The sequence below is a fragment of the Spongiivirga citrea genome, from assembly GCF_010671565.1.
Lineage (GTDB): Bacteria > Bacteroidota > Bacteroidia > Flavobacteriales > Flavobacteriaceae > Spongiivirga > Spongiivirga citrea.
The window spans coordinates 634,387-692,057 of the sequence record NZ_JAABOQ010000002.1; the positions used below are offsets into that span (position 1 = coordinate 634,387).

The window sequence follows — 57,671 nt, forward strand, 5'->3', positions numbered from 1 at the left end:
GATGATCTAAATAAAATGTGTCTTTTAAAAGTTGCCTGCACAATACAATATCACGACCCAACAAGAACTGTTTTTCACTATTGGTCAACAAAGTAGAAACAGTAATTGGATATAATCCTAAGCGGTCAATTCTGTCTTTAAGTCCATTGTTTTTCGGAAAATCCCAGCTTAATAGCTGGAGCCCAGAACAGGTTCCATAGGCGATTGCATCTTTTGTAAACTGTGTGTTCGTAACTACCCAGCCATCAGTCGGGCAATTATTTCCATTCTCATAATTTGCAATTATATCACTGTATCTAGAGTGTATATAAAGGGGAACTTTGACATCACATTTATTCTTTCTATCACTATGAAATTTGCATTCTATAATGATATGCTCCTCATCCTTTTCGGCAACAACATCGACCTCATGACTAACGCATTTACCTTGAAGTATTTGGCCGACTTTAACCTGGTACCCCGCATATTGTAAAATAGCTGCAACAAAACGTTCAAACGGAAAGCCCGTAGGTCCAAACTCATATATTGCCTTTTTTAATTTGTATTTAGAGGCATAAATAGACTTACTCTTCTTTAGCAAAGCGAACGCCCTATTATAAATTTCTTTGGTGGAAATTCCTTGATAAAGCTCATCTCGTACCGCATCTATTATCTGCGAGACAGTATGCTCTTCGGCACCACTTCTCCGTAAGGATTTTTTTAGTTTGGGTATAGAAAATCGTACCTTTTCACCCGATGCTTTAACTATCGTGAACTCCTCTTCTTTCATGAAATTAGTATATCAATTCTAATTTCTGAGATCGTGTAATGCGAGTACAGGAACTTTCGAACTATAGCCTAAGTCTTTTACCATGGGTTTGGTAAGAACAGAACCGAAGAATGCATGTTTTTTATTGATAAAGACGATCATTTCACTTTCTCGGCTTTGAACGAATAGTTTTAAACCATTGTTGACATTTGTATTTTCTAAATAATGAAATGAATACTCAAGCCCGTCTAGGCATTCTTCTAACAATGCCTTCTTTTCAATTTGGTCTTGAGATAGCTCATCTTCTTTAGAAATATGTAACACGCGAATAGGTGCATTGGTAATCTTTGCTATTTCGTATAAATGCGTTAATTCTCTGCGTTTGTAATGTGTTTTAAAGCTTGTAGGAAAAACGATCTCGTTGGGTTCTTTAAATGTCACATCTGCAGGAATCATAAGGACTGGGCAGTTTCTTACCTTTTCCATCATATCGATAGTATTACTACCCAAAATAGTGTCTAAATCATTGGTTTCACCTTTATTACTTACTATAACGAGTTCAATATCTTTGGCTTCAATACAGTTTTTGACCGCATCAAGCGGGCTATCAAAAACACTTGCGGTAAAGTAGTTATGGTCACGATTTTCACCATGAGCCTTTATTTGCAACAATATTTTTTTAAGCCCCATTTGAGATTTCTTTTTTGATCTTTCGAACAATGTTTCTCCCTCGTCGGGAACAACCAAAATATCTTGGATATAGGTACTTGCGTTGAAGGCATTAAGAAGGTAAAAATCTACTAACTCATTTTTATACAATTCTATAGCGTATGCAATGGCATTCCAAGAGTTTTTCGAAAAATCTGTCGGTAACAATATCTTTTTTTTCATCACATTACTTTTTCCAGTTATACTGATAAATATAGACACCCAAAGTGTTGAAAACTATGATAAATATCAGGCTGTATTTGGTATAACTATAAAAGGAATTGAAATGTTTCTTGAGACATCTTTCACCACTTTTTCCCTAAAAAGACTATTAATAAAACCGTGTTTATAATAAGTCAGGGCTAGCATATCAAGCGGTTCTTTTTCAATATATTCCTGTAAAGCTTCATACTTACTGGCAGATTCAGGAATCCAATTAAATTCAGGATTGCAATGCTTTGCTATTTTAAATAGGTGATTGAAATTTGCTTTTTGATTTTCACTAAATTTTTTATCCATTGATATATAGATCACCTTTAAATCAGTATTGAAACGCTTCGTAAGACCCAACAAAAATTCAATCTGACTTATATCGTATTTATTTTTAAACCCTGTTGCTAAGCCTATTTTTCGTGGTGCAACATAGTCTATTTCATTTGGGATAATTAGTAAAGGTATGGTTTGAATTTTCTTAATTACTTTAAAACTATTACTTCCAAGAAATACATTATTTGAGTCCGTTTTTCCTCTAGTACCCATTACCACCAAATCGATACTTTTTTTATTAGTAATTTGTTTTACTGCTTTAATTAGACTTAGAGAAGTCACCTTTATTTTAAAAGTGTGTTCTGTTGTTTCAAGGTCTCCTATAAGTTTATGTTGTACTGCCAAGCAGTTGGCTTTTGCTTTTTGATAGAAATTGCTAACTTCTTTTTTAGAAATACTGGTTGAATAACTCACAACATCATCCTCAAAAGAATTTAGAATAATAAATTGAGAAGGTTCGTCCTCAAATAGCTTTGCTGCATAAAACAGAGCGCTATAGGCATTATAGGAAAAGTCAGTAAGTACAAGAATCGTTTTCATATTAGTCTCACTTCATTCGTTCTACAGATGGTATTACTAAAAAGGGCACGTTGGTATGATATACCATTTGATTAATTATTGGGCGAAATAGTATATTTTCAAACAAGTTATGTTTGTTATGAATCATCACTAAAAAGTTGACCTTATGCTTGGTTTCAAAAGCCTCTATAGCCTCTATAAGATCCTGTCCTTCTGCTATATGAAATAAGTGCGCACTACCAGTGAAGAAATCGTCTAAAAATGCTTTAACTTCTTCTTGCTTCTCATCTAAGGGAACACTGTAGTAGGCATTTAGTATATGGAGTCTAGAATTATGTTCATCACAGAAACTTCTGAGCAATGGCAAGTATTTGTTAGATTTATTCAGCTTATAATCCGTTGGAAATAAGATTTCTTTAGGTGTCTCATATTTAAAGTCAGATGGTACCGCTATAACTGGGCATTTCAATTTTTTTATGGCATACATCGTATTGGTACCAATAAATATTTCTTTTGCTCCTGTAGCACCCTTTGTTCCCATAATTACTACATCAATATCTTTTTCGGAAATAAGGTTTTTCATTTCTGATACTAAGAGATTGAATGACGCAATTGAAAAATAGCTATGATTGGCATTAGGGTAGTCTTTCTGCAATCTTGCCTCTATCTTTTTAAGTTGTCTTTTGGCAGTAGCTTGTTCTATTTCCTGAAGCTTAAGTGCCGAATAGGCGTCGAATAAACCTCCGGCATGAGCACTTGAGGTTGAAGGAGTAAATGTGTGCATTAGATAAAATTCACATTCAACATCCCGATACAATTGAACCGCATACGATATGGCATTGTACGCGTTTTCTGAAAAATCCGTGGGCAATAATATTCGTTTCATTTTGCAGTATTTTATTATTTACGATGTAGATTTTGAAGTACTAGAAATGGGATTTTTATACGTAATCCTATCTTTTCGATGGTAGAGTTGTACAACATATTCTCTAAATAGGAATGACGTTGGTTGACCATAACTAGCATATCTATGTTTTTATCGGTAATTGTTTGGTTAATGGTTTTTGTGATATCCTTCCCCCCCCCATGCATAAAGGAAAATTTGTTATTCTCAAAAGAACAATCTAAAAAGTCTCTATTGTCAAGTTGTCTATGGGACAAGCCTTTAAAATCAGAGATGTATAGGAAGTTAATAGTTGCAACATAGCTCATTGCAAGCGTGCTTAATAACTTAAGTTCTCGGCGTTTATATGGCACCATATAGTCAGTAGGAAATAAGATATTTTGAGGATATTCTTCGAGATACCCCACTGGAACGGCTAAAACGGGACATTTTACATATTTTATTACTTGTAAGGTGTTGCTACCAAAAGTGAGGTTTCTGTCATCGGTTTTTCCTTTTGTTCCCATGACGACAATATCAATATTCTCTCTGTCTACAATCTCATTTACCTCATCGACCAAACTGCCAAAACAGGATTCATACTCATACTTGTGCTTAGGGTTGGCAGAGGTCGCCATCATATCATCTACCTGTTCTTGTAAATCATTATCCACATTTTTTCGATAGGTCTCTTTAAAAGCTTCAAAGTCTTCTCGATTCATTTCTTTTGCACTCTCGTACACCTCATCTGCAAAAGCGTTCATAATGATAAATTCACTTCTATCATACTTAAACAATCGCATTGCATATCTAATAGCGTTTGAAGATGTTTCAGAAAAATCGGTAGGAATTAGTACTTTTTTCATCTTGAGGTGATTTTATCAATACCTCAAAGCTAAAGTCAGACTGTCATTTTTAAAATGATATTGGTCAGCTTACTCATGCAGCACCAAAAATGGAACTTGTAGGTGATAACTCATTTTGGCAACTCTTGGATTAAATAAGAGTTTCTGAAAAAAGTTTAAGTTTTTAGCAACCATAGTAATCATATCTATGTTCATTGAATCGATAAAGGACTGAATTCCCTTTTCTAAGTCCGATTGATTGACTCGATGAAAACTCGCAGAAGAATTCTGTAAAAAATCTTTTAAATATGCCCTGTTTTTTTGTTGAAAAGGGGTCAACGACAATTTGGTATTTACAACCCGTAATACCTTAAGGTTTGATTCATGCACATTCGCTATTTCCAACAAAGTATTTAGCACTTTCGCCTTATAAATAAAATCGTAATCTGTTGCAAAAGCTATGTTCACGGGAATATGAAATTTAGCAGCCTCTGGAATAATCATTACTGGGTACTTGATTTTAGTAATTACAGTGCTTGTATGTCCGCCTATAACCTTATCCTTGACATTCGACTGGCCTTTATTGCCCATTACAATAAAATCGATATCATATTGCTTGGCTATTTTTTTAATTCCACTGACAAAACTACTTTCTAAATAGGTAACAGTAATTTGATGCTCTTTAAGGTCAGAATGTGCTCGCATCTTCTTCTTAACTGCATCTAATTCTTTAATAACCTCATCTGCTTTTACTGCCTCGCCTGTCACATAAGAAGTTAGTGTTTCCACAACAGGCGGTAAGCCGTCTGGAATCATGATATGGCACAAAATATACGTAACAGGAATATTTTTATAAAATGCCATTGCATAGGATATCGCGTTCCAAGCATTCTCAGAAAAATCTGTTGGAACTAAAACTTTTTTCATCTTCACTAGGTATACAAACAAATGTATTATGTCATGCCGACCTAGATTATGACAAATATCAGTAATGCTTATTCAATTGCCTTAAGCCCCTGTAGATTAAGTATTTTGATGTTTCTTCCTTCAATCTCGATTAGGTTATCGCTCTTAAAACCGGAAAGTGTGCGAATTAAGCTTTCGGTCGCTATACCAGCGACACTCGCCAAATCGTATCTAGATATTTTAATGGCTTCATCTGGTTTTTTGTCAAGAATTTCGGCAAACTGAATGATCGTTTGGGCTGTTTTTTTCCGTACCGAACTATAAGCCATTTGTAGTAGCTGTTCTTTTATTTCAGCAATATTATCTGTTAGCACATTCAATAGTTCTAAAGACACATTATTGCTTTTTCCTAAAACCTCTTTTAAATGTTGTTTTGAAATTGATGCCAGCTGAACTTTTTCCATCGCCGAAGCAGATTCTTGGTATGGCACAGTGTCAACAAACGAAGTAAATCCTAAAAAATCATCTGCTTTATGCAATGCGGTCGTGAGTTCTTTACCGTTTTCATCCATTTTATGGCTCTTAACAACACCTTCGAGAATTAGATAAATGTTGTTTGAATGCCCACCCTCTTGATAAATAGTTTCGCCTTTAGAAAAGTCTAGTAGGGCTCCATTGTCATCGAAAAAGTTTTTAAGCTCATTTAAGCTTCTTAAACCATCATTATCATCACTCTCTTTTTTTGAGTCATCTGCCTTCGTTTTTGATAAGATGACAGACTTCGCTAATCGGCTTTCGATAGCACTTAGCAATTCATCTTCTTCAAATGGTTTGGTCAAGTAATCATCCGCCCCGAGATCCATGCCTTTGCGTACTTCTTTATGCTCTGTTTTAGCACTTAGAAATATAAAAGGAATATACATGGTACGTTTGTTTGCCGATACAGCTTCTAATACACCATATCCATCTACTTCTGGCATCATGATATCACAAACAATAATATCTGGTAAGTGTTGTGAAGCCATTTCAATTCCTACTCTACCGTTTGGTGCTGTAATGACATTATAATTGGAGAGTTCTAACAATTCTGCAGTATTCTCACGTAAAGCTAAATCGTCTTCAATAAGTAATACGGTTTTCATAATGTTCAATCTATAGGTGTAGGTATGGTTATTGTAAATGTAGAACCCTTATTTTGTTCGCTGGTAAATTTAATATTTCCTCCCAAATTTTCGAGGTGGCTTTTAACAATATTCAAGCCGATACCAGTTCCTTGTGAAAGCAAGGCGTTTTCAGCTCTAAAATATCTATTGAACACAAACTTCTGTTCTGCCTTTGGTATTCCAATCCCGGTATCTACAACTTCAACTATTAGCTCATCTTTATTTAGAGAGGCATTCACTTTTACAATGGCATTTTCAGGAGAATACTTTACTGCATTGGTTACCAAATTGGTCAAGATCAATTCAAGGATCTTTTCATCAAAATCAATAACAATATCATCTATATTGTCAGGGTAAACAATTTTTTGCCCTTGCTTTAGTAGCATATTAGCATCATAAATTACCTCATTAATCACCTTACTTAATGAAAACCTTGAGAATTTGTAATTAATCTTTCCTCTATCCAATCGTTCTATAGATAAAAAGTCATTAATGATATTGTTCAGATATTTTACCTTGCTCTGTATAGTGTTTATATGCTTTGTTCTCTTTTCTTGTTGTTCGGTTTCAGTATATTTTCCAATTAATGTAGAAGCTGTTAAAATCCCACTTAATGGCGTCTTAAATTCATGGGACACCAGAGATAAAAATTTTGTTTTCAACTCATTTAATTCCTTTTCTGTTTGCAAGGCTTCTCGTAATTGGCCCGTACGTTCTGCAACAGTTTTCTCTAACTTATCGGTATAATTTGCTTGTTCAGTGATATCAAGTATTATGGCCACCAAGGTTTTGCGTTCATTGGCATCTGAGGGCTGCAAATGGACTTCTACCGGATAGATACTTCCATCCTTACGTTGGTGGGTAGTATTGAATGTGAGCTTAGGTAGACTACCATCTCTTAAAGGCTGAATATAGTTTCTAAATTCTTCTTCTGTATATTCTGGTTTAATATCGACCGGAGTTAACTTCTTTAGTTCGTCTAAGCTGTAGCCGATATTATTCTGTGCGCCCCTATTTACATTAACGAATTTTAAAGTAGTTGCATCGAAAATAAAAATTTCGTTGAGTGATTCATTAAAAATGTTTGCCCAATCTCGCAATTCTTCTTCCGCCTTTTTGCGTACCGAAATATCAGTAATAAGGGCCATGACATAGTCATTGTCGTATATAGTAAAGGGATTAAGCCCTGCTTCTACCGGAAAAGTAGTTCCGTCTTTTCTTTGGCCATATAGATCACCGCCGTGTCCCATTTTGCGCTTTCCACTTTTTCTTAAAAACCCTTTAACATGATCAGAATGCACGTGGTGGTATTTTTGAGGAATCAGAATTTCTAAGGGCTTTCCAACCAATTCATGCTCTTCGTAATCAAATAATTCATTGGCGGAATTATTAGTAGCGACTATAACCTGTTCTTTATTTACTACGATAATTCCTTCCGAAACGGCTTCTGAAAGTATTCTGAAAACGTTGCTGGTCTTTTTGAAGATCTCCATAACACAAATCTACCAAAATTCAATTTGCTTACTAGCTGATAAATGTCATTTTCTTGCAAGTATTGGCTCGTTATTTTTACATAAAACAAGTTATGATGTCGATTACAGAAAAACCAGAAATATTATTTTATCAAAACTTAGGTCAGCTGTTCTATGCCATTGCTGCTGCAGATAAGGTTGTGCGCAAAGCAGAATATGATGCATTAAAAAAAATAGTACTCGACTATTGGAAAGATTATGAAGAAGCACAGGATGCTTATGATGAGCCTGTTGCATACCAAATGGAGATCGTTTTTGAATGGTTTGATTACGAAAGTATGGATGCCCAAGACTGTTTTGATAGTTTTAGTGAATATGCTCATGAACACCCTAGAGCCTTTTCAAAAGAAAAGCGAATACTTATTGTAAAAACCGCCGAGGCCATAGCAAATTCTTTCGCGGGCAAAAACAAAAGCGAATTAATAATGCTAACCAAACTAAAGATGCTTTTTAGAAAGTTGAGTTCGCAATAACAAGCTATAACAATGAAGTACTTATACCTCATATTGATCCTAAGTGTATTATCATGTAAAAAGGTAACAAAGGTTGAATCGCCAGTAATTGTTGATGAGAAAGCTCCAGTAAGCACAAAAGTTCTGGTTGATTCGATTAAAACTAGCGATCAGCGAATTAAGATCAGTAAGGCAGAGGCTATCGAGCTAAAACAGAAAATGCTTATTGAACAAAGGGATGAACGCACCGAGTTGAAGGAGTATATTATTGAAAAAAATTATTTTAAAGAAGAAGATGGTTATACCATCGACTTCACTTATCCGCTGCTAGATGAAGACATAAAGGCTTCGAACGTAAATTTTAATAATTACATAAATGATTATTATGTTGATATCATCGGTACGGAGGCTCAAATTCTTGAAGTCAAAGATCTACTTTGTGACACAACTGGGATTAATAAGTTTAGAGAAAAACGCTTCATAGATTATAAGGTATACAATTTGAATAACCAGTTGGTTAGTATCCTATTTTACAAAGAAAATTACTATACAGGTACCCTTCATCCTACATACTCATTTGACTGTATCAACTTCGATCTTGACAAAGGCATTTTTATGTATTACGAAGATTTTTTCATGGAAGGATCTGAATCAAAATTTATTGAAATTCTCAATAACGAAATCACTGAACAAGTAATGGAAGGATCCATGTATTATGATTGTTGGGAACTATCTTATGATGATTTCTTAGAGTACAAAGACAATTTCGTTCTTAATGAAAATTATGTCGAATACTATTTTGACGACTGTGTAATGTGTCCTTCATATACGGGTAGTTACTCAATTAAGATACCTGTGAACAATTTAATTCCAGTTTTGCGGAAATACGATTTAAACCCTTTAGTTTTATAAAATAATGCGGCTTTATGGTTCTTTTTATGCGTTTGCCTATGCATTGCTAATTGCTGTAATATGGATACTTCCTTTTTATTCTTTCGAGGGATATTCCCATATGGTAAATTCAATTAGTGAACTAGGTGCCCAGAATGTACCTAATGACTGGATCATAAATTTGGCTATATTTTTAATGGGTTTTGCTACATTCACTTTAGCCACAAAGGCCTATAAACTAAGAAGTGTCCAGTTAATCACTCTCTATTTTTTTAGCATTTCCTTTTTTTTAACAGGTTTCTTCCAGTTAGCAGGAAATGAAGCAAATGTTTTCCACTATAATTATACCCAAGATGCGCTTCATTCTATATGCTCAATGGTTATGGGCTTTGCATTTTGTCTGTTTTGTTTACTATTAATATGGGCTTTAAAGCGTGACAAACATAAATTACATACAAGTATTGTCATTGTCACTATCATAGTACTATCATATCTCATTTTTGCCTTCCCAAATTTGAAAGGTTTATTTCAAAGAATCCTATTCATGCTTGCCTTTGGTTGGTTATTTTTTGCTATTATTAAATATCCGCTTCAAGAAAAAGGCAAGCATATTTTAAAAAAAAATACAGACCACTAATTAAAAGTCGAAACGAATGAAAGAAATCAATAAGTATATTGACCATACACGGCTATCTCCCACAACCAATCGAGAAGATATCTTAACCCTCTGTGATCAGGCAATGCATTATAATTTTCATTCGGTTTGTGTAAATAGCTCCTGGGTAAAAACAGCTGCTAATGCCTTAAAAGAATCTGACGTAAAAGTAGTAGCTACAGTCGGGTTCCCTTTAGGAGCGGCTTCTACAAAGGCAAAAGTTGCCGAGGCTAGCAAAGCAATTCTAGATGGGGCCGATGAAATTGATATGGTTATGAATATTGGGCTTTTTCTATCTGAACTTACTAAAGAGACCAAACGTGATATTTCTGCCGTTAAAAACGCTATTGGAGATAAAATACTGAAAGTTATAATTGAAACCTGCTATCTAGAAGAGCACGACATAGCAATGGCATGTACCATTTGCAAATTGGCAAATGCCGATTTCATAAAAACCTCTACTGGCTTTGGAAGTCGGGGCGCTGAACTAAAAGACATTCAAATGATTAAATCTGCAATAGGAACTGATACCAAGATAAAGGCATCGGGTGGTATCGCCAACAAAGAACAGGCTGAAGCTTTTATCCGCGCTGGTGCTAATAGAATAGGAACTTCAAAAGGAGTTGAGATCGTTTTTTCAGCAAAAGAAAAGCACTTATGAGCGTACATATAGAAGCAAAAAAAGGTGAAATAGCAGAAAGTGTTTTGCTACCAGGCGACCCTATGCGGGCCAAGTGGATTGCTGAAACATTTCTTAAAGACGCTATGCTATATAACGATGTGCGCGGAATGCTAGGATATACAGGGACGTATAAGGGAAAGCGTATTTCTGTTCAAGGTACAGGCATGGGTATTCCATCCGCTCTTATTTACTGCCATGAACTCATTAATGACTACGGCGTAAAAAAATTAATTCGAGTAGGAAGTGCTGGTTCATATCAGCCAGATATAAAACTCAGAGATATTGTTATTGCCATGGCGGCCTCAACTACATCAGGGATAAACAATTCGCGATTTATCAATGCAGACTATTCTCCTACGGCCAATTTTGATTTATTTATGAAAGCTGCCCAATATGCCAAATCAAACAATATCAGTATTAAAGCTGGTAATGTACTATCGAGTGATGAATTTTATGAAGACAATTTTGACAGCTATAAAAAGTGGGCCGAATTTGGTGTGCTTTGTGTAGAAATGGAAGCCGCGGGACTTTATACGCTTGCTGCCAAATACAATGTACAGGCCTTGGCAATCTTAACAGTTTCAGATTCACTAGTTTCTGGAGAGCGTACTAGTGCCGATGAACGAGAAAGCACCTTTAGCACTATGGTGGACATTGCATTGAATACGCTGAATTAACCACAGTACCATGATGAATATCATTCTTTAATTTTTGAGGGCAAGCTACCTTTAATACTCAGAAAAAGAAATGATGATTAAATCGCTTGAAACCACCGAAAAACAATTTGTACTTAGTTCAAACTACATTGGAAATTTGGGTTATATATACCATGGTCAACCCTTTGTAGTACCGATAACCTATTTCTATAACAAAGAACAAAACAACATTATCTGTTATTCTGGTAACGGGCACAAAATAAATGCGTTAAGAAAAAACAATGCAATGGCATTATCGGTCTCGAACATAGATTCTGTTAATGATTGGAAATCAGTATTAGTACTAGGTTTTTATAAAGAACATTCAGCAAGCACAGCTAAGTCATTACTCCATGAGTTTTCATTGGGTGTAAAGGATCTTATTCTAAAAAAGGAATTTAGAGATTTAGATTTTATCAATCAGTTTTCCAGTAAGATATACGATGATGATATGCCCGTCATATTTACTATTGAGATTGATGAAATAATTGGTAGGAAACGAAAATTTTAAACAGATTATCATAGGATTAATATGTTGACTTTTAAAAACTTCAATATTGCTGACTGGTTTTCATTTTATAGGGTGATAGCCGCTCCGTTTCTTTTAGGGATGCTGTTTTACCATCAACGCGAGCTTTTCGCCACTTTCCTTTTAATCAGTTATTGCACTGACGCAATTGACGGCTACCTGGCAAGAAAACTAAAAATCACCAGTGCCCGAGGTTCGCAATTAGATTCGTTTGGAGATCAAATAACACTGGTAATTGGTCTAATTGGTCTTTGGGTATTTGAATCTGTATTTATAAAAGAGAATTTAACGTTAATCATTATTGCATTTATACCCTATATCGTACAAATGATTATAGCGTACTCGAAATACGGCAAAGCAACAGCCTTTCATACATATTTGGCAAAATTATCAGCTATTATTCAGGCTACTTTCATTGTCGCCTCATTGTTCTTTGAACCATACTATCCCCTATTCTACTTTATGATTGTTATCGGGTTGCTAGAAACGTTTGAGGAAATCATATTAATTTTTATGTACGACAACTGGGTTTCTGATGTAAAGGGTATTTATTGGTCTTTTAAAGACAAACGCAGAACTGCAAAAAACATTCATCAAAATAATTAACCATTTCTACAAAAAAAGTACACCCTATTAAGAATGTACTTTTATAAATTCAACTACCTTAATTAAACTATACTTTAAAGGTCATCATCGGCATATCGCTATGGTTTACCAGAGCAGTTCCTACATGCTCTGAAAAGAAATGCACTAAACCTCGTCGACCATGGGTTGGTATCGCTACAAGGTCGGCCCTTACCTCATTACTAAACTCAAAAATTCCGCTTTCCAATGAGTAAGCACTATAAAAAATAACATCTTCATGCGCTTCTTCAAACTCGGCTATACCGGTATGAATGAAAAACTTAAGTGCTTTTTCCTTCATTTCCTGTGTACTCATAAACCGATCATCTGGTAAGTTGATGTATACAACTTGAAACTCCACATTCAGCTCTTTAAAGAAATTCCATGCCCTTTTAAAAGACTCTATAAAGTCAAGATTAAAGTCGCATGCAAACACCACTTTATCAAGTTTAAATTTTGAAGGTTTCTTTTTGACAACAAGCACAGGAACTTGAGAAGTTCGCACTACTTTTTCGGTATTCGAGCCAACAAAAATTTCTTTAAAACCAGTGGCACCATGTGACCCCATTACAATAAGACCCGCATTAAAATCCTTTGCTACGTCATCGATCTCGTGAAATCTTTTGTAATTCTGCACCGTCATTTCTACAGCTATACCTTCAAGATAATCTTGATCAAGAAACGTATCAAATTTCCTTTTAGCCAATCGCATATAGTAGTTGGCTTCATACATTTCCTGTGATTCATCTTTAGTCAATACGGCTTCAGATAATCCCATCATATGCATAACAACGATACCCGCATTGTATTTTTTTGCCAAGATGGCTGCAGTTTCTAACGCATATTCAGAATACTCTGAAAAGTCTACAGGTACAAGTATCTTTTTCATTACGAACTTATTCGTTGTTTGGTAAATTTTGCCTTTCGCTTTTTTAATTGTGAATTCAGGTCAGAAATAGTTTCCTTAACTGCCATTTCATAATTCTTTTCATTTGAAGAAGCGAAGATTTTTGGTCCCGGTAAGCTCAATTCAATCTCACAGATGTTTCCTTTTTCAGAGGGATCTTTTTCTGTCTTAAAAAAAACATCAGCCCGAATCAACCAATCATAATGCTCATCTAATTTCTTGAGCTTCTCGGTCACGTATTGAGACATGCTTTCGCTACTTTTCATCTTTACATACTGTATATTAATTGCCATCATAACATTCTATTTTTATTTATTTGTTTGTTTTAAAGTGTATATAATTTAAAATCTCGTATTTCATTTTCTTTGATCAAACCGTCTTCTATTAATTTCCCAACAATAGCAGTCGCAAAATCTCTAGCCGTTAGAAATGGAAATTGATAGTCATAAATGCAAATGCACATTGACCACATTAAATCGGAGCCCTCTTCGTTAACTGAAAACAAGTTGGTCTCAAAATGATATAATTCAAAATTTCCAGATTCACCAGCGGCATCCGTTTCCGACTCTTCTATACTTGTTACTGCCGATATTAATAATTGATTAAATCCTTTTTCGGGTAAAGAATCAATGAGGCTTAATAACTTCTTCTTAGATCCAGATGTCTTATCTAAAACCTCGGGCATATATTTAGTGCTAGCCTCGGCATGAACTCCATGAAATATTAGTTGTTCCGTTAGCTCGTTTTCAAAAGATGTCCTTAATTCATTTTCCGGAATTAAACAAAGTACCATCGTTGCATCTTTAACTATAGGCGCATTTGGAGAAGCCTGTTGTAAATAAGGTCGCTTTTTTGCACTACAGCCCATCAACAAAATTCCCATAAATAGTATTGCAAAGCGTTTCATCAGTATTTTGATTTTATAGTACTAAATTATACTCAGACACTACCAGATACTATGACTAATATCAGTTTTATTTTTTTTAAGATTAATCAAGTCATTTTAATCATTTAAGTGATAATTATCATTTCAAAAAATCATAGTTTATTTGAATTTTACAGGAAAAGAAAGATGATATATAAATCACTTTTTGTTTCCATAATTATGGTTCTTCTTACTTCTTGTGGTGTTAAAGAAGATAAAGTAAGACCAACTATTCAAACAATTCACAGTTCAGTCTATGCATCGGTTATCGTTCAACCGGATAGCCTATATCAGGTGTTTTCAAGTGTAAACGGAATATTGGAATCTAATTTAGTTGAAGAAGGAGATACTGTTATTAGGCATACCCCCCTTGTTCAGATTATAAATAGCAGTTCAAAACTCAACTCAGAAAATGCCCGTCTTGCTTTTAATTTGGCGCAAAAAAACTATAGTGGTAATACTGCTATCCTAGATGGAATTAAAGAAGAAATACAAGCCGCTCGACTTAAACTCAAAAATGATTCTATCAACTATTATAGACAGAAGAACTTATGGGAACAGCAAATAGGATCTAAAGCGCAATTTGATGCGAAGAAATTAGAATTTGAACTGTCTGCCCATTCACTAAAAGGCTTAATGAATAAGTACAACCGTACCAAAACTCAATTGCAAACACAGCTCGAACAAGCCTCCAACGACTACAAAACATCCATTATTAAGAAACAGGATTTTACTATTTCAAGTAAAATAAATGGTACTGTATATGCCCTTATTAAAAACCCTGGTGAAATTGTGAACACTCAAGAACCACTGGCAATTTTAGGTAGTACAAATCAATTTATAATTGAAATGTTGGTCGACGAAGTAGATATAGTTACTATAAAAAAGGGGCAGGAAGTGGTAATCACTATAGATGCCTATGCAGGCGAAACTTTTACTGCCTACATCACTAAAATATACCCAAATAAAGACGAACGAAATCAGACTTTTAAAATAGAAGCTCGCTTCAAAAGCACTCCAAATACATTATATCCTGGACTTTCAGGAGAGGCAAATATCATTACCGCAGTAAAAGAAAATGCACTCACCATACCACGTGAGTATCTTGTTAACGGGAACGAGGTAGAAACTGAAAAGGGATTAGTCTCGGTTAAAGTGGGTCTCAAAAACTTAGACGCTGTAGAAATACTGTCAGGAATTTCAGAAGAAACGCTACTCTATAAACCATCAAAAAAATGAATTGGAGGGTTATCATAGGTATTGCGAAAACGCATTTATTCACAAAAATAAAGCAAACGGCTATTGCTGCTTTGGGAGTAACCTTTGGGATTGGCTCATACATAGCACTCGTAAGTTTTATGACTGGACTTAATGGAATGCTAGATGACCTTATTCTTAACAAAACCCCTCATGTGCATATATACAATGAAATTGAACCTTCGAAAGAACAACCTATTGACATACATGAAGCATATGCCAATACCTTTAATATTGTCAAATCGATTAAACCTAAACAAACACAGCGCAAGATTCACAATGCCCTGCCAATTATTCATAATCTATCCAAAAACAATGATGTTATTGCAGCAATTCCCCAACTAAAAACCCAGATTTTTTATATCTCAGGGCCAATAGAATTAGGTGGTAACCTGAGCGGAATTGACATTATGAAAGAGGTTGAGTTTTTCAACTTTAAGGATTATATCGTTAAGGGTACACCACAAGATTTGCTCAATAGTGATGTAGGCATATTACTTGGTTCTGGTGTCGCTTCTAAAATGTCATTAGGCATTGGAGATCGCGTACAAATAAGAACTGCGGTGGGCACGAATTTTCCTTTAAAAGTCATCGGGGTCTTTCAAAGTGGTATAGCCGATCTAGACAATGTTCAAAGCTTTGTAAACCTACGTACAGCTCAAAAAATACTTGGAGTCCCCAGAAATCACATTACAGATATAAATGTGAAGTTACACGATATAGACAAAGCATTTCCTTTGGCAAAAAAAATTGAAGGACAATTCAATTTAAAGGCAATTGACATTAAGACAGCCAATGCACAATTTGAAACAGGCACGAATATTAGAAACCTCATCACCTATGCGGTGTCTATTACACTATTAATAGTCGCTGGTTTCGGGATTTACAACATTCTGAATATGCTTATTTATGAAAAAATGAATGACATCGCCATTTTAAAAGCTACTGGGTTCTCTGGAAAAGATGTACAATACATTTTTTTAAGTCAGGCTATGATCATTGGGTTTGTAGGTGGAATTCTAGGCTTATTAATAGGTTATATTATTTCTTCCATTATCGATAAAATTGCATTTGAAACCGAAGCTCTTCCTACGATTACCACCTACCCTGTTAATTTTAATGTCTGGTTTTACTTAATCGGAATCTCATTTGCCATGGTTTCTACATTCTTAGCGGGTTACTTGCCATCTCGCAAAGCTCGAAAAATCGACCCTGTACGAATAATCAGAGGCCAATAATTAAAGATGTTACTGTGATACTTGAAGCAAAAAACATAAATAAATATTTTAAAAAACCTGTGCCCTTTCATGTGCTTAAGGATATCAATTTTACAGTAGATGATGGCGAGTTTATATCAATAATGGGGAAATCTGGATGTGGCAAATCTACTTTGTTATATATCCTCTCTACCATGGATACGGACTATGATGGTCAACTATATTTAAAGAATGAACTAGTAACCGGAAAAAGTCGGGATTCGCTTTCATATATCAGAAATAAACATATCGGATTTGTGTTTCAGTTTCATTACTTACTATCAGAATTCAGTGTGCTTGAAAATGTAATGCTTCCTGCTAAAAAATTAGGAGAAAAATCTTTAAAAGAAATTGAAAAAGCTGCATTCGAGAAACTAGAAATTTTAAACATTGAAAAGTTGGCTCATAAAAAAGCTTCACAAATTTCTGGGGGTGAAAAACAACGGGTTGCTATTGCAAGAGCATTGATAAATAATCCATCTATTATTATGGGAGATGAACCTACTGGAAATCTTGACAGTCACAATGCTGAAAATGTATTCAAAATTTTCAAGAACTTAAGTGAAGAGCAAGGGCTTTCACTACTCATTGTTACACATGACATAGACTTTGCCAACAAGACTGATCGCATTATTGAAATGTTAGATGGCAGAATCATTAGTTGATAGTTGTCATAGTTTAGGCCAGGCTTAAATAATAGTTTTATAACAATGAAAACAGGTCTTATTTTATCTGGTGGTGGTGCTCGTGGGGTAGCTCATGTCGGTATTCTTAAAGCATTACAAGAACATCACATTAGCATAACACATATTGCAGGTACAAGTGCAGGAGCAGTTGTGGGCGCTCTATTCGCAGCGGGACATTCATGGCAATCTATTTTAAATTTCTTCAAAAAGGCCTCATTATTTCATTGGAAGAGATATTCCAGCAACAAACCGGGTTTTATAGATACTGAAAAATTCTATCGAGATTTGGCGCCTTATTTTCCTACAGATGATTTTTCTATACTAGAAACTAAACTATTTGTCACAGCTACGAATTTGATTACAGGCACACTGGAAGTTTTTAATAGTGGCCCATTAATCAAATCAATTTTAGCTTCAGCTGCTGTACCAGGGATTTTTACGCCGATTTCTATGAATGGTAATTTTTATATCGATGGTGGAATCCTTAATAATTTTCCTACTGAACCTTTGTTAGGGAGGTGTGACAGCATAATAGGAATTTATGTCAACCCACTTGAAGATATATCTATGGCCGATTTAAAACATTCATACCAAGTGGTGAACCGAGCCTTTCAAATAAGCTTTGGAAATAAATGCTATTCAAAATTTTCGGATTGTGATATGGTTATTGCCCCTAGAGCGTTAAATAAGTATGGTCTTTTTCAGATGAAAAATATAGACGCAATTTTTAAAATAGGATATGATTCAGCAATTAATGCCTTAAAGGATTACAAATATGAGACTAGGATGAAAACCCAACTTTAGATCGTTTATTTGGCAGCTCCCATTTAATCATCTCTTTCAAAAACTCATCTACCTTCTCAACAATACTTTTTTCCGTTAGTTCACTCGGGTTCATCAAAGCCATTTCTAGTACATTATTATCAGTTGGCAAACCATTGACTGCTGGAAAAAGCACAAATATATATACATCGCCACTATACGTTTGCGAAAAAACCAAAGCTCCTCCGGGAATAAATTGATAAGCCGGAACGCGGTTAGTACAATTAATTAATTGTTGAGGAAAAGAATCGAATGTAATGTTTACCGCCTCATTATTATGAATCCAATTAAGTTCTTGTACCTTCCAACCGATATCATATTTATTGGTAATAGCGTTCAGTGTATCTAACAGTAAAGGTTTTGTGGTGGTACTCCATAGTGTTTTCTTTTCTACCACTTTCTCAATAGACATGTTGTAGTCTGCTACCCGTTCTTCTAAATGTTCAATTTTCATCTTTTTCTTTAATTTTATCAATTCTTCTTTCTTGTCTCGCCTGTTTCCGGAAATAGCGTCTAAACAAAAAATTACTCTTCATAGCCTCTAGATTTGCATTCAACTTCTTACTCGCCATTTTTAAATGCACCATTGTTGTATCTATGTTTTTAGGCAATGACTCATCCTTGATAATGTAATTCAAGGTGTTTTCATTGTTCTTCATATCGGCAACCATTTCATCTAGCATTTTCGTAACCTCTGCAATAGAATTACTTGAAGTTTCTAATTGAGAAAACACATTCTTAATCTGATTTCCGGCAATCGAATCAGTTAACAATATACCTGCGGGGCTTTCTTCTAAATCAATTTTTGAAATTAATGTGTTAAAGTTCTTTACAGCTTTATTCGTTCCGTAAGTAGTCTGTTTAAGGTATTTGAGTGTTTCTTTTATATCCTTTGAAAGAATTGAATCTGATACCAATGCACCTAAGGCACCTTCGCCTTCAAGTATTTTGTTGGTTATTTTAAGTAAATCGGAAGTCAGTAAAGCGGCATTCTCATTCGTAACATTAAGGGTAGACAACATATCATCGGTACCAATCTTGCTATAGGATATAATGGTATCTCTAGAAACTACCACTTTCAAATTGTCTTTTCCAGGAGTTATATTAACGACCATACTACCCACTAATCCGTCTGAACCTATACTTGCAATAGCATCTTTACTAATAAAAGCGGCCGTTTTTGCTTCAATCATCATTTGCACCACGATCTCTGATGTATTGATCATATCAATACTACTAACTGTACCCACATTTATTCCAGAATATCGAACGTTATTACCTAATTGTAATCCATTTACATTTTGAAACACAGCGTATAGTTGAATGTTCTGGCTAAAAATATGCTGTCGATTGCCTATGAAATATAAGGCAGCAACGAGCAGAAGCGTCCCCAATACTATAAATATGCCAACTCGTGTTTTATAGAATTTTCGATTTTTCATAGGTTCTTAATTTTTAAAGAATGCCTTTATTTTTGGATCTTCTGATTTAGATAATTCCTCAAAAGTTCCGTGGGCATAGTCAATGCCGTCAACTAATAAAATCATCCGGTTACTAATCACTCTCGCGCAATCGACATCGTGCGTTATAATAAGCGATGATGTATTGTATTTCTTTTGAACATCCCTCATTAGCTGTATAATCTCCTTTGCGGTAATAGGATCTAGGCCAGTAGTAGGTTCATCATATAAAATAATTTTTGGCTTTAATATGAGAGCCCTAGCCAGCGCTACACGCCTTTTCATTCCACCTGAAAGTTCAGCTGGCATTAAATCAATTGCAGAAGCCAAACCAACGTTATCTAAAGCTTCTAAGACTAATTCTTCAGTGTTTTTATTGCCATCAACCTTATTCTTATGCCGTCTAAGCGGAAAGTTTAAATTCTCTCGTACGGTCATAGAATCGTATAAGGCACTTCCTTGAAACAGAAATCCAATTTCAGTACGCAAGACATCTAGTTCTTTTTGGCCGAGCGAAGTAATATCAAAATCCTGTATTTTAATAGTACCACTATCCGCAGCCATTAATCCTACTAAACATTTTATCATTACCGATTTTCCCGAACCGGATTTTCCCATTACCACAAGGTTTTCACCTTTATATAATTTCAAATTGAACCCATTAAGCACATGATTATCTCCAAAGCTTTTAAAGAGGCTTTTAATTTCTAGTACCGGTTGCTTATTTTCATTTGTTTCTTTCATAGCTCTACGAAAATATCGGTTACAAAAACTGCTATAAAATCGATAACAAAAAGTAACATCGACGTATAAACTACCGCGGCATTGGATGCTTCCCCAACTCCAACGGTCCCTTTGGCACAATTATAGCCTTTGTAGCACCCTACGAGACCAATGGCGAAACCAAAGAAAAATGATTTGATAGTAGCAGGTATAATATCGCTATACTGCAATGCATCAAAAACCTTATTAAAATAAAGTAGGTATGAGACTTCTCCTTTTAAATTCTCAATAAGCGCAGATCCGAATAAGGCAATTGCATCTCCCATGAGAATAAGTAATGGGAGCATTAAAGTTGTTGCCAGAATTCGAGTAACCACTAGATATTTAAAGGGGTTAGTCCCCGAAACCTCCATGGCATCTATTTGCTCTGTAACTTTCATAGAACCAAGCTCTGCACCGATTCCTGAACCAATTCTACCAGCGCATATTAAAGCAAAAATAACTGGACCAATTTCACGCACTATCGATAAACTTACCATTGAAGGCATCCAAGAAACAGCTCCAAACTCTAACAGAGTAGGTCTTGATTGTAATGTAAATACCAAACCTAAAATGAAGCCGGTAACACCAACCAAAATGATTGAACGATTCCCCACTCGATAGCATTGGCGAATGAGTTCCTTCCATTCAAAAGGAGCACTAACAACTTCTCTAAAAAAACGCATAGCAAAATATGCCATATCCCCTATCTCAGAAAAGAAGCGTTTAGATCTTGCGTATATGGCTTTTGATAATTCCAATCACCTTATGTATTAGTTCTATCAAATATATCTCCCACCAATAGGTGTTAAAATGATAAAAGTCAGTTACGTAACTGACTTTTATCATTGTAGATAGCTTTTATAACATATAATTTGGGTCTTCTAATACTGAAAATAATGGAAAAGACATTTCGAATTCAAAATCTAAAATGCGGTGGTTGTGAGACTACAATAATTAAGAATATGGTAGATATTCAGGGGGTTAAAAGCGTGGAACTAAGTGTTCCTAAAAATGAAATCACGATCGATGTAGACACGCCTTTAACACTAGAAAAAGTAAGAAAAAAACTTTCTAGATTAGGATATCCTGTTGTTGGTGAACGAAATAATATTGGTAAGAAAGCCACATCATACCTTAGCTGTGTAATAGGAAGAATTGATGCCTAAAAGAGTAATCGAATTAATTGAATAAAATACTCATTACACCAATACCTAGAATGAGCAAGAGCACTATCAACCGGAATTGCTCTTGAGACATCTTGTTCAAAATTAGCTTCCCAATCCATGTTCCAACAATACTTACAACAATTAGAATAGGTACTAGATAGAGCAAATCTTTGCGCATATAGCCATTAAAATAATACACTACAGTCCTACTAAAATCAACCCCTAAGTCAATAACTGCAGATGTTGCGATGAATTTTTCTTTATTCATCTTAAAGGCCGCCAAAGTAATTCCTCTTATCGCACCTCCTGTTCCTAAAATACCAGCGCTTAAGCCTGAAAGTACACCTCCAGTTATTGCATTTCTGGTAGTAGCTTGGACCACAAACTTTTTAAAAATCAAAAAGAATAAACTAAGGACAATAAGAAATATTCCGAGAATATAGGTGAGAAACTTTGGATCAATGTACTTACTTAAAAAGGCTCCTAGCATTACAAATATGACTGCCGGAACTCCTAATTGTAAAATAACTTTTTTGTCTAACCCCTTCTTGAAAAATGCAATTTTGGTGATATTACTAGCCAAATGAAACAGAGCTGTAATTCCTAGAACGGATTTAAAATCTAAAAAGAAGTTGGCCACAGGTACAAAAAACACCGAAGATCCAAAACCACCTACTGTGCCGAAAATTTCGGCAACTATGGATAGTAATATGAATATAGGAAGATACCTCGATAACATATATCATCGGTTTTAAACTCAAAAATAGGTTTGATCTACACCGCAATCAATGACATATATCACCAAGAAACTATTTGGATCTTTCCTACTATAATATTCAGAAATCTGCTTACGAATTGAAAAAATCTCGAACCCAAGCTTTCACTTGGTTATCCGTCATACTATCAGCTTTTTCTACGGCTTTTATTTTGGTTGCTATACTACTATGATTAGTGTGCAACTCCTTCTTAAATTTCTCGTTGGTACCTGCTGGACCAAAGATTACCAAAGAATCCGTGTCTTTAATTTCTGATATAATGTTACTGAAATATCGTTTTGTTTGGTGCTTTTCACGTTCCAGATATTTACTGTCCTGAACCACATCCTGAGGGCCACCCTTTAGCCGTGTTCCAGAACCTCCATGCGCTTTAAAATGCTCTATATTCGATTCAATAGACTTTAAACTTTCTTTTCCATTTTTTAGAGTCACAATAAGTGCTTTATCCTTATCGATCCATATACCTGTCTTTATCATTTTGCTTTATTTTTCTTAAACCATATTACTAGTAGTTTTAAAATTACATCTTACTAAAACAGATCGCTATGATAAATGTCATTTGAACAGCTTAATATCAATGTTGTATTAAATTAAAAAACACCTCTGACATATTCTGTCACTACTACCGATACCTTTGTACTATTATTAATCAATAAATAGTATAAAAATGACAAACGCAGTTAACTGGTTCGAAATTCCAGTAAGCAATTACGAAAGAGCAAAAAAATTCTATTCTCAGGTACTTGGCTTTGAAATCATAGATCATGATATGGGTGATGAGAATATGAAATATGGTATTTTTCCGTATGATATGGAAAACAACAAGGTCGGGGGTGCCATAATGCAAATGGAAGGCATGAATCCGTCAACCGATGGTTCGACAGTATACCTCAATGGTGGAGATGATTTGAGCGTTCCACTAGCTAGAGTTGAGGCTGCGGGCGGAAAAATATTAATGCCTAAAACGGATATTAAAGAAAATGGTTTCATCGCCCAGTTTACTGACACCGAAGGTAATCGCGTAGCATTTCATTCAATGGAATAACGAATAGTAATTAGCGAGCCCTACTATAGGGTTCGCTATCTTTGCTTGTATGTCACAACTGTCTAGACTTATTTCGCTGCTTACTCTATTAAAGTCGAAACGACTATTAACCGCTACTGAATTGGCTGATAAATATGAGGTAAGTATTAGAACCATCTATAGAGACATTAGGAAGTTAGAGGAAGGGGGAATTCCAGTATATAGTATTGAAGGTAAAGGCTATAGCTTGGTTGACAACTACACTGTTGCTCCTGTGCAGTTCACAGAAAAGCAAGCCAACGCCTTAATTACTGCACAGCATGTAATCAATCAATCTAAAGATATATCTTTTGTAAATGATTTTAATGAGGCGTTGACAAAGATCAAATCAGTTTTTAGGACTTCTATTCAGGAAAAGAGTGAGTTACTTAATGACAAGATTCATGTTTTTAATTGGTATTATGAGGAGTTTAGCAGTGATGCCCTGTCGGAAATCCAGTTAGCAATTACGAATTTTAATTTCGTAGAGATTAACTATCAAAAAGCAAATGATCCAAACATTTCTTTTAGAAAAATCGAACCTTGTGCAATGTACTCAACAAACAACAAATGGATATTAATCGCCTGGTGTCACTTGCGCAAAGAACTAAGGGCATTTAGAATCGATAGAATACAGCATTTCAAAATCTTACCAGACAAATTTGAAGACAGAAAATTCAATATTCAGGATTATTTCAATTCTTGCCCTTATAGCGATTAATAAACTTTCTTAAAACCTTTCTTTTCCAAATCAAAGGATATTTTTAAGACACTCAATGCTTTACTCTCTAACTTTAACAGTATTATTCTCTTAAAAAATAGTTAAACTATGACATATTAATAGTATTACTATCATATATTTGTTTCAACTAATGGAGAATCTACAACTACATATTACGATAAATCCAGAATTGTATACAAAAGACCCTGAGTCATCCGAGCTGGGTCAAAAAATTGTCAGTACCAGTATCGCAATGATTAATAGCTTAGGTTTTGAAGCTTTCACTTTTAGAAAACTCGGCGTACAAATAGGATCTAATGAGAGTTCTATTTATCGCTATTTTGAAAGCAAGCATGCCTTACTAGTTTATCTTATCAACTGGTATTGGAGTTGGATTGAGTATAAGTTAGTCTTCGAAACTGCCAACATTACAATAGCCCAAGACAAGTTAACAAAAGCGATTACACTACTGACCGAAGAGGTTGAAGAGGACAACTCCTTCACTTTTATTAATGAAGTACTATTGAATAAGATTATCATCTCCGAATCGGCTAAAGCATATCATACCAAGGATATTGATAAGGAGAATGAAAAAGGATTCTACAAAACATATAAGCGTGTAGTTCAACGTGTGAGCGATATCGTATTAGAGATTAATCCTAGTTTTGAATTCCCACACATGTTAGTCTCTACTATTATTGAAGGAGCTCATCATCAGCGATTCTTTTCAAAACATCTACCCTCCTTAACAGATGTAGAAGAAGGAAAAAATAACATCGTAAGGTTTTACTCGGATCTCGTTCTAAAGGCTATAGTATCATGAAAAAGTCTTTAGTCAACATAGCAGGAATTTTAAAAGGTGTGGCATTTGTTATTGCACTAATAACTATATTATTGCAACCTCTTGGCCAAGCTTTTTTTCTACTTGGCGATGCTGAAATTGAAGTGAGCGAGGTCGATTTTGAAGAAGATTCCGAAGAACAAGAAGAAAAGAAAGAAGATGATAGTAAAAATGAAAAGATCGAACTACAGCATACCAATGCACATAGTCAATCGATACTTTTTCTTTCTAAAAACCGAAGTTATCAACTTCTACAATTAGTACAGAATTTCGATCCTGATATTCTCATACCGCCACCTGAACAGGTATAACATTTCCATTAAATATTTCTAGACATTGTTTGTTTAGAACCCTCTCTTTTGGAGGAAAACCAATCTTTTTTAATTATAAAAAATCATTAATTGAATCTGTTATGGTACACAGTTGCCATGCCCGTTTCGAACTAAAATTTGTATGAATAGTTCTAATCCCTTTAAAAATTTTAAGGCAGATATTCCTGCCAGTATTGTTGTCTTTTTCGTAGCCTTACCATTATGTTTGGGTATTGCTCTTGCTAGTGGTGCTCCACTATTTTCAGGTCTAATTGCCGGAATAGTTGGTGGTATTGTTGTAGGTGCCATGAGTGGATCACAAGTAGGCGTTAGTGGCCCGGCTGCAGGACTTGCCGCTATAGTTTTAACAGCTATCGGCGCACTAGGCGGATATCAAAACTTTCTTGTTGCAGTTGTTATTGGTGGTGCTATCCAACTACTTTTCGGCTTTTTAAAGGCTGGTATTATAGGGTATTACTTTCCTTCATCAGTTATAAAAGGAATGCTAACTGGTATTGGTATCATTATCATCTTAAAGCAAATCCCATATTTTTTCGGTTTGGATAAAAACCCAGGAGGTGATTTTTCCTTCTTACAAATAGATGGAGAAAATACGTTTACGGAATTGCTAAGAACTATTAATGCAATAATAAGCGGGAATTTTGACTATGGCGCGACCATTATAGCGATTGTTGCCATTTCAATACTCATACTATGGAGTAATGTATTGAGTAAAAAAGGAAAGATCTTTCAGTTGGTACAAGGACCACTAGTGGCGGTTGTGGCAGGTATTGTTTACTACTTACTTACTAAAGACACAGGGTTATCACTTAGTGCTGATCGTTTAGTATCTGTTCCTGTTCCTGAAAGCTTTGATGATTTTAAAGGTCAATTTGCCTTTCCAAACTTCGAGGTTATTGGAAGAGCTGACATTTGGATTACTGGATTTACAATAGCCTTGGTGGCTAGTCTTGAGACTTTACTTTGTGTAGAGGCTACCGATAAGTTAGATCCGCGTAAACGTGTTACCCCTACCAATAGAGAACTAATTGCTCAAGGAACTGGAAACATTATTTCTGGTTTTATTGGCGGACTACCGATTACACAGGTAATTGTTCGAAGTTCTGCGAATATTCAATCTGGAGGTAAGACCAAGATGTCGGCGATTATTCATGGCTTTTTCTTGCTTATCTCAGTAATCCTGATTCCTACATTGCTAAACAAAATTCCATTGTCAGTATTAGCTGCCGTACTATTTATTGTAGGGTACAAATTGGCAAAACCAGCTTTGTTCAAAACCATGTATAATCTAGGATGGAAACAATTCATACCATTTGTAGTAACCATATTAGGTATAGTATTTACTGACTTACTAATGGGAATTGGACTAGGTCTGGCAGTAGGAATAGTAGTAATCTTAATTAAGAGTTTTCAAAACTCACATTTCCTTCATATTGAAGATAAAAGTAACGGCAAGCATAAAATAAAAATGACACTTGCCGAAGAAGTGACCTTTTTTAACAAAGGGGCTATTTTAAAAGAATTAGATAGCCTACCAAGAGACACCTATTTGGAACTCGATGTTAGAAAAACAAGATATCTCGATAATGACATTATCGAAATTCTTGAAGACTTTTCAGAAAAAGCTAGAAACAGGAATATTGATATTCAACTTATTTCAGAAAGAGGAATAGTTGAAAATCCTGATAGCTTTATCCAATTTTTTCAACTAAGACCAAAAAGTGCTTAAAAAAACCACACATGAAAAATTCAAATTTTAAATACCGATTATTAGTTTTATTAGACCATAGTAAAACATCGAAAGTTGCATTACGTGATGCTGTAAACTTAGCAAAGGTAATTGATGGTAAGATCGATTTACTACAAGTGAAAGCTCCATCAAAATTTACCCAATACGGTAATCAAATAGCATTAATGCGTACACTGGATGAGCAGAGAGCCAGTGAAAAGAAGAAAATGAAAGAGCTAGCTAATACGATATCAGAATCTGAAAACATTCCGGTTTCATATAAATTTACCTTTGGTAATGTTGTTAATGAAGTACAAGACCATATTGACCAAACAACACCAGATATTGTTGTTATCGGTAAACGAAAAACAGGCTTTAAAAGCTTCTTAAAAACAAGTGTAACTAATCACTTGTTAAACAATCATAAAGGTGGAATTCTTATTTCTGGTAATGAAAGCAATACCGCTGCTTTTGACGATGTGTCCCTAGGGTTCTTAAATGAGGAGGCTTTAAATAATGAAATTACTATTGCTGGTGATCTTATTAGTAAGTCTAAACGCCCTTTAAAACTTTTTAAATTCTCTGGAGATTCGTATCAAGACAAACAAGAAACACCTAATAAAGTTGTTACGTTTGAATTTGACGAACACGCTGAGCCCAGTACGCCAATCTCTAAATACATTAGTAAAAACGGGGTCGATCTTTTATGCGTTAAACGAGATATGGAAAAAGGCATTTCTAAGTCGATAAATCAGTTTAACAACGAGATTGCAAAGACAATAATCAAAACAGAAGTACCTGTATTGGTGCTTGCGAACTAAAAGTTATTATGAAAGCACATACAAAAGAAACACAGGCTATCATGACACCTGCTTCATCATTAGAGGCACTTGTCAATGGAAACCAGCGATTTCAGGAAAACTATCGTGCCGATCGAGATTTAATGCAACAAGTTGGAGATACTAGTACAGGCCAATACCCGTTTGCCACGATCTTGAGTTGTATTGACTCGCGAGTTTCATCCGAACTTATTTTCGATCAAGGAATAGGTGACATTTTCAGTATCAGAATTGCCGGAAATTTTGTGAATGAGGATATTTTAGGGAGTATGGAGTTTGCATGCAAATTGGCTGGAACAAAGTTGGTTGTTGTCTTAGGACACACGGCTTGCGGTGCAGTCAAGGGCGCATGTGATCATGCTAGACTTGGTAATCTTACTGCACTAATAAATAAGATTGAGCCGGCTGTTGAAGCCGTAAAAGAACCTCAAGATGCATCCTTAAGAAATTCAAATAATATTGATTTTGTAAACGAGGTGGCTAAAAAAAATGTCATGATGACAATTGATAATATTCGTTCATCGAGTGAAGTACTTCAAGAAATGGAACAAAATGGTGAAATAGAAATTGTTGGTGGTATGTATGACATCAATACTGGTGCTGTGTCATTCTATAATTAACAAAATGTAACCGGACTCCGACAGACTTCCTTAAAAATTCCAGTATTAGTAACAATAAAATAGTATTGATACTGGATTTTTAATACCTAGTATTTGACTAGAAACACTCACTTTATATAAAGACTGGGTCGGGAGAATACGGACCTATTTCAAACAAAATATGAAAGAAATAATGACACCATGGCAACGATTTATAGGGCTGCTACAATTGGATAAAAAAGATATCAAACAAATCTTTTTCTATGCAGTTTTTACGGGCATCGTAGCACTGTCGTTACCTTTAGGTATACAAGCAATTATTAACTTGATTCAAGGAGCACAAATTTCCACTTCTTGGATTGTTCTAGTAATTCTTGTAACCCTTGGAGTTGCTTTTCAGGGTGGGTTACAACTTATGCAAATTCGTATTTTAGAGAATATTCAACAAAAGATATTCACGCGTTCATCATTTGAATTCGCCTATCGTTTTCCCAAAATAAAAACAAGTGAGTTACGTAACTATTATCCGCCAGAATTAGCCAATAGATTCTTCGATACATTGACTGTCCAAAAGGGGCTATCTAAAATTTTAATTGATTTTCCTGCAGCGGTACTACAAATTGTTTTTGGAATTGCCCTGCTATCGTTCTACCATCCATTTTTTATTATCTACGGCCTTATGTTAGTATTACTTATATACTTTGTTTTCAAACTTACAGCTAAAAAAGGTCTCCATACTAGTTTAGAAGAATCGAAAAACAAGTACAAAGTTGCCCATTGGATTCAGGAAATTGCTCGAGCGCTAATAAGTTTTAAGCTATCGGGCAATACCAAATTGGCCATGACCAGAAATGATGAATTAACAACTGAATATCTGGAATCTAGAGAAAACCACTTTAGAATTCTCCTTTTACAGTTTGTGCAGATGATTGGTTTTAAAATCTTAGTAACAGCAGGCCTTTTAATAATAGGGGGCTTATTAGTATTAAACCAACAAATGAATATAGGACAGTTCGTAGCGGCTGAGATTATTATTCTTTTGGTAATTACATCTGTAGAGAAACTAATCTCAGGTTTAGAGACCTTTTATGATGTACTTACTTCATTGGAAAAAATTGGGCAAGTAGTTGATAAAGAAATTGAATCTCAAGAAGGTGTCGATCCTTTCGAAGCTAATCAATCTTTAAAAATTGAATTGGATGAAGTTGCATATCAAACGTCTAGTGGTAATGTGATTCTAGAAAATATTAATTTATCTATCCTTCAAAATGATCGCTTCCTCCTTGATGGGGCAGCAGGCTCAGGAAAAACCACACTACTAAAACTCCTATCTGGTTTAATAGAACCAACCCAAGGAATGATTTACGTAAATGATTCCTCGTTAAAAGGTATATTCCCAAATCGATATCGCAACCAAGTCGGGCAGTTGCTACCAGAGCAACAACCATTTGAGGGTACTATTCTAGAAAATATAACCTTTGGGTCCTCTTCTATTTCCATGGAACGCGTAAATGAAGTTCTCAAAAATCTAGGACTGCTACCATTCGTTAAGATGCAGGCAAATGGACTCCAGTCGATCCTGTATACGGAAGGACAACAAATTCCATTTACAGTTTCAAAACGTATTCTTTTAGCACGGGCAATTGTTCATGAACCTAAGTTGCTATTATTAAAAGACCCTCTTGAGCATTTTGAAACTGCCGAGGCGGAAAAAATAATAAACTACTTAATAGATGATAGTCAACCATGGGCTTTAATCGTTTCATCGAGAAACAACTTGTGGAAAAATGTAACCGAGAAAACGATTCGATTAGAGAACAAAACCATTAAACAGTAATAGGATGCTTAATATTTCACATAATCAGTTGAATAAAAAAGTGACCCTTCAGGGATATAAAGCTCATAAGAAGGCCTTTAAAGGTCAGCATTTTAAAATATTTAATAGGTTTTTGTACACTTTTGCGGGTATCGCTATTATTATCCTCTTTTTACCTTGGACACAAAACGTTACTGGTAATGGATATGTTACCACTTTAACTCCAGATCAGCGTCCTCAAACGATACAATCACCTATACCAGGTCGTATAGAGAAATGGCATGTAAAGGAAGGGGACTTCGTGAAAAAAGGAGATACTATTCTTTATATCTCTGAAATTAAGAACGAGTATCAAGATCCTAGGTTAGTAGAACGGACTAATCAGCAGCGAGATGCTAAAAGCCGATCCGTATTATCTTATCAAGAAAAAGTAAAAGCGTTAGAAAATCAAGTAGTAGCACTTTCTAAGGAGCGAGATTTAAAACGTACTCAAACCGAAAATAAATTAAGACAAGCCGAGCTAAAAGTGCAAAGTGATAGTATTGACCTTATCGCGGCTCAAACCAATATCAAAATTGCACGGCGACAGTTCGAAAGAACAGAGACACTACAAACAGAAGGGTTAAAAGCTGTAACCGATGTAGAGGAGAAAAGATTGAAATTGCAAGAAACGCAAGCAAAGTTAATATCTCAGGAGAACAAACTTTTAGCAAGTAAAAATGAATTAATTAACGCTAGATTAGAAATAAGCCGCATTAATGCAAGTTATGCTGATAAGATTGCCAAAGCTAGAAGTGATCGATTTACAGCAGAGTCCAATCAGTTTGATACCGAAGCCCAGGTTACTAAGCTAGAGAATCAGACTACCAACTACAAAATGCGGAATGCCCTATACTATATCACAGCGCCTCAAAACGGTTACATCAACAAAGCAATAAAAGGTGGAATAGGTGAAACGTTTAAAGAAGGAGAGCAATTAGTTGGTATTATGCCAGCAAATTATGATTTGGCAGTGGAAACTTATGTGAGTCCAATTGACCTACCTCTTATGCATCTTGGGGAGTCTGTTCGCATTCAATTTGATGGCTGGCCGGCAATCTTCTTTAGTGGTTGGCCCAATGCATCGTTCGGAACTTATGCTGGTAAGGTAGTAGCCATTGAAACTTTTATCAGCGATAATGGGAAATTTAGAATTTTAATAGCCCCAGATTTAGAGGAAGTTGAGTGGCCTGAGAACGTACGAGTAGGCTCAGGTGCTTATACCATAGCATTATTAGAAGATGTACCTATATGGTATGAGGTTTGGAGGCAGTTAAATGGCTTCCCCCCTAACTACTACACGCCGGAAAAGGCTGATGTTAAAAGCGACCAAAAGAAATGAAAAAACATTTTCGTGGTTTATTGATAATAGGTTTAGTTGTATTTGTAAATACACTTGCTGCTCAAGTAAATGATGGCATAGCTTCAAATATGTTAACTTTTGAAGAGTACTTGGCTTATGTAAAAAAATACCATCCATTAATTAAGCAAGCAAATCTTACTTTGAATATAGGAGAAGCTAATTTACTCAGAGCCAGAGGAGGTTTCGATCCTAAAATTGAGGTAGATTATGATCGGAAAAAATTCAAACAAATCGAGTATTATGATCAGTTAAATACCACTTTTAAAATACCGACTTGGTATGGTATTGAGTTTAAGGCCAACTTTGAGGAGAATTCTGGTGAATTCTTAAATCCCAATCTTTCAGTACCAGATGATGGGCTTTATAGTGCAGGTGTTTCATTTTCGTTAGCAAGGGGCTTTTTAATTAACGAAAGAATGGCATCATTGAAGAAAGCTCGTTTTTTTAGAAATCAAACAAAAGCTGACAGAAACTTGCTGGTCAATAATTTGATTTTTGAAGCCAGTAAAGCCTATTTTCAATGGACTGAGGCTTATAATGAAGAACAAATTTATATCGCTTTCCTAAACAATGCCTCTACCAGATTAGAAGCGGTACAGAAAAGTGTTGATGCTGGAGATAAGCCTGAAATTGATATTACTGAAGCAAGAATAGCCTATCAAAATAGAATATTAAGCTTAGAAGCTGCTACCCTAAAAAAGAGGAAAGCGGCTTTAGAGGCAAGTAACTTTTTATGGCTTAATGATATTCCGTTGGAAATAGAAGAAAATATTATTCCTGAGCTTCCTACTGAAGTAATAGTTAGAAACTCCTTATTTCTTGAGGGAATTACTGATACACTTGCCTTACAACAAAACCATCCTAAACTACAAAGCCTAGATGCAAAAATTAAGGGCTTAAAAGTAGAGCAAAAGCTGAAGAGAAATAAACTGCTACCAAGAATAGATTTACAATATAACTTTTTGACTGAGCAGTACGATCAGTTAAGTTCCTTAAACACGGCTAATTACAAAAGTGCTGTAAATATTAGCTTTCCGTTGTTTTTAAGAAAAGAGCGAGGGAATTTAAAACTAGCCAATTATAAGCTACAGGATGCACGGTTCGAGCGAATGTCGGAATCCCTAAAAATTCAAAACAAAATTACTGCTGTTAATACAGAAATTAGATCATTAAATGAGCAAAACCAATTAATTGAGGAGATTGTAAGCGATTATGAAAAGTTAGTCCTGGCAGAAGAACGTAAATTTTTCTTGGGTGAAAGCTCCTTGTTCTTAATCAATTCACGTGAACAGAAATTGATCGATTCTAGACTAAAAGCCAATAAACTAAGTATAAAACTGTTACAAGCAAATACTTCGCTCTATAATTCTTTAGGTTTGGTGAACTAATTATCTACATTTTATATACTGTAATGTTTCGTAATTTTACAGTCTAAATTGTTGCCCTTGATCTTCTTTAAAAAGAAAACAGTCACACTATCAGATCTTATCCCCAAAGGGTATGTTGATATTCATTCACATTTACTTCCCGGTATCGATGATGGATCAAAAAACATCTACCAAACTACTAAGCTAGTTAAAATGCTAAATGAGATTGGAGTTGAACATTTTATAACCACTCCGCATGTAATGGACGATGTTTGGCCAAACACCACTGATAGGATTAACAATAAACTCATTGAAACTGCAAATCTTTTAAAAACGTTTAAAATAAATTTCAGTTCTTTTTCGGCTGCTGCGGAATATATGATTGATGATTTGTTCCTAAAACGATTACAGAAAAACGATTTGCTTACTATCGGAGAGGATTACTTATTAGTCGAAATGTCCACTTTTAATCCGCCCATCAACATTCTCGAGATTATCTTTGAAATGAAATTGGCAGGTTACAAACCAATCCTAGCACATCCTGAGCGATACGGATATTATTTTAATAAATATAAGATGTATAATGATCTGAAGAAGGCGGGTTGCTTTTTTCAGGTAAATCTCCTTTCACTTACAGATTATTACGGCGCCCAAGTCCAGGATACTGCCTTCAAATTATTGTCAGATAATCTTATAGACTTTACCGGAACAGATGCGCATAACGAGCGACAAATAAATAAGTTGAAAGACTTAATACCAAATAAGGAAGTAAATCAAATTGAAAAATGCCTTAGTGCCAATTCTATTTTTTGTACTAGCTAGCTCTTTTGAACCAAGTCATTGGATTTAGGCTGAATTTCTTTTTTCCGCCATTGATCTCTGTACCATAATATCTATCACCATAACTTCCATAATACCCGATTCGTTTATCTACTGCATTTAACAAGATCGCCATATTAGGTAGGCGTTTATCACGATATATATTTTCAACATTGTTGAGCAGCTTCACATCCGTATAATCCGCACGTACTATATATATGGAAAGGTCCGCCATTGGAGCAATTAGCATAGTATCAGTAACAAGACTAACTGGCGCAGAATCTACCACAATGTAATCGTAATTTTCCTTCAAATAAGCAAAAAGGTCTTTTACCTTGTCTTGCATTAAAAGTTCTGCTGGGTTTGGAGGTATGGCACCTGCTGATATGACATCGAACCAATTATTTTCCTCATATTTTAAAATTACATCTTGAGGTCGTATTTCCTTCTTAGTTATGTAATTTGAAAGCCCATTTGTAAGTTCTTTCTCAGGAATACTTATGAAATCATGCAACTTCGGATTTCGCATATCTGTGCCTACAAGAATAACTTTCTTACCGGTCATCGCCAGCGTTGAAGCCACATTAACGGAGACCAATGTTTTGCCTTCTCCAGAAACACTAGAGGTTACAAAAATCGTTTTTCCTTTATCTCCGGTACCTGCCAATAGAAAATCAAGATTTGTTCTTAAAATTCTAAAAGACTCTGCAAAACCGGAGCGATCTTTTTTAGAAACTAAAACCTTATCTCTACGTCTCATTTTAGGTATATCGCCAACAACAGGTGCTGTAAGTCTAGATTCGACATCTTCTTTAAAATGGATTTTTGTATCTAATAGATCTTTCATGTAAATAACACCAAATGGAAGAACAAAGCCAAGAAAAAGTGCTGCTCCTAAAATCGTTTTCTTATTTGGAGAAACCAAACTGGCGAATTCTGCTACCGCAGGATCGATGACCTTTGAATTAGGTTTTGTTACTGCTAGTGCAATGGCAGCTTCTTCTCTTTTTTGGAGAAGGAAAAGATAAATTTGTTCTTTAGTCCCTTGTCTTCTTTCTAAATCTCTAAGTTCACTTTCCTGCCCCGGAACCGAAGTCAGTTTAGAATCTAAAATAGCATTCTGATCCCGCAACGTGGAAAGTTGTATAGAAATAGTTTTAGATAAGGTAGCTAGACTTTGACTCAAGCTATTTTTTAGGTTGTCTAACTGCTGAGTTAAATTAATCACAGTAGGATTACGAACAGTCGACGACTTCAAAATACTTTTTCTTTGTGCTGCAATTGTGTTATAATTACTCACTATTTGAGTAATTGCCGGATCAGAGGAGCCCAATCCTGCAGATAACGGTTCGTAATTCTCTCCCTGTGTATTCACGGATCGAATCATATAATTAATGAGCCGCTGTTGAGTTGTCAATTCCTTTATCTGTAACTCGTTCGAAGTATCAGCATTCAGAAACATACTAACTTCAGAACTAATATCTGTTAACTGATTAGATGCCTTAAAGGTTACTGCATCTCTATCTACTTGCGAAAGGTCTTCATAAACAATTTCAAGTCGCTCAGTAATAAATTTCATTGTATTAATTGAGACCTGATTTTTGTCCTCCACCAATGAGCGATTATAATGCTTTATTAAAGAATTAACAATATCGGTAGCCTTTTCCTTGACGGGATCTACTAGGGATATACGAATTACGTTTGCATTTGTTTTATTCGATACCACAGTTAACAACTTTCTATATTTTCTAGAAACTGAAGCTAAAGGAGATAATCGTACAAGGGTAATACTCCCAACATGTCTTCCCATATTTTTTGAACTTGGGGTAATAATCATATCACTAAATCCCATCTCAATACTTTCTCCGAAAGAATATGTTCCTATTGATTCCTCATTTTCATTTTTCAAATTAAATGTTGAAGGAGATTTGATCTCAATTATAAAAGATGCAGATGATTGTTCTATAATTGAATCATTCACTAGAAAATTGACCTTTACAGGTGGTGTTTTATAGTTTTCCTGATAAGAAATTCTTCCCAATGAATAATAACTTACATTGATTCCAAGATCTTTCACCACATTTTCCATCAATGTGCGAGATTTGAATCGAACGATTTCGCTTTCTATCTTATTCTGATTACTAGGAACCAAGCCTAGATCTCCTAATGCAGCTAAATCAGGACCACTACTATCTGTTTCATCAATTAACATGACCGTAGCATTAACCATATATTGAGGAACGGTATATCGCAAATACAAGAATGCTGCGAGAACAAACACAATAATTGTAATTAAGAACCAATACCAATGCCGAGAATACTTCGCAAGCTCCTTTCTTAGATCAAATCCACCTTTTAATAAACTTCTTTGATTATCGCCAACTTGTTCCTGAAACGGATGCATTTATAGTATGAATTAGTTATTTAATGTATTTACAAAGGTCGCTACAGCAATTCCTAAACCAGCAAGTGATACTACCACCGCAAATAAGTTAGGATTAGCTCCCGCAGAACGAACTTGAGAAGTATTAGGTTCCACATATACTACGTCATTCTGCATCAAATAATAAACAGGAGAATTAAAAATTTCTTTTGAAGTTAAGTCAACTTCATAGAACTGTTTAACTCCATCACTATCTCGAATTACTTTTATATTTTCCCTCTTACCTTTTATAGAAAGATCTCCTGCTAGTCCGATCGCTTCTATAATAGTAAGTCGCTCATTCGGTATAGAAAAACTCCCAGGTCTGTTTACCGCCCCATTAACAGTTACTTTAAAGTTTGTTATACGGATGCTTACCACAACATCTGTTATATAATCTTTTAACTTGTCTACCAATAAACTAGTAGCTTCTCTCCTATCCAAGCCTGCAAGCTTAATAGGGCCAAGTACAGGAAAAATTATGTTTCCATCACTACCTATCAAATAACCAGAAGCAGTAGGTTGAACATTTCCATCTTGCCCAATTACGTTTTGATTGAAAGGTCTTGCTGCTTGAGGGTTCTCAGAAGAAACCACAATATTTAAAATATCATCAATTTGATACTTAGGTTCAAAAGAGTTGGTAGAAACTAGCTTTTCTAGGTTACTGGCGTCCTGAAAATATACAATGTCTTTAGGAGAGACACATGAACTAACAACAATAATTAGAAGTAGTAACGGAAAAAACTTTGAAAGGTAATAAGCTAATTTTGTCATTTCTGATAGAAGGGTTTTAAAATTTAATTCAAAAGTAGCGAAATATTAATGATTTACTGGTCTAAGAAATAATAGCCTTTTCGCTAGATACAGTTTCGTCATCGAGTTTTTCAAAATCTGAATTTTTCGATATATACTCAGGTACAATTTGCTTTAAAGCTTTCACAATTTTGGAGTCTTCTTCCAACAAATTCATTAAACAGAGTTCATTTATCATCTGCTTTAACCTTATACAATTTTGTTCCCCAAACATTCCAATCATTATTTTACGATGGTGTGTTGGTCTTGTATTTTCATCATTCGCCAGCAATTCCTCGTATAATTTTTCACCAGGTCGAAGTCCCGTTATCTCTATATTAATATCGTCAGGATATTTTAATCCTGACAAATGGATCATTTTTTTAGCCAAATCAAATATTTTAACCGGCTCTCCCATGTCAAAAATGAAAATTTCCCCTCCTTCTCCCATTGTGCCTGCTTCTATAACTAGTTGAGAAGCCTCAGGAATTGTCATAAAGTATCTAGTAACTTCAGGATGTGTTACAGTTAAAGGCCCGCCTTTATCGATCTGCTTTTTAAATAATGGAATGACAGAGCCATTAGATCCAAGTACATTTCCAAACCTCGTTGTAATATATTTTGTCTTACTATCTTTTTGGAGGCATTTAATATACATTTCGGCTACCCTTTTGGTAGCACCCATTACGTTTGTTGGATTCACCGCTTTATCCGTAGATACAAAAACAAATTTATTTACATTATACTTAGAGGATAAATCCGCTACATATCTGGTTCCTAAAATATTAATTTTTACTGCCTCAGCCGGATTTGATTCCATTAACGGCACATGCTTGTAGGCCGCGGCATGGAATACCATGTCCGGTCGATATTTCTTAAAAATGGTTTCAATCCGATGATAGTTTCTTACATCAGCTATTACTGGAACAAAATGTTCTATTCCTTTTCGCAACAGTTCTTGCTGTAAGTCATACATTGGAGATTCTGCTTGATCTACCATTACCAGCGTTTTGCATTTATAAGCAGCGATTTGTCGACTAATCTCACTTCCAATTGATCCCGCAGCGCCAGTTATCATGACTACCTTTCCGTTAACCTCCTTTGCAATTTCAGGATTATCCAGTCTTATGGGTGTTCTTTCTAGAAGGTCTTCAATTTGAATCTGTTTGATCTGTGATGCATTAAGGTCTCCGTTTATCCAATCTTTAACTGGAGGAACTATTTTAACCTGCACATCAATATCAATTGCTTTGTCTGTTAGTTTTTTAAGTTGACTACCGCTTATATTCTGTATTGAAATAATGATTTCATCAACCTGATTTTTCTGGATAAAATCCTTTGTAATTGACTCCTTAGAAAAAACCGTCACCCCATTGATTCGTTTACCAACCTTCTTATTGTTGTCATCTACAAAACCAACAACAGAAACTTCTCTGGTGGTATCATTAATTAATGCTCCATATGTAATTAGGCCCGAATCGCCAGCACCATATATTAGCACTCTTGAAGAGCTTTCAAGTTGAAACATTATGTATTTATAGGAAACCTTGAAAGTCAATCTACTGATTGTCAAGGCGATTATATTCAGTAAATAATGAATAAAAATAATAGATACTGGTATATTTAATCTATCCGATAAGCCAAAGGTTCGGTTTATAATAATAAAGCCACTACAAAACATGATCAAAATACTCACAGCTTCAAATAAATTGTAAGCATCTCTTAATCCTGTATGTCGTACAACCCCCTTATAAGACCCTACAATAATAAAACTGAAAAATGCAAAGCCAAGAACAAGTGGTAATTGCAATAAAAACTCAACAAAGTTAAACGAAAATGTAAGTCCACTTTGAACACCATAAGCTAATAAGAAAGTAATAGCAACTATGACCAAATCGATTGCCAAAACCAACCATTTGGAAGCGTAATTTTGTCCTTTTCTTAATATAAAATCTCTAAGCATTAAAGCTTTCTTTTATATGTCCTATTATTCTCACTAAATCTTCTTCGCGCAAATTCGATCCGCTTGGTAAACACAGTCCACGATTAAATAGATCTTCTGAAATTCCGTTTACATAGTTTTTGGAATCTTTAAATATTGGTTGCAAATGCATTGGTTTCCAAAGTGGTCGGGATTCTATGTTTTCTTTTTGCAGCGCAAATCTGATTCTTTCACGTAATTCGAAAGAAGGTGTTAAAATCGTTGTAAGCCAACGATTTGAAAAATAACCACTTGGTTCAGCTATAAACTCCAGTTCAGAGAATTCACATAAATGCTTTTTATAAAAATTATAGTTTGCTCTTCGGGCGCCTACTCGATCGTTAAGCACGAGCATTTGACCTCTGCCAATACCAGCAACAATATTGCTCATTCTATAATTGTAACCAATTTCAGAATGTTGATAATGTGGGGCATCGTCTCTTGCCTGCGTTGATAAGTAAACTGCCTTATCTTTGAGAACTTTGTTCTTTGCAACTAATGCGCCACCTCCGGAAGTAGTGATAATCTTATTCCCATTGAATGAGAGGATCGAAATATCTCCAAAAGTACCACAGTTAACATCATGAAATTTACTACCTAAAGATTCTGCACTATCTTCCAATATCGGAATATCATACTTATTGGCAATGCCATGTATTTCATCTACTTGATAGGGCATTCCGTATAAATGCACAGCAATAATTGCTTTTGGCTTTATCCCATTAGCCATTCGATCTTTGATAGCGCGTTCGAGCTGTTCTGGGTCCATGTTTCCAGTAAGCTTTTCACTATCAATAAATATAGGAACAGCACCTTGATAGGTAATTGGATTGGCAGATGCAGAAAAAGTCATACTTTGGCATAATACTTCATCTCCATGCTTTACTCCTAAGAGCACTAAACCAAGATGAATGGCAGAAGTACCTGAGACCAATGCAGCGGCATGAACATCATTACCAAGGTAGGTTTCTATATCATTTTCGAAACCATTGACATTAGGTCCAAGCGGAGCCACCCAATTGGTATCAAATGCCTCATTGACAAAATCTCTTTCGGCACCACCCATGTGTGGTGATGAAAGCCAAATCTTTGAATTGGTCCTCGCTGTGGTTGTTGTCATGTTATTTACTGAATAAAGGTTGTTAACGACCTCGTTATAACAAATATTGCCATATTTTCTCGGTTGTTATTCTTAAAACAATTTTAATCGTTAAAACCCTAATGTAGTTCGATAAGCGGAGTATATCTTATCGATTAAAATCAATTATTATAGCTGAAAACAAACCGTCTATTTAGCCTAAAACAAATAGCGTAAAAAACCTAGTTAAACCATCTAGTTTTGTCGATCCACTATATTTTTTGGATTATTGAATTAATTTAAACAATATTTCTATCTTTTATTTTTCAAAACTATCTATCTCATTAGATTTATAAATACATGCTATTTAACTCAATAGACTATTTCATTTTTCTACCAATTGTATTTATTGCTTATTGGTATTTTCTAAAAAATAAAATAAAATCCCAGCATGTTCTTATTCTTACTGCGAGTTATGTTTTTTACGGATGGTGGGACTGGAGATTTCTTTTCTTGATTTTAGCCAGTACTATCGTTGATTTCTTCGTTGGATTGCAAATTCATAAACAAAAAACTGATAGGAAAAGAAAAATATGGCTCTGGTTAAGTGTCATTTTTAACGTAGGCCTACTCGGTTTTTTTAAGTATTATAACTTCTTTATTGATAGTTGGATAACAGCTGCCGAAGCGTTTGGGTACACAATAAAAAGTACATGGACTTTACGGGTTATACTGCCTGTAGGAATCAGTTTCTATACTTTTCAAACGATGTCTTATTCATTTGACATTTATTATAAAAGATTAAAGCCTACAAAAGACTTTTTATCGTTTGCCACATTTGTTGCTTTCTTTCCTCAATTGGTGGCTGGCCCTATAGAAAGAGCTTCAAATTTGTTATTGCAAATACAATCACGGAAAGAATTTAAAACCAACCAGTTTACAGATGGTATCAAACTAATTTTATGGGGGCTGTTTAAAAAAATGGTTATTGCAGATGCTTTAGCCCCAATTGTTGATGATATTTTCTCAAATTATGCCACTTACCCTTCATCAACTTTAATTTTAGGTGTAACCTTATTCAGTTTTCAAGTTTATGGAGATTTTAGCGGATACTCGGACATCGCTATTGGTACCGCTAAGCTTTTTGGAATAGAACTCATGTCAAACTTTAAATTCCCCATATTTTCAAGAAATGTCGCAGAGTATTGGCAACGGTGGCATGTATCACTAAGCACATGGTTTAGACACTACATTTATATACCATTAGGGGGCTCAAGAGTGAGTAAGAAGAAAGCCCTTAGAAACATTATTATAATTTTTTTAATAAGTGGGTTTTGGCATGGTGCTAATTGGACATTTATCCTATGGGGTGCTTTTCATGCACTTGTTTTCATACCTGTTTTTTTAATGGGAAGAAATACTATTTATAAAGGTACAGTAGTAGCGCAAAATAGCTCGCTACCATCCGCAATTGAAATTTTACAAATAATAACTACTTTTTCGATTGTTACTTTTTCAAGAATTTTCTTTAGATCAGAATCAGTCACAGACGCTTTTAAGTATATTGAACGTATTTTTTCTAATTTCAGTTGGGAAAGTTACTCACACCCACTGGGATATCGTATGGTCGATTATTTCATTTTAATTATCCTATTTACGTTCTACGAATATTTAATTCGAAAAGACGAGCGTTCGCCATTTAGTTTTAAAAATAATATCGTACGCTTTATAGCCTATACTCTGGTCATTTTTACTATTTTATTATTTTACGATGATAACGTTGATCGATCATTTATTTATTTCCAGTTTTAAGTCATGAAAAGAATCATATTAAGAGGGATTTTATACAGTTTTTTGCTGGTTTTGATGTTGGAAGCATTAGTTCGTGTTTTTCACTTGCATAAGGACTATCCATACCGATATATAGATGAATACCAAGTGGAGAAATGGGTGCCAAATCAAGAAGGGTATCGAGTAACGGGAAACCGAAGGCAAAATTTTTCTAAATATTACATTAATAATTCAGGTTATAACTCCTACAGGGAATTTAATCCTTCAGTTGAAAAACGTGAATTAGCCTTAGTTGGGGACTCATTTATCGAAGGCTTCCACCAAAACTACTATAATTCAATAGGAAAAAAAATCGAAAATAAAGTTGCAGATATAGAGGTATATGAATACGGATATGCTGGTTATGATTTTGCCGACCAGTTGCATTTAGTGAGTCAATACAAGAATCAATTTGAGCTTATTGATCATATAGTATTTGGGATAAAATTCGAAAACGACTTTACTAGAAGTGCATATAAAGTTGAATATGGAAGAATGGCTCTAGAATCTCCCAAAGTAAGACTTATGCAACGAAGTAAACTTATAGTATATCTTAAAAATATAGGTGTGCTTCCCGCTATTCAAAGTAAGTTTAACTCTATTAAATTTTCTTTTAAAAACTTAGGGAAGATTAGGGGTAAGAGCAAGAATATATTAAAAGAAGAAAATACAGCATTACTTCATAAGGAATATATCGAAAACTTTAAATCACTTGTAAAAACCTATGGTTTTGATAAAGACAAAAATACTTTAATGCTCGATTCAAGTATTACACCAAAAATATTCATTGATTTTCTAAATAAACACAATTATCCTTTCATTGATATTGGTCCCGCTTTACAATCCTCGAAAAAACCAACTACCTTAATTTACGATCGTCATTGGAATAATAATGGAAGGACTATTGTTGCCAAGGAAATATGTGATTTTATTTTGAATCGTTAACCAAATCAGGAAACTCCATATTAATATGATCAGCTACTAAGCCTGTAAATTTTTCTGAACCTTCATTATTTAAGTGCATAGGATCATTAAACATAGCGTAGTTGCCTACAAAGTGACCGTCATTTAGGTGATCATAAAAAGGTATTTTATTTTCTTTGGCTATTTGCTTTATTTTCTGAAGAGATTTATTATTACCAAAGTCTTTTGCTTCAGGATAAGGTGAGTTAACGAAAAGTAACTTTACTCCATTTTCTCTAGCTAGGTTGATAAACAATTCTAAATTTTGCACTAAAAACAAATCTATGTTTTCGGATAATGCCTCATTATTATGACTTTTATTTGATGGCCCTTGCATTTTACCGTACAAAGGTTTATACCCATTAAATGACCCCTGAGGAGAGAAAAAATATCTTACTACATGGACCAAGGTCGAATTTTTCTGATAGCCTTTAAAAAACATTTTGACGGGAACAAAGGTCGATTTCTCTTTTAGTTTGGGATATAGCACATCCTTATGATAAGAATAATAGGCATTCAAATCATTCAGTCTAGAATATGCAACATCAGACTCGAATAACCAATGCTCATCAATATTTAAAACAACCAGTTTAGGCGTTGTTCTTTTTAATACCATTTGAAGCAGGGCTGTGTGATATAGTAATTGCTGCCCTTCTGCCCCAGCATTGTAGCAAGTAAGACCCGTTTTCTTGGTGATAATTTCGGGCACATATTGTCTTACCATATGCGAACTTCCAAAAAGCAACACCTCATCATTCGAATCATTAATTACATAACTGCTTCTTGCAAACTTGCCTGTATCCTGTGAAAGAAATAACTGATGTACCCCATATCCCAGTAATTGATCTACCAACAGAAAAATCAGTAAGAACTTTAATAGTTTCACTACGCCATGTTTAAGTGTAATTAAATTCATTCTTTCTTAGAATTGGAAGTAAATAAATTGGCTTTCATTAAAAACACCCAAATAGAGGATCAAAAATATTATTATGCTATATCCGGTCATTCGAACCAACTGATAACGATTCCAAAAAGCAGATAACAAATTGGTAAAATATTCTCGCCTAACCTCAAATAGTAGTAATAATGTAATACCTAAAACGGCATAAATAGGTGCTGTAATATCGTCACCTATCCCAATATAAAGATCACCGGGATTGGTAAAAATATCTTTGACGATTAAAAAAGAATCCCCTACTGTATTGGATCTAAAAAACACCCAAGAAAAGCATATCAGAATAAAAGTAAGTAATACGTTGTGAATACCACTCCGTCGCTTTTTATTAAACAATACTTCCAATATCAAATAAGCACCGTTTAAAGCCCCCCAAATAATAAATGTCCAATTAGCACCATGCCACAATCCACTAATCACAAAAGTGATAAAAAGATTGTATAGCCATCTTTGTTTAGATGTACGATTACCACCAAGTGGTATATAAACATAATCTCTAAACCATGTGGAAAGAGAAATGTGCCAACGCCCCCAAAACTCGCTAACCGATCTGGCAAAATAAGGGCGTTTAAAATTCGTCATAAGGTCAAAACCAAATAACTTGGCAGTACCAATTGCAATTAAAGAATACCCCGCAAAATCACCGTAGATTTGAAATGCAAATAATACGGTTGCCATTATAAAAGTTAGCCCATCATGACTTTCAACATTATTATATACTGCATTTACGTAAATAGCTGCCCTGTCAGCAACCACTAACTTTAAGAAAAACCCCCAGACCATTAGTTTAAAACCATAAGAAAAAGTTTTGTCATCAATAAAACGTTTTGAGGCAAACTGTGGCAACAAATTTGACGCTCTTTCAATGGGACCCGCCACTAATTGCGGAAAAAAGCTAACAAACGCGAAAAAAGCTATTGGATCTTTAGTTGGCCTCAATTTATTGCGATAGATATCAATTGTATAGCTGAGTGTTTGAAATGTGTAGAAACTAATTCCAACCGGTAAAACAATATTGAATAACTGGCCGTTAAAAGACTGGCCGAAAAAAGTAAAAATTGAATAAAAATTATCAAGAAAAAAGTTGAAGTATTTAAAAAAAGCTAAGAATCCAATATTCACTGTCAAGCTTATTAGTAACAACCCTTTTCTTCCTTTCTTTGATTCAACTTTCGCCAATTCACGACCTACCAAAAAATCAACTAATGAGCTTATAAAAATTAGCGATAAGAACCTCCAATCCCACCAACCATAGAACACATAACTAGCGAGGACGATTATGACGTTCTGAACCTTAATATTTTTGTAAAAAATCCAATACAGTAGAAATACTATTGGCAAAAAGAAAGCAAAATCAAACGAGGTAAATAACATAAAACTTTACTAGTTGATTTGTTAATCTTGTGTGGGAATAAGCTGTGCGGCTCTATAGAATGGAAAGAAATGATATTTTAATTGATCTTCAGGAATTTCATCAAAATACTGATTCGCTTTATAACAAAGTTTAGCATATACCTGTTGGTCTATAACCTTGCGACCGGTATAAAAAACAACATCTTTATCATAAGGAAACATTGCCTTCTTATGCTTGTAAAGCCCATCTCCATTTTTAATACCGCCTCCTAGAACGTATTGTGTTCTTCCAAGATTAATAGCCCATTTTACAACCTCTACTCTAAGGAAGTCATTGGGTCGCATATGAAAATAATCCGAATTAGTTCCCCCTAGATACGCATATATCGTATGATTCTGATCAATAATTAATTCACCAGAAACGGCGGTTTCGTCTAAAAAAACCAAAGCAATAGCAAATTTATTTATGTTGTTTTCGAGTAATCCATTAAAATAATCCTGATTATAAAAATATTGGCTATCGGCTTTATTCCGTCTCATTGTCTGATTGTATATTTCATGAAACATATCAATCGCTTTTGTAGTAATATCCGCTCCCTGAAAAACTTTGAAACGCAAATTATGCTTAAGCGCCCTACGGTAATTGTTGCGAACTTTTCTATCAAAAGATTCCCATTGTTTATCAAAATCTGATTTCAAATTTCCTCTTACGTTTTGCAAAGTTTCTAATAGGTTACCCGTATATCGTTTATGATTTTCATCTAAACTAAACCTTACAAACTCAGTAATAACATTATTTTGTCGGTACCATTGATCAACATAAGACCAAAACACACCTAAAACCTCTTCGCTTTTATCATCTAACAACAGCGGTCCGCTATATCCGTACTGCGTAACTACATCATAATATTGTGTATCCTGATCATTAATACGAATCTTCCTTAAAATAAAAGGCATTAGCACCAAATTATGCTGTCCATCATTAAGTAAAAAGTACCTTAACGAATTTGTATCCTTTTTAAAATGCCTTAAATGTTCAAAACAGTAATAAATATTGCTATCAGCATGCTTTTGAAGCAATTCTTTATACTGATCGATATCATTAGAGGAACTTAAGTTATATACTAAAAGATTATAATCTTTTTGAGGCATAGTATCTATAATTATTTATATCAAGAAATTTTTAGAAGTCTATCACATTTAGAAAAAATAACTCCTGATTGATAATTATTAAACTCTTGTACATTATTATTACCCATTAACCAATTAACGTAAATAGCAGCTGTATTAATTCCTCCCTCATGAGAAAAAGGATATCCGCCACCAAATCTAGGGTTAAGTTCTAGAACATAAAGGTCTTTGCCTTTCCTAAATATATCGCAATCTAGCGTTCCTATATGCCCTAACTTCTCACCTATTTGACGCCCTATTTTATTAAAATCATCGCCCTTTACTGTCTTGGCTTTATCTGTTTCTCCGGAACGCATAAAAAGTTTTTCTCTTGCAAAAGATCCAAAGTATTTCCCTTCAAAATCATTAAGAATGTCCATTCCATATTCCGTTCCATCAATCTTTTCCTGTATCAACAATGCATTTTCTAACGAGTCATCACCAGACATAGCATTGTCATATGATTTTTCAATCTTAAGCAGCTGAAGCTTATGAATTAATTCAAGTTCTTCAATATTATCAGCAAAATCTATTCCTACAGATGCACTACCCCATCTAGGTTTTACAACCAAAGGAAACTTTAAGTCACCATTATTAATAGCTGTAATAGCAGATTCTAGGGAAATATAAGTTTTAGGGGATTTTAAGCCAATTTTTTCAATGAAATGATGAGTTTCCCATTTATCAAAAGAAATATTGATAACCTCTGGGCTCGATACAATTACTTTAACACCTGTAGATTCTATCTCTGCCTTATTCTTAGCAAGTATCGGTAACTCGAAATCATTAAGAGAGATGAGTGCATCTATTTTGTATTGAGAGATCGCTTTTTTAAGGCTATTGATATAATTATCATCATGAATACTGGGCATTATAATTGCATTATCCGCATCTACTAGAGCTGGCGCTGTATTTTGATTATCTGCTGCAAATACCAATCCTCCGTTTAATTCCTTTTTAAAGTAATTAATCAGATAATTTCTCCTACCTGCACAGGTAAAAAGGATGTTAGGCATAATCGTTTATTTTATAGTTAGTTAGTAGGCTATTAATATCCTGTTTATCACGAATAACCTCAATAGTACTGTCATTTTTGATAGAAATAATAGCTGGGATAAAATTGATGAAATTTGGAGTCTTAACAACGGTATAAGCTCCAATATTATCAATCTTTATAAAATCATTGGATTTTAGATTCTTAATCGAAACATCTTTTAAAACCACATCTTTCTCCATACAGGTCGTTCCAACAATGTCGTAAATTTCATTCAACTCACTGCTTTGTGTTTCTGGCTTATGAACTATTGAATGAGGAAGATTGTAGCTGTGCATTGTCGGTTTGACATTATACACCCCGCCTTCAATTAATGCAAAACGTTTGTCTTTAATCTTTTTAACGTCTAGTACCTTAGCAATATAAGAAAGTGAGTTTGAAACTACTGAAACACCGGGTTCCAAAATAATATGAGGACTATTTTTATTAAACCAGCTATTTCTTTTTAAAGTAGTTACAATGGTACTTGCATAGTCATCAAACGATGGTGTTTCCCTGTTAAGAAAACCCTTTGGCATTGGACCAAAAAAACCACCTCCAACGTTAAAATATTGGATGTCGTTTAGCTGGAAGGTATCTCTTACTTGACATAACGTTGTTGCTATGGTTTCAAAGTTTCTTAAACTACGATCGGAAGATGATGTATGTCCATGCAATGCGTAAATGGTAATATTCATGCTCCTAAGCCTGTCAATTACCTTAGCGAATTCTTCACCATAACAATCAAAACCGAAACGACCAATTTTTAGACCTTCCTGAATGACCGACTTTCCGTCATCTCCAACTAAAGACATGTTAATACGTAATCCTACAGCAATCTTTTTCTGCGGATGCGCCTTGCGTATCTCTTCTAAATATTGAACTTCTAATTCAGAATCCAGATTCACTATACTACCGTTAAGTATTGTTCTTTCCAGATCTTCTAGCCTTTTATAAGGACCATTGAAAATTATTTGATCAAATGAATATCCAAGTTTTAGAGCAAGTTCTAATTCCATATCAGAAACTACCTCCGCATACACGTCATTTTCTTTGGCTATTTGACAAAGCCTTGGTATATAGTTGGTTTTAAATGAGTAACCAATTATGATCTTTGGATAAAGCTTTTCAAACGCTACACGAAGATCCTTAATATTATCAAGGTAGTTCTTTTCGTTTAAAGCATAAAAAGAATTCCCAATTCTATTTGACAATCTTTCTAAGGTATTATAATCCATAATATCAACTAATTAACTCAATTTCAAACCCACTCGAAAGTTGTTACTTTCGTCCAGAATACTATTAACAAATTTCACTTTGTTTACTCGTTGTAATCAATAAGATTAATTTAAATAAGGGTATCCCTTATCAATTGATTGTATTTTCTTTGCGGGAATTCCCATTACTAAAGTTAGGCTTTCAACATCATTGAGCACCATGCTGCCAGAGCCTACAACAGTGTGATCCCCTATTGATATATTTTGTTTTATACTTACTCCTATTCCTATTGCGGTTGCCATTCCAATTTTCACACTACCCCCAAGCGTTACACCTGGTGCTAAACTCGAAAAACTCTTTAAAACACTATCATGACCAACGGAAGCTTTGGTATTTATTATACAACTATCCGCTATAATTGCATCACTATTGATTATAGTACCAGCCATAATGGCAACGCCATTTCCAATTTTCACTCCCTTTCCTATTATGGATGAGGGGTGGATTGCATTAATAAAATTAAATTCTGGAACAAGTTTAGTAACACGTTGATGCATTTGTAACCGATTCCAATTATCCCCAATTGCGATAATTCCTGCGTTAAAATTATACTCTTTACAAAGCCCCTGTAAGTTATCCTCCCTACCAATTACTTCATAGTCAAAAAGTCTTGTCCCTATTGGTTTATAGGAATCGACTAAACCAACAATAGTATATTCGCCAATTTGCTCCAGAATATCGACGATGACTTTGGCATGACCAGAAGCGCCAAAAATCGCGACGTTTATATTTTTATTAGAGAGCATAGACACTGGTCAAGTTAATTGTTTTAGTATGTGTTTAAACTTTTAATCGTTAGTACGATCATAAATTAGGTGATTTCCAAGTTTTGGTACTCCGTCAGAATTTGCTGCCAAACACCTTTTCGTTCATATCGATTAGTAATCATAACTCGTGCGTTGGCTTTCATCTCTTCAACTTCTTGTATTTTATTTACCATAAAACTCATTGCCTCAATCAAAGCAGCGGTATCCTTTACCGGAATAACCAGTCCGTTCTTTTTATGCTCAATTATTTCATTACATCCATTAATATTAGTAACAATACTGGGCAATTCCATAGCTCCTGCTTGCATTACCGTATTGGGAAAACCTTCCCTATAACTTGGAAATACTAAAAAATTAGATATTGCCAAATAAGGTCTGACATCATCTTGCCAATCTACCAAAATGATATTATCATTACCTTCTATCGAACGATCAGTCTCTGGCAATAAAGGATCTAACTCTCGTTCATGACTACCCACTAATAAAAGCTTGGCTTCATCACTATTTCTATTTAAATGATCAAAAGCCGCTACCATTTCGTTGAGCCCCTTATCAGCAACCAATCTTCCCAAAAACACAAATACCTTGTCGTTTTGACCAATCTTAAGCTCCGATTTTAATTTGTTTAATTCCTCATCGCTATATATTGATTTATCAAAAAAAGACGTGTCAATACCATTTGAACTTCCATTACCTATAACCTTAAGCTTCCTTTCTTTCGCAAAACGGAGCTTTTTGACAATCTCCATAAGACCATGAGAATTTGGATACACTTTGGTAGCGCACCAATATGTGACTCTTTCTACGATATTCAGTAGTGTACGTTTGGGCCCTGTTACAACCAGTAAAGGCAAACCAGCAATAGTATGCAGTCTGTTAGGAACTCTTGCCAGCCATGCTGCTAGCATGCCTATTGTACCTGCTTTTGGGGTATGACTATGGACGATAAAAGGCTTTTCCTTTTTAAGTATTTTATAGAGCGTATAAACAGCCTTCAAGTCTGTGAAGGGAGTAATCTTTCTGGTTAATGGAATAGCATAAGACCTCACATTAATTTCATTAGCATACCGTTCCAACTTTTCCTTATCGCTTGAAACAGCTATCATTTCATAATGATCGCTCATATACTCAAGTTGTCCGGTTAACAAACCAGACATTGAAATAGGGACTGTGGTGATACGAATTATTTTTTTCATAATAATGTTAACTTGGCCTTAAATCATCAAAAAGATTAGGCTTTTGAAGCAAGTTCCTTTTCTAATACCGCAACCAGATCTCCAACATTTTGCATGTTCATCAAATCCATTAACTGAAACTTAATTGAAAATAAGTTCTCTATTTCATTGATAATCATCATATGAGTGACAGAGTCCCACCCGTCAACATCATTGGCCGTTGTTTCATTTTGTAATTCAAAATTATTGTGTTCCAAAACTTTACTAAATGCTTCGGTAATCTTTAAGAGCAATTGTTCTTTATCCATTATTACAATTTAAAATATGTTCTTAATTTTTTTCTATCAATTTTTCCGTTAAGGCTATGGGGAAATTCCGCTATAAACTCAATATGAGAAGGGATCATATAGGGTGGCATTTGTTCTTTCAAATAATCCATTATATAATCTATTTCAAAATTGTTTGATTCAAATGCCAATGCAAGTTCAGCATTTTCCAACCTATTCAAAACATCGATTGCAACAACGTTCACCTTTTGTTTCATAACATTCTTTACGTGGTATTCAATCTCAGCAAGTTCTACCCTATAACCACGAATTTTAACTTGAAAGTCAGCACGGCCAACATACATAAAATCACCTGCTTCATCTTTAAAGCACAAGTCACCCGTTCGGTAATACTTTATGATCTCACCGTTCTTTTCATAATTAAAAAACACTTTCTTGTTTCTTTCCGGGTTTTTCCAGTAGCCTGGTGTTAATTGAATTCCTCCTAAACATAATTCACCTGTTATTCCATCAGAAACTTCTTTATTATTTTCATCTGCTACAAGATAATGGACATTTTTAAGAGGCGAGCCTGTTGAGATTATTCCATTATAAGACTTATTAGCCGTTTCTTTATGATAAGGGTAGTACCCCGAATATACCGTAAACTCAGTAGGACCATAATAATTGAATATCTGGCAATTTGGCAAACAGTTACTCCATTCTTTAGCTAGATCAAAATGTAGAGCACCACCACCAAAAGAACAATATCGAACAGAAGGAGCATTTATCTCTCCAAAGTAAGGCCGTAAATAATTAATTATTGAAGGCACCATTGTAAGAACACTAAGTCGTTGTTCTTTTATAAGTTTAAAAATGTACAAGTATTTAATAGCATCCTGTGGAATAGTATAAATTCCAGCACCCGCTAACAACGGAAATAAATAGGCTACAACAGAAAAATCAAAAGTAAGTTCAAACATTTGAAGACATCGATCATCGGGGGCCAAATTAAATGGTTCATCCGCATCTATTGCATCAACTAACCCTTGCATATTGGAATAGGTAATAGGTACTCCTTTAGGCAATCCTGTGGTTCCAGAGGTAAATAGTATATATGCCAGGTCCTTGCTAGGGTCTTCAACTGGTTTCAAAACGGACAAATCACTTTCATCACCTAGTTCAGCTGTATTAATTAGTTCAAATTGATTTAAACTTCCATCTGGCTTGGAATCTAGCACAAATGAGGTATCGGTTTGTCTGAAAACCTGTAAATTTCGTTCAGCAGGGTTTTTAGGATTTACAGGTACATAAGCCTTAGCCTCAAACCATAATGCCAAAATAGCGGCATAGCTTTCCAAATCATCATGAGTAACTAGACCTATCAATTTTTCATCATCCGGTATCTGAGAGCGTATTGAACCACGTATTCCTTCAATTTTATATAAGAATTGAGCATATGTATAATCAACCCCATTAATATGAAATGCAATTCGGTCCCTATAGTTTAGAATAGATGCTGCTAGTTGTTGTATAAACTTCATTACTTAACTCAATATCAATAATAATTACCGTCCTGCTCCTTCAAAATCAGCCCTTTAGTTTTTTCAATAATTGCATTGTGAGCAAGCGCTACTTTTTTCACCTTATGCGTAAAAGTTGTCTTGTAATTTTTTGTTAGTGCTTCACCCACTAACTCATTATCGGTAAAAATGTGGCTCGTTTTTAATTTAATCAAATGCAACATCAGTGCTGATAGATTCGTATCAAAATTTTGTTCGTTTGAAACAAAGTACTTTAAATAAATCTCACCTCCATGATCAGAGAAACAAATAAACCCAATTAGATCACCCTCACTTATAACTTTAAAAGTATGCAAATCCATCACCGGAGCATAATCCCTTAACTGCACTTTTTCATACACTTTATCAAATAACGGAGTTGTTAGGTATTGATCTGTAGAAAACTGCCAGTTTAAATAGTCTTTAGTTTTTAGAATAAGGTCATCTTCGCAATTGGAAATTAGCCATTCCTCAATTTCTCGATCTAATTGGTTAATATATTCAAACTTAAGGTTACCACCCTGACTTATCGCTTTTTTCTTGTTTAGTTTGCGGTTTCTCGAACTAATTAACCTATCAATAGCTTTGACCAAAAACTTGGCATACTTTGCAAATTTTATTTTACGAACCACAAGATCCGGGTTCAATCCGAAAAAAACCGCATGTCTCATTCTGGTATGCAATTCAGAAAATGGTTGCTTATCGTAAAAGTGCTTAATGTGTTCAGCGTAAAATTTGATCAAAATATTATCACCAGCCAAACGCATACCCTCCATAAAAATATAGGTGCTTAGAACCGAATTTTGATATGCGGGTACCACCCACCATTCAATCATCCAATATACCTTTGTCCTATTTGGATCATTAAGTATATCGGGAAGCATATATACAAAAGCGATCATCTTGTCATTTTCTAGCCCCACTAACAAACAATAGTCATCTTCCTTAAGTCTTGGGCTTTCTAGTATCCAACATGCGCGATTTTTACTTATGGGAGCATTTTTACCCGGCCCCCAATAAGTACTATTTGCAACAGCCTGTCGCAAATCACGTTTTGTTAATATGTCTACTTTAACGTTCTTACCCATTTATGGGAATTGATTATAAGATTCTACTTTTTATTTAAACTTTAACCTCAGCTGCTTTCGGTCAATTTTCCCATTACTATTCATTGGAAAATCATTAAAAAAAGCATGTCTTGTAGGAACCATGTAGGATGGAACTTTTGTTCTCATTTTAGATAACAAGTCTCCCATTTCAAAAGGCTGCCCTACAAACCCAACTCCTATCTCAGTATTACCTAAACTATTTTCAACGTCAATAGCAATTACATCTACCAGATTTGTAATCTGCTTTATATGAAATTCTATTTCTGCTAATTCTACTCGATAACCTCTTACTTTAACCTGAAAATCTTTTCTACCAACAAATAAAAAATCTCCTTCATTATCACGATAACATAAATCTCCGGTTTTGTAATATCTTTTTAGTTCGCCCGATTCATGCTTACAATCAAAAAAAACACTAGTATTCAACATGTCATTCATCCAATAACCACCGGTTAGCTGAGGCCCCGAAATACAAAGCTCTCCTTCCTTCCCATTTTCCAGCATATTGTTACTTTCATCAACTATAATGCAGTCGAGTTTAGGCCAGGGTTTGCCTATAGAGACGATACCGTTGTATGTTTTAGGCTGATTTTTCGATATATAATAACGATGACTACATACCGTACTTTCGGTTGGTCCGTAATGGTTAACAATTATACTGTTTGGAATACACTTTCGCCATTCCGAAAGTATGTCATCAAATAACTTTCCCCCACCAAAAATACAGTACCGTACCTGCTTGGCAAGTATTTGATCAAAATAGGGGCGCAGGTAATGAATGATGGAGGGTACCATTTTAAGAACGGTAAGCTCATATCTGTTAAGCAACTTTAAAATTTGGAAGTACTTAATGCTACCAGGGTCTACAGTATACAGACATGCCCCCGCTAACATTGCCGGAAGTATAGCAGTTAATGAAGCGTCAAAGGTAAGATCATACATTTGTAAACAGCGATCATTATCTTGAATACTAAAATTATCATCAGTTCCCAATCCATTAATCAATGCATCGACATTGCCAAATGAGATGGGAATACCCTTTGGTTTTCCTGTACTACCACTGGTAAACAATACATAGGCATGATTGATTGAGTCAATATTTTCGAAAGTTGTGGAAAAACTTCCCGATACAACTGTATTTGAATATTCGTCATTGGTGCATACTAACTCTATTCCCTCAAAATCAGCCCCATTAGTCTGCGTGTCAAATATTGCTCTCGCTCCAATCTTATTTAATGTCTCCAAATTCCTAGATATAGGAGCTGCAGGATTTATAGGGACGTAAGCTTTACCTTCAAACCATAGTGCGAAAATGGAAGCATAGGTCGTAAGGTCATCTCGTAAAACCAAACCAACATACTGATGCTCGAAACCAATCTTTTGCTGAATAATATTCCTGATCGACTCAATTGCATTATTAAGCTCTTCATAGCTATACATTGTATCCTGAATACAAAACGCATTCCGTGCTGCATTAGTGATAAATGAGTTATATAGTGAGTTTAAGAATTTCATCAAAGTTGATTATGAAAAATGGCCGTCTTGTTCGTTAATTTTTAAATTGGTATCTGAAAGATCTAAATCTTTATGTATTAATGAATATAAGGTTCTTTTGCTGCTAAAAATGTTGACATATGACTTCAACAATTTACTTCCTAATTCGTCATTCTCAGTATGAATTATTTTGCATCCGCTATGGGTAAAATGCTCCATCAACGCTCCCATACATTCTTCATAACAACCGGTTGCGGTTATAAAGTATTTAATAATAAACTCAGACTCTCTTTCGAGGTATGATACAAAACCTATGACCTTATCCTGTTGAATGATACTAAAACTAACGATTCCTATATTAGAAAAAGCGCCCCCAATTAAACAATTAGAAACATATTTTTTAGGGAGTGGCGTATTGGTATATTGTTGATTGCTTAACTGCCAATTAACGTAGACCTTATCTTTTAAGATCAAATCCTCATCGCAATTAGACTTCAAAAAATCCCATGTTAACTCATCGAGTTGATTTAGGTACTGATAATTAAGCTTCTTAGTTTTAGATATTGCTCGTCTTTTATTGACACTTTTTGTAAATGAAAGCGAAATTTGATCGATGATCTTTAATGGAAACTTCAACATTTTCAAAAATGAAAATCGACTTAACAACAAACCAACATCTGCATTATACATAATGAAAAAACGTGTACGATGCCCAAACTTTCGAAATGGTTGTTTCTCGTAGTATGCCTCGGTAGCTTTTCCCAGAAATTTAACTATGATCTTATTCGAGGTTATTCGAGCTACTTCATTTTTTAAATATGATGAGATTATAGTATCCTTATGACTACTAGCTACCCACCATTTATCACTCCAATAAACTTTTTGCTTCCCTTTCGAAGAATTCATTATATCCGGCATCAGGTATACAAAACAAACTAATACACCATTTTCGTAAGCCAAAAAAGCAACTAAATCTTCTTCATCAATTCTTTCATTTTTTAGCACCCAACTTGCTTTACTTTTTGCAAAGGGTATTAAGTAATGTCCTTCCCAAAGTTCATTGGTTTCCAAAAACTCTCTAAGCTTTGATTTAGTAACTAATACAGTATTCATTTGCTTACTCATCGGTATTAGTTATTGCTTAGGCTTCGCCTTCGATTTCTTTATTTTGTCTTTCTTCATCAAGGTAGCCCATCGCTAAAAATGCATCAACCGAAACATCTTTTGATGTAATCACATTCTTAATTGTAGTAAGTACTATTTTAACGTCCATTAAAAAGGACAGGTTTTTTACATAAAATGCGTCTTTAGCAAGACGCTCATCCCAGTTTAGAAAGTTTCGGCCTGATACCTGCGCCAATCCAGTTATTCCCGGTCTGATCGAATGTCTAGTTTTTTCTTCTTGGGTATAGTAAGGAAGATATCTTATAAGAAGCGGTCTAGGGCCTATAAAACTCATATCGCCCTTGAGTACATTAAAAAGTTGAGGTAACTCATCTAATGAAGTTTTCCTGATAAATTTACCAATTTTTGTAAGCCGTGTATGATCTGGTAATAATTCACCGTTTTCATCTTTTTCATCAGTCATTGACTTAAATTTTACAACGGAAAATATCTCTTCATTTTTCCCTGGCCTACGTTGCGTAAAAAAAGGAGTCCCCTTAATAGCAAAAATCAATACTACAGAAACTACAAGTAAGATAGGAGAAAACACGATTAATAACACTAGTGCTCCTAAAATATCTATTAATCTTTTTATAAAAAGTTTGTACATTTTGTTCTTTTACAAAAGCTGCGGCATAATTACCACTATTAAAACTCTTTGAGGATTTTAGTAGATAAAACTACATTTTTTCTTGACTAAAAGATATTGCAAGTTTTATTGGAGATTTAATCAATCAACCGTAATGCGATGTGTACTTTTTTTACCAACCAAAATAAACGTTTTATCATCATTTGATTCTTGATACAAAGCTATATCGGCTACATGTTCAGTTTTAGAATACAAATAGTCATAGACCGACTTTTTCAAATATGAAAAGGCCTTATGATCTAAATCAAGTTTTTTTAGTGTACTCACATCTACATTATCCAAGGGCACCATGGATATTTTGAAAACAGGCGCAGCGCTTTTTTTATTTCTGGATTTATATTTCTTATAACGAACGTAAAACAGTTTATACGCTAACTCTTTGGACCAAACAACAAAGTATTGTTTTCTTGCCTTCAATAATGCAATTAAAGATTTTTTAGGGTACAAAATCTGGTGTTTAAATTGATAGATATGATTGCACCATTCTCGCTTGTAACTTAAATCCCCCATTCCCATCTCGTAGACATTATGATCATTATCAATACACCATTTTAACTTATTGTAGATCTCAACACTCCCTAAACTAAACTTTTCAAAATCAATATCGTAAGCAGAGATTGAACTAAACATCTTGTTTTGATAATGGTAGTTTAGTGATATTACAATTGGTATATCGTTTTGTGTGATTAAAAAAAGTGAAG

General features: G+C 34.7%; 60 protein-coding genes (2 of these 60 only partly in view). 25 read left to right on the plus strand and 35 right to left on the minus strand.

Annotation, left to right across the window (positions count from 1 at the left end):
• From GWK10_RS06370 to GWK10_RS06405, 8 genes are all read right to left on the minus strand, one after another.
• Window positions 1–769, minus strand: the 5' portion of a protein-coding gene (locus GWK10_RS06370) for a restriction endonuclease (protein WP_164030367.1). It extends 86 nt beyond the left edge of the window; the window shows 769 of its 855 coding nt (coding positions 1–769); it begins with the start codon at window positions 767–769; its stop codon lies beyond the left edge, outside the window.
• Between the two features lie 18 nt (window positions 770–787).
• On the minus strand, window positions 788–1,639 hold the full coding sequence (locus tag GWK10_RS06375; RefSeq protein WP_164030369.1) for a universal stress protein: 852 nt from the start codon (window positions 1,637–1,639) through the stop codon (window positions 788–790).
• Between the two features lie 66 nt (window positions 1,640–1,705).
• A complete protein-coding gene (locus GWK10_RS06380; RefSeq protein ID WP_164030371.1) occupies window positions 1,706–2,542 on the minus strand; it encodes a universal stress protein in 837 nt (278 codons plus the stop codon).
• Between the two features lie 7 nt (window positions 2,543–2,549).
• Window positions 2,550–3,407, minus strand: a complete 858-nt coding sequence (locus GWK10_RS06385; protein ID WP_164030374.1) for a universal stress protein — start codon at window positions 3,405–3,407, stop codon at window positions 2,550–2,552.
• Between the two features lie 14 nt (window positions 3,408–3,421).
• Window positions 3,422–4,270: a universal stress protein gene (locus tag GWK10_RS06390; protein WP_164030376.1), complete on the minus strand. Its 849-nt coding sequence runs from the start codon at window positions 4,268–4,270 to the stop codon at window positions 3,422–3,424.
• A 69-nt stretch (window positions 4,271–4,339) separates the two neighbouring features.
• Window positions 4,340–5,176, minus strand: a complete 837-nt coding sequence (locus GWK10_RS06395; RefSeq protein ID WP_164030378.1) for a universal stress protein — start codon at window positions 5,174–5,176, stop codon at window positions 4,340–4,342.
• 68 nt (window positions 5,177–5,244) lie between these two features.
• Window positions 5,245–6,297 carry a response regulator gene (locus GWK10_RS06400; protein WP_164030380.1) on the minus strand — a complete coding sequence of 351 codons (1,053 nt, stop codon included), beginning with the start codon at window positions 6,295–6,297 and terminating at the stop codon, window positions 5,245–5,247.
• A gap of 5 nt (window positions 6,298–6,302) precedes the next feature.
• Window positions 6,303–7,811 carry a sensor histidine kinase gene (locus tag GWK10_RS06405; RefSeq protein ID WP_164030382.1) on the minus strand — a complete coding sequence of 503 codons (1,509 nt, stop codon included), beginning with the start codon at window positions 7,809–7,811 and terminating at the stop codon, window positions 6,303–6,305.
• Between the two features lie 92 nt (window positions 7,812–7,903).
• On the opposite strand from GWK10_RS06405, the gene GWK10_RS06410 reads away from it, so the two are divergent.
• The 7 genes from GWK10_RS06410 (at window position 7,904) to GWK10_RS06440 (ending at window position 12,360) form a co-directional block, all read left to right on the plus strand.
• A complete protein-coding gene (locus GWK10_RS06410; protein WP_239540712.1) occupies window positions 7,904–8,323 on the plus strand; it encodes a hypothetical protein in 420 nt (139 codons plus the stop codon).
• 12 nt (window positions 8,324–8,335) lie between these two features.
• Window positions 8,336–9,214, plus strand: a complete 879-nt coding sequence (locus tag GWK10_RS06415; RefSeq protein WP_164030385.1) for an RsiV family protein — start codon at window positions 8,336–8,338, stop codon at window positions 9,212–9,214.
• A 4-nt stretch (window positions 9,215–9,218) separates the two neighbouring features.
• Window positions 9,219–9,830: a DUF998 domain-containing protein gene (locus GWK10_RS06420; protein ID WP_164030387.1), complete on the plus strand. Its 612-nt coding sequence runs from the start codon at window positions 9,219–9,221 to the stop codon at window positions 9,828–9,830.
• Window positions 9,831–9,846: 16 nt separating this feature from the next.
• Window positions 9,847–10,509: a deoxyribose-phosphate aldolase gene (gene deoC / locus GWK10_RS06425; protein ID WP_164030390.1), complete on the plus strand. Its 663-nt coding sequence runs from the start codon at window positions 9,847–9,849 to the stop codon at window positions 10,507–10,509.
• The gene (gene deoD / locus GWK10_RS06430) at window positions 10,506–11,207 is read left to right on the plus strand and encodes a purine-nucleoside phosphorylase (protein ID WP_164030391.1); all 702 of its coding nucleotides are present in this window, start codon (window positions 10,506–10,508) and stop codon (window positions 11,205–11,207) included. Before deoC ends, deoD begins: the two co-directional genes overlap by 4 nt.
• Window positions 11,208–11,277: 70 nt before the next feature.
• Window positions 11,278–11,736: a pyridoxamine 5'-phosphate oxidase family protein gene (locus GWK10_RS06435; RefSeq protein ID WP_239540714.1), complete on the plus strand. Its 459-nt coding sequence runs from the start codon at window positions 11,278–11,280 to the stop codon at window positions 11,734–11,736.
• A gap of 21 nt (window positions 11,737–11,757) precedes the next feature.
• Window positions 11,758–12,360, plus strand: a complete 603-nt coding sequence (locus GWK10_RS06440) for a CDP-alcohol phosphatidyltransferase family protein (protein WP_164030393.1) — start codon at window positions 11,758–11,760, stop codon at window positions 12,358–12,360.
• Window positions 12,361–12,427: 67 nt separating this feature from the next.
• Here the strand turns inward: GWK10_RS06440 and GWK10_RS06445 are convergent, their stop codons facing one another.
• From GWK10_RS06445 to GWK10_RS06455, 3 genes are read right to left on the minus strand one after another with little or no spacing between them, the layout of a single operon-like run.
• Window positions 12,428–13,267 (minus strand): universal stress protein, encoded by an 840-nt coding sequence (locus GWK10_RS06445; protein WP_164030396.1) that lies wholly within the window; start codon window positions 13,265–13,267, stop codon window positions 12,428–12,430.
• Window positions 13,267–13,581 carry a ribosome hibernation-promoting factor, HPF/YfiA family gene (gene hpf, locus GWK10_RS06450; RefSeq protein ID WP_394351642.1) on the minus strand — a complete coding sequence of 105 codons (315 nt, stop codon included), beginning with the start codon at window positions 13,579–13,581 and terminating at the stop codon, window positions 13,267–13,269. The genes GWK10_RS06445 and hpf overlap by 1 nt, the downstream gene beginning before the upstream one ends.
• 29 nt (window positions 13,582–13,610) lie before the next feature.
• On the minus strand, window positions 13,611–14,192 hold the full coding sequence (locus GWK10_RS06455) for a hypothetical protein (protein WP_164030398.1): 582 nt from the start codon (window positions 14,190–14,192) through the stop codon (window positions 13,611–13,613).
• Between the two features lie 165 nt (window positions 14,193–14,357).
• On the opposite strand from GWK10_RS06455, the gene GWK10_RS06460 reads away from it, so the two are divergent.
• From GWK10_RS06460 to GWK10_RS06475, 4 genes are read left to right on the plus strand one after another with little or no spacing between them, the layout of a single operon-like run.
• The gene (locus tag GWK10_RS06460) at window positions 14,358–15,449 is read left to right on the plus strand and encodes an efflux RND transporter periplasmic adaptor subunit (protein WP_164030400.1); all 1,092 of its coding nucleotides are present in this window, start codon (window positions 14,358–14,360) and stop codon (window positions 15,447–15,449) included.
• The gene (locus GWK10_RS06465) at window positions 15,446–16,705 is read left to right on the plus strand and encodes an ABC transporter permease (protein WP_164030402.1); all 1,260 of its coding nucleotides are present in this window, start codon (window positions 15,446–15,448) and stop codon (window positions 16,703–16,705) included. Before GWK10_RS06460 ends, GWK10_RS06465 begins: the two co-directional genes overlap by 4 nt.
• 14 nt (window positions 16,706–16,719) lie before the next feature.
• Window positions 16,720–17,388, plus strand: a complete 669-nt coding sequence (locus GWK10_RS06470) for an ABC transporter ATP-binding protein (protein ID WP_317164670.1) — start codon at window positions 16,720–16,722, stop codon at window positions 17,386–17,388.
• A gap of 45 nt (window positions 17,389–17,433) precedes the next feature.
• Window positions 17,434–18,213: a patatin-like phospholipase family protein gene (locus GWK10_RS06475; protein ID WP_164030405.1), complete on the plus strand. Its 780-nt coding sequence runs from the start codon at window positions 17,434–17,436 to the stop codon at window positions 18,211–18,213.
• Here the strand turns inward: GWK10_RS06475 and GWK10_RS06480 are convergent.
• Genes GWK10_RS06480 through GWK10_RS06495 form a run of 4 tightly spaced genes read right to left on the minus strand, consistent with a single transcriptional unit; the run spans window position 18,191 to window position 21,154 of the window.
• Window positions 18,191–18,685 carry a hypothetical protein gene (locus GWK10_RS06480; protein ID WP_164030409.1) on the minus strand — a complete coding sequence of 165 codons (495 nt, stop codon included), beginning with the start codon at window positions 18,683–18,685 and terminating at the stop codon, window positions 18,191–18,193. The genes GWK10_RS06475 and GWK10_RS06480 overlap by 23 nt on opposite strands.
• On the minus strand, window positions 18,675–19,673 hold the full coding sequence (locus GWK10_RS06485) for an MlaD family protein (RefSeq protein WP_164030412.1): 999 nt from the start codon (window positions 19,671–19,673) through the stop codon (window positions 18,675–18,677). The genes GWK10_RS06480 and GWK10_RS06485 overlap by 11 nt, the downstream gene beginning before the upstream one ends.
• A gap of 6 nt (window positions 19,674–19,679) precedes the next feature.
• Window positions 19,680–20,435 (minus strand): ABC transporter ATP-binding protein, encoded by a 756-nt coding sequence (locus GWK10_RS06490; RefSeq protein ID WP_164030415.1) that lies wholly within the window; start codon window positions 20,433–20,435, stop codon window positions 19,680–19,682.
• Window positions 20,432–21,154, minus strand: coding sequence for an MlaE family ABC transporter permease (locus tag GWK10_RS06495; RefSeq protein ID WP_164030574.1), 723 nt, complete (start codon window positions 21,152–21,154; stop codon window positions 20,432–20,434). The genes GWK10_RS06490 and GWK10_RS06495 overlap by 4 nt, the downstream gene beginning before the upstream one ends.
• 198 nt (window positions 21,155–21,352) lie before the next feature.
• On the opposite strand from GWK10_RS06495, the gene GWK10_RS06500 reads away from it, so the two are divergent.
• Window positions 21,353–21,622 carry a heavy-metal-associated domain-containing protein gene (locus GWK10_RS06500; RefSeq protein ID WP_164030419.1) on the plus strand — a complete coding sequence of 90 codons (270 nt, stop codon included), beginning with the start codon at window positions 21,353–21,355 and terminating at the stop codon, window positions 21,620–21,622.
• A 13-nt stretch (window positions 21,623–21,635) separates the two neighbouring features.
• Here the strand turns inward: GWK10_RS06500 and GWK10_RS06505 are convergent, their stop codons facing one another.
• Together GWK10_RS06505 and GWK10_RS06510 are read right to left on the minus strand one after the other, a co-directional pair.
• Window positions 21,636–22,361, minus strand: a complete 726-nt coding sequence (locus GWK10_RS06505; RefSeq protein ID WP_164030422.1) for a sulfite exporter TauE/SafE family protein — start codon at window positions 22,359–22,361, stop codon at window positions 21,636–21,638.
• 109 nt (window positions 22,362–22,470) lie between these two features.
• On the minus strand, window positions 22,471–22,875 hold the full coding sequence (locus tag GWK10_RS06510) for a hypothetical protein (protein WP_164030425.1): 405 nt from the start codon (window positions 22,873–22,875) through the stop codon (window positions 22,471–22,473).
• A gap of 190 nt (window positions 22,876–23,065) precedes the next feature.
• On the opposite strand from GWK10_RS06510, the gene GWK10_RS06515 reads away from it, so the two are divergent.
• The 11 genes from GWK10_RS06515 to GWK10_RS06565 all read left to right on the plus strand — a co-directional run bounded on the left by GWK10_RS06515 (window position 23,066) and on the right by GWK10_RS06565 (window position 33,929).
• Window positions 23,066–23,443, plus strand: coding sequence for a VOC family protein (locus GWK10_RS06515; protein ID WP_164030427.1), 378 nt, complete (start codon window positions 23,066–23,068; stop codon window positions 23,441–23,443).
• A gap of 49 nt (window positions 23,444–23,492) precedes the next feature.
• Entirely contained in the window at window positions 23,493–24,182 is a 690-nt protein-coding gene (locus GWK10_RS06520) for a helix-turn-helix transcriptional regulator (RefSeq protein ID WP_164030430.1), read from the plus strand.
• A 151-nt stretch (window positions 24,183–24,333) separates the two neighbouring features.
• Entirely contained in the window at window positions 24,334–25,005 is a 672-nt protein-coding gene (locus GWK10_RS06525; RefSeq protein WP_164030433.1) for a TetR/AcrR family transcriptional regulator, read from the plus strand.
• Window positions 25,002–25,334 carry a hypothetical protein gene (locus GWK10_RS06530; RefSeq protein WP_164030435.1) on the plus strand — a complete coding sequence of 111 codons (333 nt, stop codon included), beginning with the start codon at window positions 25,002–25,004 and terminating at the stop codon, window positions 25,332–25,334. Before GWK10_RS06525 ends, GWK10_RS06530 begins: the two co-directional genes overlap by 4 nt.
• Window positions 25,335–25,476: 142 nt before the next feature.
• The gene (locus GWK10_RS06535) at window positions 25,477–27,084 is read left to right on the plus strand and encodes a SulP family inorganic anion transporter (RefSeq protein ID WP_164030438.1); all 1,608 of its coding nucleotides are present in this window, start codon (window positions 25,477–25,479) and stop codon (window positions 27,082–27,084) included.
• Window positions 27,085–27,095: 11 nt separating this feature from the next.
• On the plus strand, window positions 27,096–27,905 hold the full coding sequence (locus GWK10_RS06540; RefSeq protein WP_164030442.1) for a universal stress protein: 810 nt from the start codon (window positions 27,096–27,098) through the stop codon (window positions 27,903–27,905).
• A gap of 8 nt (window positions 27,906–27,913) precedes the next feature.
• Complete coding sequence (locus GWK10_RS06545) at window positions 27,914–28,543, plus strand: carbonic anhydrase family protein (protein ID WP_164030446.1); 630 nt, start codon at window positions 27,914–27,916, stop codon at window positions 28,541–28,543.
• A 160-nt stretch (window positions 28,544–28,703) separates the two neighbouring features.
• A complete protein-coding gene (locus tag GWK10_RS06550; protein ID WP_164030450.1) occupies window positions 28,704–30,359 on the plus strand; it encodes a peptidase domain-containing ABC transporter in 1,656 nt (551 codons plus the stop codon).
• Window positions 30,360–30,363: 4 nt separating this feature from the next.
• Window positions 30,364–31,719, plus strand: coding sequence for an HlyD family secretion protein (locus tag GWK10_RS06555; RefSeq protein ID WP_164030454.1), 1,356 nt, complete (start codon window positions 30,364–30,366; stop codon window positions 31,717–31,719).
• On the plus strand, window positions 31,716–33,128 hold the full coding sequence (locus tag GWK10_RS06560; protein ID WP_164030457.1) for a TolC family protein: 1,413 nt from the start codon (window positions 31,716–31,718) through the stop codon (window positions 33,126–33,128). Before GWK10_RS06555 ends, GWK10_RS06560 begins: the two co-directional genes overlap by 4 nt.
• Window positions 33,129–33,185: 57 nt before the next feature.
• A complete protein-coding gene (locus tag GWK10_RS06565; protein ID WP_164030460.1) occupies window positions 33,186–33,929 on the plus strand; it encodes a tyrosine-protein phosphatase in 744 nt (247 codons plus the stop codon).
• Here GWK10_RS06565 and GWK10_RS06570 read toward each other — a convergent pair.
• The 4 genes from GWK10_RS06570 to GWK10_RS06585 form a co-directional block, all read right to left on the minus strand.
• On the minus strand, window positions 33,922–36,330 hold the full coding sequence (locus tag GWK10_RS06570) for a GumC family protein (protein WP_164030463.1): 2,409 nt from the start codon (window positions 36,328–36,330) through the stop codon (window positions 33,922–33,924). The genes GWK10_RS06565 and GWK10_RS06570 overlap by 8 nt on opposite strands.
• A gap of 12 nt (window positions 36,331–36,342) precedes the next feature.
• Entirely contained in the window at window positions 36,343–37,125 is a 783-nt protein-coding gene (locus GWK10_RS06575) for a polysaccharide biosynthesis/export family protein (RefSeq protein WP_164030466.1), read from the minus strand.
• 61 nt (window positions 37,126–37,186) lie between these two features.
• A complete protein-coding gene (locus GWK10_RS06580) occupies window positions 37,187–39,106 on the minus strand; it encodes a polysaccharide biosynthesis protein (protein ID WP_164030469.1) in 1,920 nt (639 codons plus the stop codon).
• Window positions 39,099–40,244 (minus strand): DegT/DnrJ/EryC1/StrS family aminotransferase, encoded by a 1,146-nt coding sequence (locus GWK10_RS06585; RefSeq protein WP_164030472.1) that lies wholly within the window; start codon window positions 40,242–40,244, stop codon window positions 39,099–39,101. Before GWK10_RS06585 ends, GWK10_RS06580 begins: the two co-directional genes overlap by 8 nt.
• 318 nt (window positions 40,245–40,562) lie before the next feature.
• Between GWK10_RS06585 and GWK10_RS06590 the strand changes: the two genes are divergently transcribed.
• Both GWK10_RS06590 and GWK10_RS06595 read left to right on the plus strand, forming a co-directional pair.
• A complete protein-coding gene (locus tag GWK10_RS06590; RefSeq protein WP_164030475.1) occupies window positions 40,563–42,014 on the plus strand; it encodes an MBOAT family O-acyltransferase in 1,452 nt (483 codons plus the stop codon).
• Window positions 42,015–42,017: 3 nt separating this feature from the next.
• Window positions 42,018–42,977: a hypothetical protein gene (locus GWK10_RS06595; protein WP_164030479.1), complete on the plus strand. Its 960-nt coding sequence runs from the start codon at window positions 42,018–42,020 to the stop codon at window positions 42,975–42,977.
• On the opposite strand, the gene GWK10_RS06600 is transcribed toward GWK10_RS06595, so the two are convergent.
• The 14 genes from GWK10_RS06600 to GWK10_RS06665 form a co-directional block, all read right to left on the minus strand.
• Window positions 42,961–43,911 (minus strand): hypothetical protein, encoded by a 951-nt coding sequence (locus GWK10_RS06600; protein WP_164030484.1) that lies wholly within the window; start codon window positions 43,909–43,911, stop codon window positions 42,961–42,963. The two genes, GWK10_RS06595 and GWK10_RS06600, sit on opposite strands and share 17 nt — an antisense overlap.
• A 6-nt stretch (window positions 43,912–43,917) precedes the next feature.
• Window positions 43,918–45,324 (minus strand): MBOAT family O-acyltransferase, encoded by a 1,407-nt coding sequence (locus tag GWK10_RS06605; RefSeq protein WP_164030487.1) that lies wholly within the window; start codon window positions 45,322–45,324, stop codon window positions 43,918–43,920.
• Window positions 45,325–45,345: 21 nt separating this feature from the next.
• A complete protein-coding gene (locus tag GWK10_RS06610) occupies window positions 45,346–46,455 on the minus strand; it encodes a GNAT family N-acetyltransferase (RefSeq protein WP_164030492.1) in 1,110 nt (369 codons plus the stop codon).
• 20 nt (window positions 46,456–46,475) lie between these two features.
• The gene (locus GWK10_RS06615; RefSeq protein WP_164030495.1) at window positions 46,476–47,489 is read right to left on the minus strand and encodes an ATP-grasp domain-containing protein; all 1,014 of its coding nucleotides are present in this window, start codon (window positions 47,487–47,489) and stop codon (window positions 46,476–46,478) included.
• Window positions 47,482–48,744, minus strand: coding sequence for a type III PLP-dependent enzyme domain-containing protein (locus GWK10_RS06620; protein ID WP_164030498.1), 1,263 nt, complete (start codon window positions 48,742–48,744; stop codon window positions 47,482–47,484). The genes GWK10_RS06615 and GWK10_RS06620 overlap by 8 nt, the downstream gene beginning before the upstream one ends.
• A gap of 105 nt (window positions 48,745–48,849) precedes the next feature.
• On the minus strand, window positions 48,850–49,530 hold the full coding sequence (locus GWK10_RS06625) for an acetyltransferase (RefSeq protein ID WP_164030502.1): 681 nt from the start codon (window positions 49,528–49,530) through the stop codon (window positions 48,850–48,852).
• A gap of 65 nt (window positions 49,531–49,595) precedes the next feature.
• Complete coding sequence (locus GWK10_RS06630) at window positions 49,596–50,747, minus strand: glycosyltransferase family 4 protein (RefSeq protein ID WP_164030505.1); 1,152 nt, start codon at window positions 50,745–50,747, stop codon at window positions 49,596–49,598.
• 35 nt (window positions 50,748–50,782) lie between these two features.
• Window positions 50,783–51,034, minus strand: a complete 252-nt coding sequence (locus GWK10_RS06635; RefSeq protein WP_164030509.1) for an acyl carrier protein — start codon at window positions 51,032–51,034, stop codon at window positions 50,783–50,785.
• Between the two features lie 2 nt (window positions 51,035–51,036).
• The gene (locus GWK10_RS06640; RefSeq protein WP_164030512.1) at window positions 51,037–52,536 is read right to left on the minus strand and encodes an AMP-binding protein; all 1,500 of its coding nucleotides are present in this window, start codon (window positions 52,534–52,536) and stop codon (window positions 51,037–51,039) included.
• A 14-nt stretch (window positions 52,537–52,550) separates the two neighbouring features.
• On the minus strand, window positions 52,551–53,642 hold the full coding sequence (locus GWK10_RS06645) for a hypothetical protein (RefSeq protein WP_164030514.1): 1,092 nt from the start codon (window positions 53,640–53,642) through the stop codon (window positions 52,551–52,553).
• A gap of 30 nt (window positions 53,643–53,672) precedes the next feature.
• Window positions 53,673–55,178 (minus strand): AMP-binding protein, encoded by a 1,506-nt coding sequence (locus GWK10_RS06650; protein WP_164030517.1) that lies wholly within the window; start codon window positions 55,176–55,178, stop codon window positions 53,673–53,675.
• Between the two features lie 9 nt (window positions 55,179–55,187).
• A complete protein-coding gene (locus GWK10_RS06655) occupies window positions 55,188–56,282 on the minus strand; it encodes a hypothetical protein (protein ID WP_164030519.1) in 1,095 nt (364 codons plus the stop codon).
• Window positions 56,283–56,298: 16 nt separating this feature from the next.
• Window positions 56,299–56,931 carry a sugar transferase gene (locus tag GWK10_RS06660; protein WP_164030521.1) on the minus strand — a complete coding sequence of 211 codons (633 nt, stop codon included), beginning with the start codon at window positions 56,929–56,931 and terminating at the stop codon, window positions 56,299–56,301.
• A 120-nt stretch (window positions 56,932–57,051) separates the two neighbouring features.
• Window positions 57,052–57,671 carry the 3' portion of a GNAT family N-acetyltransferase gene (locus GWK10_RS06665; RefSeq protein ID WP_164030524.1) on the minus strand. Its footprint extends 529 nt past the window's final position, so 620 of the gene's 1,149 nt are visible here — the last part of the coding sequence; its start codon lies off the right edge, out of view; the stop codon is at window positions 57,052–57,054.

Excerpts from the sequence above, each read along its gene's own strand:
- GWK10_RS06550 (WP_164030450.1), top strand. The coding sequence starts at position 28,704 with ATGAAAGAAATAATGACACCATGGCAACGATTTATAGGGCTGCTACAA.
- GWK10_RS06645 (WP_164030514.1), bottom strand. The coding sequence starts at position 53,642 with ATGGGTAAGAACGTTAAAGTAGACATATTAACAAAACGTGATTTGCGA.
- GWK10_RS06520 (WP_164030430.1), top strand. The coding sequence starts at position 23,493 with ATGTCACAACTGTCTAGACTTATTTCGCTGCTTACTCTATTAAAGTCG.
- GWK10_RS06545 (WP_164030446.1), top strand. The coding sequence starts at position 27,914 with ATGAAAGCACATACAAAAGAAACACAGGCTATCATGACACCTGCTTCA.
- deoC (WP_164030390.1), top strand. The coding sequence starts at position 9,847 with ATGAAAGAAATCAATAAGTATATTGACCATACACGGCTATCTCCCACA.
- GWK10_RS06420 (WP_164030387.1), top strand. The coding sequence starts at position 9,219 with ATGCGGCTTTATGGTTCTTTTTATGCGTTTGCCTATGCATTGCTAATT.
- GWK10_RS06570 (WP_164030463.1), bottom strand. The coding sequence starts at position 36,330 with ATGCATCCGTTTCAGGAACAAGTTGGCGATAATCAAAGAAGTTTATTA.
- GWK10_RS06535 (WP_164030438.1), top strand. The coding sequence starts at position 25,477 with ATGAATAGTTCTAATCCCTTTAAAAATTTTAAGGCAGATATTCCTGCC.
- GWK10_RS06585 (WP_164030472.1), bottom strand. The coding sequence starts at position 40,244 with ATGACAACAACCACAGCGAGGACCAATTCAAAGATTTGGCTTTCATCA.
- GWK10_RS06435 (WP_239540714.1), top strand. The coding sequence starts at position 11,278 with ATGATGATTAAATCGCTTGAAACCACCGAAAAACAATTTGTACTTAGT.
- GWK10_RS06495 (WP_164030574.1), bottom strand. The coding sequence starts at position 21,154 with ATGGCATATTTTGCTATGCGTTTTTTTAGAGAAGTTGTTAGTGCTCCT.
- GWK10_RS06525 (WP_164030433.1), top strand. The coding sequence starts at position 24,334 with ATGGAGAATCTACAACTACATATTACGATAAATCCAGAATTGTATACA.
- GWK10_RS06635 (WP_164030509.1), bottom strand. The coding sequence starts at position 51,034 with ATGGATAAAGAACAATTGCTCTTAAAGATTACCGAAGCATTTAGTAAA.
- GWK10_RS06630 (WP_164030505.1), bottom strand. The coding sequence starts at position 50,747 with ATGAAAAAAATAATTCGTATCACCACAGTCCCTATTTCAATGTCTGGT.
- GWK10_RS06380 (WP_164030371.1), bottom strand. The coding sequence starts at position 2,542 with ATGAAAACGATTCTTGTACTTACTGACTTTTCCTATAATGCCTATAGC.
- GWK10_RS06465 (WP_164030402.1), top strand. The coding sequence starts at position 15,446 with ATGAATTGGAGGGTTATCATAGGTATTGCGAAAACGCATTTATTCACA.
- GWK10_RS06460 (WP_164030400.1), top strand. The coding sequence starts at position 14,358 with ATGATATATAAATCACTTTTTGTTTCCATAATTATGGTTCTTCTTACT.
- GWK10_RS06515 (WP_164030427.1), top strand. The coding sequence starts at position 23,066 with ATGACAAACGCAGTTAACTGGTTCGAAATTCCAGTAAGCAATTACGAA.
- GWK10_RS06625 (WP_164030502.1), bottom strand. The coding sequence starts at position 49,530 with ATGCTCTCTAATAAAAATATAAACGTCGCGATTTTTGGCGCTTCTGGT.
- GWK10_RS06540 (WP_164030442.1), top strand. The coding sequence starts at position 27,096 with ATGAAAAATTCAAATTTTAAATACCGATTATTAGTTTTATTAGACCAT.
- GWK10_RS06480 (WP_164030409.1), bottom strand. The coding sequence starts at position 18,685 with ATGAAAATTGAACATTTAGAAGAACGGGTAGCAGACTACAACATGTCT.
- GWK10_RS06575 (WP_164030466.1), bottom strand. The coding sequence starts at position 37,125 with ATGACAAAATTAGCTTATTACCTTTCAAAGTTTTTTCCGTTACTACTT.
- GWK10_RS06555 (WP_164030454.1), top strand. The coding sequence starts at position 30,364 with ATGCTTAATATTTCACATAATCAGTTGAATAAAAAAGTGACCCTTCAG.
- GWK10_RS06590 (WP_164030475.1), top strand. The coding sequence starts at position 40,563 with ATGCTATTTAACTCAATAGACTATTTCATTTTTCTACCAATTGTATTT.
- GWK10_RS06600 (WP_164030484.1), bottom strand. The coding sequence starts at position 43,911 with ATGAATTTAATTACACTTAAACATGGCGTAGTGAAACTATTAAAGTTC.
- GWK10_RS06490 (WP_164030415.1), bottom strand. The coding sequence starts at position 20,435 with ATGAAAGAAACAAATGAAAATAAGCAACCGGTACTAGAAATTAAAAGC.
- GWK10_RS06395 (WP_164030378.1), bottom strand. The coding sequence starts at position 5,176 with ATGAAAAAAGTTTTAGTTCCAACAGATTTTTCTGAGAATGCTTGGAAC.
- GWK10_RS06485 (WP_164030412.1), bottom strand. The coding sequence starts at position 19,673 with ATGAAAAATCGAAAATTCTATAAAACACGAGTTGGCATATTTATAGTA.
- GWK10_RS06605 (WP_164030487.1), bottom strand. The coding sequence starts at position 45,324 with ATGTTATTTACCTCGTTTGATTTTGCTTTCTTTTTGCCAATAGTATTT.
- GWK10_RS06640 (WP_164030512.1), bottom strand. The coding sequence starts at position 52,536 with ATGAAGTTTATACAACAACTAGCAGCATCTATTCTAAACTATAGGGAC.
- GWK10_RS06660 (WP_164030521.1), bottom strand. The coding sequence starts at position 56,931 with ATGTACAAACTTTTTATAAAAAGATTAATAGATATTTTAGGAGCACTA.
- GWK10_RS06620 (WP_164030498.1), bottom strand. The coding sequence starts at position 48,744 with ATGGATTATAATACCTTAGAAAGATTGTCAAATAGAATTGGGAATTCT.
- GWK10_RS06375 (WP_164030369.1), bottom strand. The coding sequence starts at position 1,639 with ATGAAAAAAAAGATATTGTTACCGACAGATTTTTCGAAAAACTCTTGG.
- GWK10_RS06440 (WP_164030393.1), top strand. The coding sequence starts at position 11,758 with ATGTTGACTTTTAAAAACTTCAATATTGCTGACTGGTTTTCATTTTAT.
- GWK10_RS06530 (WP_164030435.1), top strand. The coding sequence starts at position 25,002 with ATGAAAAAGTCTTTAGTCAACATAGCAGGAATTTTAAAAGGTGTGGCA.
- GWK10_RS06580 (WP_164030469.1), bottom strand. The coding sequence starts at position 39,106 with ATGCTTAGAGATTTTATATTAAGAAAAGGACAAAATTACGCTTCCAAA.
- GWK10_RS06560 (WP_164030457.1), top strand. The coding sequence starts at position 31,716 with ATGAAAAAACATTTTCGTGGTTTATTGATAATAGGTTTAGTTGTATTT.
- GWK10_RS06390 (WP_164030376.1), bottom strand. The coding sequence starts at position 4,270 with ATGAAAAAAGTACTAATTCCTACCGATTTTTCTGAAACATCTTCAAAC.
- GWK10_RS06410 (WP_239540712.1), top strand. The coding sequence starts at position 7,904 with ATGATGTCGATTACAGAAAAACCAGAAATATTATTTTATCAAAACTTA.
- GWK10_RS06510 (WP_164030425.1), bottom strand. The coding sequence starts at position 22,875 with ATGATAAAGACAGGTATATGGATCGATAAGGATAAAGCACTTATTGTG.
- GWK10_RS06385 (WP_164030374.1), bottom strand. The coding sequence starts at position 3,407 with ATGAAACGAATATTATTGCCCACGGATTTTTCAGAAAACGCGTACAAT.
- GWK10_RS06505 (WP_164030422.1), bottom strand. The coding sequence starts at position 22,361 with ATGTTATCGAGGTATCTTCCTATATTCATATTACTATCCATAGTTGCC.
- GWK10_RS06655 (WP_164030519.1), bottom strand. The coding sequence starts at position 56,282 with ATGAGTAAGCAAATGAATACTGTATTAGTTACTAAATCAAAGCTTAGA.
- GWK10_RS06475 (WP_164030405.1), top strand. The coding sequence starts at position 17,434 with ATGAAAACAGGTCTTATTTTATCTGGTGGTGGTGCTCGTGGGGTAGCT.
- GWK10_RS06415 (WP_164030385.1), top strand. The coding sequence starts at position 8,336 with ATGAAGTACTTATACCTCATATTGATCCTAAGTGTATTATCATGTAAA.
- GWK10_RS06615 (WP_164030495.1), bottom strand. The coding sequence starts at position 47,489 with ATGCCTAACATCCTTTTTACCTGTGCAGGTAGGAGAAATTATCTGATT.
- deoD (WP_164030391.1), top strand. The coding sequence starts at position 10,506 with ATGAGCGTACATATAGAAGCAAAAAAAGGTGAAATAGCAGAAAGTGTT.
- hpf (WP_394351642.1), bottom strand. The coding sequence starts at position 13,581 with ATGATGGCAATTAATATACAGTATGTAAAGATGAAAAGTAGCGAAAGC.
- GWK10_RS06455 (WP_164030398.1), bottom strand. The coding sequence starts at position 14,192 with ATGAAACGCTTTGCAATACTATTTATGGGAATTTTGTTGATGGGCTGT.
- GWK10_RS06595 (WP_164030479.1), top strand. The coding sequence starts at position 42,018 with ATGAAAAGAATCATATTAAGAGGGATTTTATACAGTTTTTTGCTGGTT.
- GWK10_RS06650 (WP_164030517.1), bottom strand. The coding sequence starts at position 55,178 with ATGAAATTCTTAAACTCACTATATAACTCATTTATCACTAATGCAGCA.
- GWK10_RS06610 (WP_164030492.1), bottom strand. The coding sequence starts at position 46,455 with ATGCCTCAAAAAGATTATAATCTTTTAGTATATAACTTAAGTTCCTCT.
- GWK10_RS06445 (WP_164030396.1), bottom strand. The coding sequence starts at position 13,267 with ATGAAAAAGATACTTGTACCTGTAGACTTTTCAGAGTATTCTGAATAT.
- GWK10_RS06500 (WP_164030419.1), top strand. The coding sequence starts at position 21,353 with ATGGAAAAGACATTTCGAATTCAAAATCTAAAATGCGGTGGTTGTGAG.
- GWK10_RS06405 (WP_164030382.1), bottom strand. The coding sequence starts at position 7,811 with ATGGAGATCTTCAAAAAGACCAGCAACGTTTTCAGAATACTTTCAGAA.
- GWK10_RS06400 (WP_164030380.1), bottom strand. The coding sequence starts at position 6,297 with ATGAAAACCGTATTACTTATTGAAGACGATTTAGCTTTACGTGAGAAT.